31 protein-coding genes (1 of these 31 cut by a window edge) are annotated in these 57671 nt (G+C 73.6%); 6 read left to right on the top strand and 25 right to left on the bottom strand.

Going from position 1 to position 57671, the window contains the following annotated elements; translation table 11 throughout:
* Nucleotides 1-356: 356 nt before the first annotated feature.
* Nucleotides 357-1544, bottom strand: a complete 1188-nt coding sequence (locus ACIOJE_RS00515; RefSeq protein WP_400772414.1) for an HNH endonuclease — start codon at nucleotides 1542-1544, stop codon at nucleotides 357-359.
* A 515-nt stretch (nucleotides 1545-2059) separates the two neighbouring features.
* Between ACIOJE_RS00515 and ACIOJE_RS00520 the strand changes: the two genes are divergently transcribed.
* The 5 genes from ACIOJE_RS00520 to ACIOJE_RS00540 are packed head-to-tail and all read left to right on the top strand — an operon-like array spanning nucleotide 2060 to nucleotide 13251.
* Nucleotides 2060-7756, top strand: coding sequence for an amino acid adenylation domain-containing protein (locus tag ACIOJE_RS00520; protein ID WP_400772415.1), 5697 nt, complete (start codon nucleotides 2060-2062; stop codon nucleotides 7754-7756).
* A gap of 51 nt (nucleotides 7757-7807) precedes the next feature.
* Nucleotides 7808-8824, top strand: a complete 1017-nt coding sequence (gntD, locus tag ACIOJE_RS00525) for a guanitoxin biosynthesis L-enduracididine beta-hydroxylase GntD (RefSeq protein WP_280673337.1) — start codon at nucleotides 7808-7810, stop codon at nucleotides 8822-8824.
* 58 nt (nucleotides 8825-8882) lie between these two features.
* Nucleotides 8883-10106, top strand: coding sequence for an ATP-grasp domain-containing protein (locus ACIOJE_RS00530; RefSeq protein ID WP_400772417.1), 1224 nt, complete (start codon nucleotides 8883-8885; stop codon nucleotides 10104-10106).
* Nucleotides 10103-11962, top strand: coding sequence for a hypothetical protein (locus ACIOJE_RS00535; protein WP_400772419.1), 1860 nt, complete (start codon nucleotides 10103-10105; stop codon nucleotides 11960-11962). Before ACIOJE_RS00530 ends, ACIOJE_RS00535 begins: the two co-directional genes overlap by 4 nt.
* A complete protein-coding gene (locus ACIOJE_RS00540) occupies nucleotides 11959-13251 on the top strand; it encodes an MFS transporter (protein ID WP_400772420.1) in 1293 nt (430 codons plus the stop codon). The genes ACIOJE_RS00535 and ACIOJE_RS00540 overlap by 4 nt, the downstream gene beginning before the upstream one ends.
* A gap of 71 nt (nucleotides 13252-13322) precedes the next feature.
* Here ACIOJE_RS00540 and ACIOJE_RS00545 read toward each other — a convergent pair whose 3' ends face one another.
* From ACIOJE_RS00545 to sbnA, 13 genes are all read right to left on the bottom strand, one after another.
* Nucleotides 13323-13967 carry a response regulator transcription factor gene (locus ACIOJE_RS00545; protein WP_280673330.1) on the bottom strand — a complete coding sequence of 215 codons (645 nt, stop codon included), beginning with the start codon at nucleotides 13965-13967 and terminating at the stop codon, nucleotides 13323-13325.
* Nucleotides 13931-15250, bottom strand: coding sequence for a sensor histidine kinase (locus ACIOJE_RS00550; protein ID WP_280673328.1), 1320 nt, complete (start codon nucleotides 15248-15250; stop codon nucleotides 13931-13933). Before ACIOJE_RS00550 ends, ACIOJE_RS00545 begins: the two co-directional genes overlap by 37 nt.
* A 193-nt stretch (nucleotides 15251-15443) precedes the next feature.
* A complete protein-coding gene (locus tag ACIOJE_RS00555) occupies nucleotides 15444-15947 on the bottom strand; it encodes a MaoC family dehydratase (protein WP_280673326.1) in 504 nt (167 codons plus the stop codon).
* A gap of 211 nt (nucleotides 15948-16158) precedes the next feature.
* Complete coding sequence (gene sbnB / locus ACIOJE_RS00560; RefSeq protein WP_280673324.1) at nucleotides 16159-17190, bottom strand: 2,3-diaminopropionate biosynthesis protein SbnB; 1032 nt, start codon at nucleotides 17188-17190, stop codon at nucleotides 16159-16161.
* 70 nt (nucleotides 17191-17260) lie between these two features.
* The gene (locus ACIOJE_RS00565) at nucleotides 17261-18961 is read right to left on the bottom strand and encodes a phytoene desaturase family protein (RefSeq protein WP_400772424.1); all 1701 of its coding nucleotides are present in this window, start codon (nucleotides 18959-18961) and stop codon (nucleotides 17261-17263) included.
* Nucleotides 18962-18972: 11 nt separating this feature from the next.
* On the bottom strand, nucleotides 18973-19701 hold the full coding sequence (gene fabG / locus ACIOJE_RS00570; protein ID WP_400772426.1) for a 3-oxoacyl-ACP reductase FabG: 729 nt from the start codon (nucleotides 19699-19701) through the stop codon (nucleotides 18973-18975).
* On the bottom strand, nucleotides 19698-20819 hold the full coding sequence (locus ACIOJE_RS00575; RefSeq protein ID WP_280673318.1) for a beta-ketoacyl synthase N-terminal-like domain-containing protein: 1122 nt from the start codon (nucleotides 20817-20819) through the stop codon (nucleotides 19698-19700). The genes fabG and ACIOJE_RS00575 overlap by 4 nt, the downstream gene beginning before the upstream one ends.
* Nucleotides 20820-20821: 2 nt before the next feature.
* Nucleotides 20822-22090 carry a beta-ketoacyl-[acyl-carrier-protein] synthase family protein gene (locus tag ACIOJE_RS00580; protein ID WP_400772427.1) on the bottom strand — a complete coding sequence of 423 codons (1269 nt, stop codon included), beginning with the start codon at nucleotides 22088-22090 and terminating at the stop codon, nucleotides 20822-20824.
* A gap of 61 nt (nucleotides 22091-22151) precedes the next feature.
* On the bottom strand, nucleotides 22152-22400 hold the full coding sequence (locus tag ACIOJE_RS00585) for an acyl carrier protein (RefSeq protein ID WP_280673314.1): 249 nt from the start codon (nucleotides 22398-22400) through the stop codon (nucleotides 22152-22154).
* A gap of 288 nt (nucleotides 22401-22688) precedes the next feature.
* Nucleotides 22689-22892: an MbtH family protein gene (locus ACIOJE_RS00590; protein WP_280673312.1), complete on the bottom strand. Its 204-nt coding sequence runs from the start codon at nucleotides 22890-22892 to the stop codon at nucleotides 22689-22691.
* 95 nt (nucleotides 22893-22987) lie between these two features.
* A complete protein-coding gene (locus ACIOJE_RS00595; protein ID WP_400772429.1) occupies nucleotides 22988-30298 on the bottom strand; it encodes an amino acid adenylation domain-containing protein in 7311 nt (2436 codons plus the stop codon).
* Nucleotides 30295-38250, bottom strand: coding sequence for an amino acid adenylation domain-containing protein (locus tag ACIOJE_RS00600; protein ID WP_400772431.1), 7956 nt, complete (start codon nucleotides 38248-38250; stop codon nucleotides 30295-30297). The genes ACIOJE_RS00595 and ACIOJE_RS00600 overlap by 4 nt, the downstream gene beginning before the upstream one ends.
* 85 nt (nucleotides 38251-38335) lie before the next feature.
* A complete protein-coding gene (sbnA, locus tag ACIOJE_RS00605) occupies nucleotides 38336-39373 on the bottom strand; it encodes a 2,3-diaminopropionate biosynthesis protein SbnA (protein ID WP_280675742.1) in 1038 nt (345 codons plus the stop codon).
* A 220-nt stretch (nucleotides 39374-39593) separates the two neighbouring features.
* Here sbnA and ACIOJE_RS00610 point away from each other — a divergent pair, with 220 nt between their 5' ends.
* A complete protein-coding gene (locus tag ACIOJE_RS00610) occupies nucleotides 39594-46745 on the top strand; it encodes an amino acid adenylation domain-containing protein (protein WP_400772434.1) in 7152 nt (2383 codons plus the stop codon).
* 148 nt (nucleotides 46746-46893) lie between these two features.
* Here ACIOJE_RS00610 and ACIOJE_RS00615 read toward each other — a convergent pair whose 3' ends face one another.
* The 11 genes from ACIOJE_RS00615 to ACIOJE_RS00665 all read right to left on the bottom strand — a co-directional run.
* Nucleotides 46894-47574, bottom strand: coding sequence for a BTAD domain-containing putative transcriptional regulator (locus tag ACIOJE_RS00615; RefSeq protein ID WP_400669364.1), 681 nt, complete (start codon nucleotides 47572-47574; stop codon nucleotides 46894-46896).
* A 214-nt stretch (nucleotides 47575-47788) separates the two neighbouring features.
* Nucleotides 47789-48079: a helix-turn-helix transcriptional regulator gene (locus ACIOJE_RS00620; protein WP_280675737.1), complete on the bottom strand. Its 291-nt coding sequence runs from the start codon at nucleotides 48077-48079 to the stop codon at nucleotides 47789-47791.
* A gap of 243 nt (nucleotides 48080-48322) precedes the next feature.
* The gene (locus ACIOJE_RS00625; RefSeq protein WP_400772436.1) at nucleotides 48323-50548 is read right to left on the bottom strand and encodes an MMPL family transporter; all 2226 of its coding nucleotides are present in this window, start codon (nucleotides 50546-50548) and stop codon (nucleotides 48323-48325) included.
* Between the two features lie 153 nt (nucleotides 50549-50701).
* On the bottom strand, nucleotides 50702-51277 hold the full coding sequence (locus ACIOJE_RS00630; RefSeq protein WP_400772438.1) for a 4'-phosphopantetheinyl transferase family protein: 576 nt from the start codon (nucleotides 51275-51277) through the stop codon (nucleotides 50702-50704).
* A 203-nt stretch (nucleotides 51278-51480) separates the two neighbouring features.
* A complete protein-coding gene (locus ACIOJE_RS00635; protein WP_400772440.1) occupies nucleotides 51481-52641 on the bottom strand; it encodes an acyl-CoA dehydrogenase family protein in 1161 nt (386 codons plus the stop codon).
* On the bottom strand, nucleotides 52638-53360 hold the full coding sequence (locus ACIOJE_RS00640; RefSeq protein ID WP_400772442.1) for a hypothetical protein: 723 nt from the start codon (nucleotides 53358-53360) through the stop codon (nucleotides 52638-52640). The genes ACIOJE_RS00635 and ACIOJE_RS00640 overlap by 4 nt, the downstream gene beginning before the upstream one ends.
* Complete coding sequence (locus ACIOJE_RS00645; protein ID WP_400772444.1) at nucleotides 53357-54250, bottom strand: hypothetical protein; 894 nt, start codon at nucleotides 54248-54250, stop codon at nucleotides 53357-53359. Before ACIOJE_RS00645 ends, ACIOJE_RS00640 begins: the two co-directional genes overlap by 4 nt.
* 2 nt (nucleotides 54251-54252) lie before the next feature.
* Entirely contained in the window at nucleotides 54253-54519 is a 267-nt protein-coding gene (locus ACIOJE_RS00650) for an acyl carrier protein (RefSeq protein ID WP_280675725.1), read from the bottom strand.
* Between the two features lie 47 nt (nucleotides 54520-54566).
* A complete protein-coding gene (locus ACIOJE_RS00655; RefSeq protein ID WP_280675723.1) occupies nucleotides 54567-55853 on the bottom strand; it encodes a type III PLP-dependent enzyme in 1287 nt (428 codons plus the stop codon).
* Nucleotides 55854-55855: 2 nt separating this feature from the next.
* Nucleotides 55856-57256 carry an ATP-grasp domain-containing protein gene (locus tag ACIOJE_RS00660; protein WP_280675721.1) on the bottom strand — a complete coding sequence of 467 codons (1401 nt, stop codon included), beginning with the start codon at nucleotides 57254-57256 and terminating at the stop codon, nucleotides 55856-55858.
* Nucleotides 57257-57331: 75 nt separating this feature from the next.
* Nucleotides 57332-57671, bottom strand: partial view of a 3-oxoacyl-[acyl-carrier-protein] synthase III C-terminal domain-containing protein gene (locus tag ACIOJE_RS00665; RefSeq protein ID WP_280675719.1) — the 3' portion only. It continues 593 nt past the right edge of the window; only the last 340 of its 933 coding nucleotides appear in the window; its start codon lies off the right edge, out of view — the gene reads right to left on this strand; its stop codon occupies nucleotides 57332-57334.

A 57671-nucleotide genomic window follows, 5' to 3' on the forward strand; every position in this document is an offset into this window, starting at 1 on the left:
GAACCAAGTATGTCAAAACGCCCACTCAGTGGGCGTTTAGGGATGGTTTGCGGTGCTAAGTCGCCTCGATAGCCAACATCTTCGACATGATTCGCACCTTACGTTCACCTTCGCCGCCTTCCGGGCGCCAACCTGCGTGACCGTTTGATCCGCTTCTCGACGCTGGATCCCGTCTGGTTTAGCAATAGAGGGAAATGTTCCTTCCAGTGCGGAGCTTCCGGACATTTCGCGCCATGCACCTTGGCGACGAATGCGACAAAGCCGATCAAAATACTCGTCGCAAACCATCCCTAAACGCCCACTCAGGCTAACCCGACAAAGCGGGATGTCTTACCTAAGGCTGGCAGGGAGGGGTTTCACGCCTTGGCGGAGGCGAGCTTGTTCTTCTCAAGCCACTTCTCGTATCGCCAGGCCAGAGCATCTCGGTGTGGATAGTTCTCCAGACCATCCAGATGAGTTTTGACGATCCCAAGTTGGGCCAGGCTGGGGCCTTGGGGTCGGACAAGGATCTCTCGAGTGTCTGGCTGGATGACGAAGAGGTGGGCATCGAACGCGCGGTGAAGTGCCGCGTTGAGGGGCAGGCCGTTGCGTGCGTCGGAGGTGCCGTTGTCGGCGTCCGGGCGCAGGTGGGCAGCTTCGATCATCTCAGGAACCGCGATATCTGAAAGGGGGCAGACCGGCCCGTAGCGCTGGAAGACTTCCAGCTTGAACCGCGCCTGGTCAGGTCGGGTCGTCACCGTTCCAGTCCGCCGACGCCGCCGGCTACCTTCGAGCTCGAATGGCTGTTCATCCGAGCGGTCCTTGTCGAGGAGGCGGGTCGGAGCCTCGGGGCCGAAGGTAACGAAGAACAGCTTGCTCCTGTCCTCCCACCCGGTAACCCAGGCGAGCCTGACTGACCGACGATTCCCTTGCTCCGAAATCATGAAGACAGGAAGCTTGACCTTGGCCGCGGTCTTTGTGGCCTCAACCTCGGCTTCGTCCTGTCCTCGCCGGTCAGTAGTGGGGTAGTGATAGAGGGCGCCTTCGTCGTTGACTTCGTCCGGGTAGTCCGTCCCGGTGTGCTTCAGGCCCACTCCTAGGCCATGGGGATGGACGTGCTTGGTCCGCGCCTTGTCGACCCAGATCCCTTGCTGGCCGCCGTAAGCACGCACTGACCGAACATCATCCGGAGTCACCAGTCCGTCGACATCGCGGCAGGCGCTGAGGTGCTTCCAGATGGCCTGGCGCCAGTTGCGCTCGCCGTCGATCGTTGTCGGGCGCCCGCTCAGCACCGTGAAACCGAGCGAGCGTAGGGCAGCGTCGGCGTGGCTCTCGACATTGCTGGAGTCCGTCTCGGGCGTGTTCGTCGGCGGTGGCTGGAAGTCGTAGGCCGCGCCGGCAATGGCCTTCGCACTGTAGAGCCGGTCGCCATGCTGGAGGTAGTGCTGATCAGTCTCGCCGCTGTCGTAGCGGTCATGGAAAGCCTGCCGGCCAACCTCATCGTGCTTGGCGATCGCCTTCAAGACCGCCGAAGCGTCGGTCAGCTCTCGGATGTTGATGGACAACGGCCCCTCCTCAGATCCGAGATGAGCCTAGACGCCGACGCTGACAGGAGAGCTCGAGGGCTGTGGTTGGGAGAACTCGTAAGGCGTAGGTCGCGGGTTCGAATCCTGCGGGCGGCTCGGTGGAGGTCCAGGTCGTGTCGCTCATGACCTGGGCCTTTGGGCGTTCCTTGGGCGGTGGCGGTGGTTGCCGTGGTGGGGGCTCGGGTGTGGTGTCGGGTGTGGTGGTGGGGGTTGGGTGGCTCTGGCGTTCTGCGGGGTGTCGAGGGCGGGGGGCGGCGCGTGGCGGGGGATCGGGGGTGGGATTTGGGGGGTGGGGCATACGAGTTGGGGGCGTTGAATGCAAGATCTTTCAGCCATTGACCATGTTCATCTCACGACATAGCCTGGCGCAGCAGCATCGATATTCAGGCAGTGAGCCCCCAGCGGCGGGCGGTTGCGCGGCGGCTGGGGGGCGTCATCGAACGGTGGGCGTTCGCGTGCGCCTGGGTGTGGTTTTTGCCACGGGGGATATGGGTATGACTGGCTCAAACGTTGGTGTACGAACCGTCGGGGATGGCTCTGCCTACCCGTCTCTGTCCGGTCTTGTCGAGTGGCATGCGGTCCGGGAGCCCGATGCACCGGCCGTGGACTATCCGGATGCCGGAATCGCGCTGAGTTATGGCGAGTTGAGCCGCCGGGCGAACCGGCTGGCGGCGTATCTGGGCTCGCGGGGCGTGGGGCTCGGGGACCATGTGGTCACCTGTCTGCCGGCCGGGCCCGAGCTGGTGGTCGCGCTGCTCGCGATCGTCCGGGCCGGGGCCGCTTATGTGCCGGTGGATCCGTCGCATCCGGTGGAGCGTCGGCGGCTGATCCTGCGGGACTGTGCCGCGCGGGTCGTGGTGACGCAGGACGCCTTCGCGGCGGACTGTGAGGGTCTGGGCGCGGCCGTGGTCGCGGTGGACGTCCTCGCCGGGGAGATCGCCGGCCTGCCGGCCGACCTGCCGGAGGTGACGCCGGGCCCCGAGGACGCCGCCTACGTCTGCTACACCTCCGGAACCACCGGCACTCCCAAGGGAGTCGTCGTCCCGCACCGCGCCGTACTGGACCTGCTGCGGTCCACCGACTACGTGCAACTCACCGCGCGGGACGTCATGGCGCAGGCCGCCAACCCGGCCTTCGACGCGGTCACCTTCGAGATCTGGGGTGCCCTCACCGCCGGCGCCCGACTGGTCGGCCTGCCGAAGGACGCCGTGGTGGACCCGGCCGCGTTCGAGCGGGCCGTCAAGGAGCACGGGCTGACCGTGCTGTTCCTGACCACCGCGCTGTTCAACCAGATCGCCCGGGACCGGCCCCGGGCCTTCGGGCCGCTCCGGGTGCTGCTCTTCGGCGGCGAGGCGTGCAACCCGCGGCGGGTGCGCCAGGTGCTGGCGGCCGAGCCGCCGGAGCACCTGCTGCACGTGTACGGGCCCACCGAGACCACGACCTTCGCCACCTGGTACGAGATCACCGAGGTGGCGGAGGATGCCAGGACGATCCCGATCGGCAGGCCGATCGGCGCCACGATCGGCCTGGTCCTCGACGACGACCTCCGGCCGGTGGCCCCCGGCGGCTCCGGCGAGCTGTACCTGGGCGGGCCCTGCCTCGCGCTCGGCTACCTCAACCGCCCCGAGCTCACCCGGGAGCGTTTCGTCGACAACCCGGTCGAGCCCGGTTCGGGCCGGCTCTACCGCACCGGTGACCACGTCCTGCTGCGCGAGGACGGCGCGGTCGAGTTCCTCGACCGGGTCGACAACCAGATCAAGCTGCGTGGATTCCGGATCGAGCTGGGCGAGATCGAGGCCGTCCTCACCGCGCACCCCGCCGTCTCCGAGGCGGTCGTCTCGGTGTACCAGCAGGCCGAGGACGATCGGCGGCTGGTCGCCCACGTGGTGCCGGCGGGTGCCGCCGCCGCGGAGTCGGCCAGCCAGGTCACCGAGTGGCGGGAGATCTACGAAACCCTCTACGACGACGCCGAGTCCACCGACCTCGGCGAGAACTTCGTGGGCTGGAACAGCAGTTACGACGACCTGCCGATCCCGCTCGACCAGATGCGGGAGTGGCGCGCGGCGACGGTGGACCGCATCCGCGAGCTCCGGCCGCGCCGGGTGCTGGAGATCGGCGTGGGCACCGGCCTGCTGATGTCCCACCTCGCCCCGGACTGCGAGGAGTACTGGGGCACCGACTTCTCCCCGGCGGTGATCGAGGCGCTGCGCGCCCAGACCGAGGCGGACCCCCGCCTGCGCGGCAGGGTCACGCTGCGCTGCCGGGCCGCGGACGTCGTGGACGAGCTGCCCACGGGCCACTTCGACACGGTCGTGATCAACTCGGTCATCCAGTACTTCCCCAACGTCGAGTACCTGCGGACCGTGATCGAACGCGTGCTGCCGCTGCTGGCCCCGGGGGGTTCGTTCTTCCTCGGGGACCTGCGGAACCTGGACCTGCTGCGCTGCATGCAGACCGGCGTCGAGCTGGCCCGGGCCGGCGACGCCGAGCACGGCCGGGACATCGAGAGCACCCGCCGTTCGATCGGCCAGCGGATCGAACTGGAGACCGAACTGCTGCTCTCCCCGGCGCTGTTCACCACGCTGGCCCGTGAGCTGCCGGCGATCCGGGCGGTGGACGTCCGGATCAAGCGCGGCACCCACCACAACGAGCTCACCCGCTACCGCTACGAGGCCGTGCTGAGCACCGGCGAGCCGGTCGCGGACCTCCGGGACGTGCCGCGGCTCGGCTGGGGTGCGGATCTGGGCTCCACCGCCGAGATCGAGGCGTACCTGCGGGCCGAGGCGCCCGCCGCCCTGCGGATCGCGGGGGTGCCCAACGCCCGGATCCACCGGGAGCGGACCGTGATGCGGGCGCTCGACTCCGGCGCCGGCCTCGCCGAGGCCGTCCAGCGGTCGGCGCGGACGGGCGCCGCACCCGATCCGGAGGAGCTCTGCGCCCTCGGCGAGCGTGCCGGGTACCGCGCGTTCGCGACGTGGTCGGCCGACACGGCCGAGGCCGTCGACATCGTCCTGCTCGCTCCCGGCACCGAGGCCGGCCCGCTGACGGCCGGCTACGCCCCGGACGCCGCCGGGTCCCCCGAGGTCGGCGACTGCGCCAACACCCCCACCGCCTTCGACAGCACCGTCGACCTGGCGGTGACCCTGCGCGGCTACCTCCAGCGGCAGCTGCCGGACTACATGGTCCCGGCCGCGCTGATGACGCTCGAAGCCCTGCCGCTCACCCCGAACGGGAAGGTCGACCGGCGCGCCCTGCCGGCCCCGGCCCTCGCGGCCGCCATGCCCGGCACCCTGCCGGGGACGCCGATCGAGGAGATCGTCCGCGACCTGTTCGCGGAGGTCCTCGGACTGCCGAAGCGCGAGGTGTACGCGGACTCCGACTTCTTCGCCCTCGGCGGGCACTCGCTGATCGCCGCGCGTCTGGTCGCCCGCCTGCGGGCCACCCTCGGGGTCGATCCCGGCACCCGGGCGCTGTACGAGGCGCCCACGGTGCGGGGGCTCGCCACCCTGGCCGGTGACGCGCCCCTTCCCGGCGGGCCGGCGGGTGCCGAGGGCGGCACCGGCAACCTCGTGCTGCCCGTGCGCTTCGACCGGGCCCTGGACGTCAAGGCCCTGGAGTCCGCGCTGAAGGACCTGGCCCACCGGCACCGGGCGCTGTCCGGCCTGGTGGTCGACGCGCTGGCGGCCGAGCCGGCGGGGAAGGCCGGCGCGGCCGAGCTGCTGGCGGACGCCGACCGGCAGCCGCTCGACGCCGAACTCCCCGTCACCGCCCGGCTGTTCGCCTTCGCGCCGGACGACCACCTGCTGCTGCTCACGCTCCGCCCCGACCTGGTCGACGTCTCCTCGTACCTGCCGCTCGCCGCGGATCTGGTCCGGGCGTACGAGGCCCGCGCGGTGGACGAGGCGCCGCGCTGGCCGGCCGCCGTCCCCGGTGGTGCCGTCCCCGGTGGTGCCGTCACCGGTGACGCCGCCCCAGGTGGTACCGTCGCGCGGCCCGAGCCGGCGGCGGACACCCCCGAGCCGACCCCGCTGCCCGGGGCCGCTGCCGCCGCCGACACCACGCGGGCCGCTGCCGACCACACCCGGGTCGGCCGGGCGGAGAGCGTCATCGACGCCGAACTGCACCGCAGGCTGGCCCACTTCGCGGCCGACCAGGGCGCCACCGTCCTGATGGCGACGCACGCCGCTCTGGCGGCCCTGCTCACCCGGCTCGACGCGGGCACCGACCTCGTGCTGGCCACCCCCGTCCCCGCACGGGGTGGTGACGCCCTGCGGCACGCCGTCGGCCAGTACACCCGCACCGTGCCGCTGCGGACGGACACCTCGGGCGACCCCGCCTTCGGCACGCTGCTCCAGCGGGTCCGCGCCACCCAACTGGCGGCGTTCCGCCAGGAGCCCGCTGCGGCGCGTCCCGGCGGGGTGGTCCTCTCCGTCGCCCCGCAGGCCGGGGCGACCTTCGAGACCGCCGGCCTGGTGATCCGGGCCGAGCAGCCCCGCCGACCGCACCCGGACGCGGACCTGGCGCTCGTGCTGACCGAACGGCAGAGCGCGACCGGCGAGCCGCTGGGGATCGACGTCGAGGCCTCGTACCGCTCGGACGTGATCGGTGCGGAGGCTGTCTCGGGGCTGCTCGACAGCCTGGTGACGCTGCTCGGCTCGGCCCTCGACCACCCCGGGCAGGGCATCGGCGCGCTGCGGTTGCTCTCCGACCAGGCCCTGGAGCACTCCCAGCAGGCCTGGGCCGGGGAACGTCGCGCCGTCCCGGCCCGGACGGTGCCGGAGCTGTTCGCGGCTCAGGTCCGGGAGCGCGCCGGCGCCGTCGCCCTGGACGACGGCGCGGAGCCGGTGACGTACGCGGAGCTCGACCGCCGCTCCGACCGGCTCGCCCGCACGCTCGCCGGGCACAAGGCGGGGCCGGGCACGGTCGTGGCCACCGCGATCGCCTCCCCGCTCGGGTTCGCGACGGCCGTGCTGGCGGTCGCGAAGGCGGGAGCCGTCTGCCTGCCCTTCGACCCGGCGGCGCTCCCGGCGGCGCTCGTGGAGCGGGCCGGTGTGCTCCTGCTCGACGCCGAGGCCGGGCAGGGCGTCCCGGAGCAGGCCTCCCCGGTCGCCCGCCTGGTGCTCGACCCCACCTCCACCTTCGACCTCACGGCCGACGACGGGCCCGACGACGGCCGCCCGGACCAAGACGCCGCGCCGGCCGCGCCGGCCGCGCCGGCCGCGCCGGCCGGGTCGGCGACCCCGCGGCGCCCGGTGCTGCTGGCCGTCACCGACGACCCGCAGATCGGCGAGGTGCTGATCGGCGCCGAGGGCATCGCCACCGTCGCCGCCTGGCGCTCGGCCGAGCAGCCGGGGGCGCGCAGCGCCTGGCTGCACCCGGGCTACCCCGACGTCGCCGCCGCGCTCGACCTGCTGGAGTCGCTCGCCGCCGGAGCCACGGTGCTGGTGCCGGACGCGAAGCGGTACGACGACCTGCCCGGCCTGGCCGACTGGCTGCGGGGCAGCGGCGCCGACCACGCCGTGTCCACCGACCCGCTGGTGGTCGCACTGGCCGACGTGTACGCCGAACCGGGCCGCGCCACCGGCGCGCCGGCCTCCCTCACGGTGTCCACCGACCGGGACGACGCGAGCCCCGAGGTCCACGCCTTCGCCACGGCCCACGGCCGCACGCTGACCGTCCGGGCCGGCCGGCCCGAGGCCCGTACGGTGGTCGTCCACCGGCCCGGCGCCGACGCACGACCGGCCTGGAACCACCGCGCCCACGTGCTCGACGCCCAACTGCGCCCGGTGCCCCCCGGCGGGACCGGCGCGCTGTACCTCGCGGGCGCGAGCCTCGCGCTCGGGTACGCCGACCGGCCCGACGCGACCGGTGACCGCTTCGTCCCGGACCCCTTCGAGGCCTCCGGCGAGCGCATGTGGCGCACCGGCCGGGCCGCCCGGCGGGGCTCCGACGGGCGGCTGGAGATCCTCGACGAGCCGTGGGCCGACGACCCCTTCGAGGACGAGTACGGGACCTTCGTCGTCCTCGCCGACGACCGCGACCGGCCGGCCCTGTGGCCCAAGCCGGTACCGGTGCCGGCCGGTTGGCAGCTGGTCCACCCCGAGGACCTGCGCGACCTGTGTCTGGACTTCCTCAACGAGCACGCGTTCCTCAACGAGCACGCGGCGGCCGAGCTGCGGCTCGGCGGTTGATCCCGCCCTTCCCCCACGGTCCAACCACCCTCACGAACACAAGGTTTCTCCATGACTGCGATGGCCCACACCCCTGCAGCTAACGGACAGGCCGACACCCCGGACCTGTACCACCACATCCTCGACCTCACCGAGCAGGACGCCCGCGCCGCCCACGAGTTGGCCGCGGACTGCGCCAGGACCTTCAAAGCGGCCAACGACCTGCGGTTCCTCGACGAGGCCCCGGTGCTGGCCCAGGACCTGCCGCTCGCGGTGCGCCGGCACCTCAACGAAGCACGCCGCGACGAGCGGGCGCACGCGACCATGATCCGCGGCAACCTCGTCGACCAGACCGCACTGGGCAGCACGCCCGAGCACTGGAGCGCGGCCGACACCGAGTCGAGCCAGGTCTACGGCGCCCTGCTGGTGCTGTACTCCGCCCTGCTCGGCGACGCCATCGGCTGGGCCACCCAGCAGTCCGGCCGGCTGGTCACCGACGTGCTGCCGAGCCGCGGCTACGAGCAGAGCCTGATCTCCGCCTCCAGCGAGCTCGAACTGGGCTGGCACACCGAGGACGCCTTCTCCCCGCACCGCGCGGACTGGGTCGGCCTGTTCGCGCTGCGCAACGGCACCGACGTGGCCACCACCGTCTCGCACGTCGACGTCCGGCGGATGCCCGCGGACGTCGCGCGGTTGCTCGCCCAGCCGAGGTTCGTCGCGATCCCGGACTCCTCGCACGAGTTCGCCGAGGACGAGGCGCCGATGGACCCGGTCGCCATCCTCAGCGGCCACGCCGACGCCCCCGTGCTGCGCATCGACCGCGACTTCTTCCGCGCCCGGCCGGACGACGCCGAGGCGGCGGAGGCCCTGGACTGGGTGGTCGCGCACCTGGACGCCAACCTGACGGACGTCTTCATCCGCACCGGCGACGTCTGCTTCGTCGACAACCGCAACGTGGTGCACGGCCGCCGCGCGTTCCGGGCCGGCTTCGACGGCGCCGACCGGTGGCTCAAGCGCGTCAACATCGTCCGCGACCTGCGGCGCACCCGACCCGGGCGCCTGGACGGGACCACCCGCGTCATCGGCTGACCGACCGGCCGTCTCCCTGATCTCCCCCCACCAGTTCCGCTCCAGCGAGGAAGTCGATATGACCACCCCCCTGCGCCCCGTCGTCCTTCTGGTCGAGAGCCGCCGCGCGACCTTCACCGACAGCGTGCTCAGCCGCGACGACGTCTCGGTCGTGCTGCTGCGGTTCGACTCCGTCCAGCTCACCCCGGAGTACGTCGAGCGCACCGCCGACCTGCCGACCTTCACCCTGGCGACCGCCGCCCCGCTGGAGGAGGAGGCGGCCCGGTACCTGGCCTGGATCGAGACCGTCGGCGAGCGCCCGCAGCACTTCTGCAACCCGAACGAGGCCCTCCAGGCGTCCGCCCAGCGCTTCGCCGCCCTCGTCGGCCTGCCGCACCTGACCGAGGAGCAGGTCGCCTGGGTGCGGAACAAGAAGACGATGAAGGACCGGTACGCCGAACTGGGCATCCCGCACGCGGCCTACCGCCCGGTCACCGTCCTGGCGGACGTCGAGGCCTTCGGCGCCGACCACGGCTGGCCGGTCATCCTCAAGCCGATCGACTCCGACTCCTGCATCGGCACCTACCGGATCGACTCGCCGGCCGGGCTCGCCGACATCCCGCCGCTCGACCCGCAGTTGGAGTGGATGGTCGAGCAGTACATCCCGGGCCGTGAGTTCCAGCTCTGCGCGGTCATCGCCCGCGGTCAGGTCGTGGACGCCTACCTGTCCAAGAACCCCCGCCCGATCATCGAGGTCCTGGACGGGGCGATCAACGCCAACATCACCTACGCGCCGAGCGAGCACCTCCCGGTCGACGCCAAGGCGTTGGCCCAGCGGCTGACCGACGGACTGGGCATCCCGTACGGCTACCTGCACGGCGAGTTCTTCCTCACCGAGGACGGCGAGTTCCACATGAGCGAGGTCGCGGCCCGCCTCAGCGGCTGCGAGGTTCCGATGAACCACGGGCTCGCGTACGGCTTCGACTTCCTGAACGTCATCCTCGACACCTACCTCGACCGGGTCCCGGTGCCCGAGTACACCCGGGACCGCGCGGTCGGCGACCTGCTGCTGCCGACCCGGCCCGGCCGACTGGTGAGCATCAGCACCGAGGAGGAGCTGCTCCGGCTGCCCGGCGTCATCGGCGCCCACCTGACCGTCCAGCCGGGCGACCTGCTCGACCCGCCGCGCGCCTCGCACGCCAGCACCGGCTACGTCCACGTCGAGGGCGCCACCGCCGACGAGGTCGAGCAGCGCATGCAGGCCGTGCTCGACCACTTCGAGCTCAAGGTGGCGGACGTATGACCGAGCCGGGACAGGACCCCCTGTTCGTCGCCCACGAGGCGCTGCCGGGCTACGCCGAGGCCGTGAGCAGCTGGCTGGCCGACGACACCGGCACCGCCGCGATCCCGGTGTGGACCGGGGCGCGCGGCGACCTGCTCGACGGGATCGCGCTGGCCCGGCCCGTCTACGCCGGCCGGCGCGCCCCGGAGCCCGCCGGGACCGGCGTGGTCGTCGGCACCTCGCTGCCCGAGGAGGTCCGACGCCTCGCCGCCCCGCTGGCCCGCACCTGGGTCACCAAGGTGTCGGACCTGCCCGACACCGGTTCCGTCCTGGTCCTCGGCAGCTACGCGGACCTGCGCGCGGACGCCGTCCAGGACGTCGTCGACCAGACCTACGCCCAGGGCCGCGACCTGTTCCTGCTCACCGGCCGGGACGCGCACACCGTCAGCTGGGTGGTGGCCAAGCAGTACGCGAACGCCGCGCCGCACGGCGAGACCGGCATGATCTCGGAGCTGGACACCCTGCCGGCCGCCCCCGGCACCGTCTGGTTCGGCGCCGAGGACGTCCGGCACAAGGACATCCAGGGCATCGCCCTGGACCGGGTCTGGCGCCGGGTGCTGTTCCACGGGAACGGCAAGGACGACCAGCTCAACCTCGGCCGGTTCACCCTCTGCGGGCTGAGCCCGGTCGGCGAGCGGGACCCGGGCCTGCCGGGCCCCAAGTGCGCGTACGGGCTGGGCTGCACCAAGCCCGAGGAGAAGCTGATCCCCGCCCGGCGGATCAAGGCCGCGGAACTGGTGCTCGCCAACTGCTTCAGCGGCCCGCTGACCGACTACGCGATGTACGACCCCAAGTACGTGATCCTGCTCGACGCGCTGGACGGCCCGGCCCAGACCGTCGTCGCCACCCTGACGGCCTGCGACGGCGCGCGCCCGGAGAACCTCGCCTGGCTCACCGAGAGTTCCACCGGGCGGAACGCGGCCCGGGCGATCAACGACCGGATGAAGGACATCAACCCCTACCCGTCCTTCGTCCAGATCGGGCTGCAGTCCGGCGGGGTCGTCGAGCAGCCGGCGCCCGTCGCCGACGACACGGCCGGCTTCCCGCTGCACACCGTCGGGGCCCGGCTGTCCGGCCTGCTCGACAGCGGCCTGCTGCGGGAGGACTACCCGCTGCGCCCGCGGCTGCGGCAGCTCTCCGACAGCATGCTGCGCTACGCGTCGCGCATCGTCGCGCTGTCGCCCCCGGACGGCCCGCCGGCGCTGGCCGCGACCGCCGAGGAGACGAAGTCCCTGGATCTCGCCCTGGCGCACCGGATCGCCAAGCACCACGACGACGCCGTGCTGCAGTTCCCGACCTACTTCGGCGAGCGCAGCACCGCCGAGGAGCCCGTCGACCTCGACTGGCTGTGCAGCTGCGGCCGCCCGCTGCGCAGCTACACCCGCCGTGGCCGGCTCCCGGTCATCGCCGACACGGTGCAGGGGCTCTGCGCGCGGTGCGGTGACGTGGTCAACTCCCCTGTGGACGGTACGGAACTGCGGGTGACGGCGCCCGAGGAGGTCGAGGCCGGGACGACGCTGCACGTCTCGATCACCGTCGCTCCGCACCGGACGGGCACCGTCAACACCGGTATCGTGCTGCCCATGTACCTGAACGCCCGTGCGCTTCCGGCCTTGAGCCGCAAGGAGGTTCGGGCCGGGGAGAGCGCCCGGTGCGACTTCGCGATCGAGATCGCCGCCGAGGCCGCGCCCCAGGCGTACTACTTCACCCCGTACGCGGTGCACGACCTGGGCGTCTCCACCCGGCGCGTGCACTTCACCGTTTCCCCGCCGGCACCGGCCGGCAGCGGCCGAAGCCCTGGGAGTCCGACCGCATGAGGCCGTCCCTGGCGGACAGTCAGACCTTCCTGCCACTCCGGCACCGCGACTTCCGGCAGCTCGCCGGCGGTCGGTTGCTGATCTACTTCGCCAACGCGATGGCGCCCGTGGTGCTCGGCTTCGCCGTCCTCGACCTCACCGGGTCGACGACCGACCTCGGGTTCGTCGTGGGGGCGCGATCGCTGGCCAACGTCCTGCTGCTGCTGCTCGGCGGCGTCGTCGCCGATCGGTTCTCCCGGACCCTGATCCTTCAGGGTTCGGCGGCCGGCGCCGCCCTGGTGCAGGCCGTGGTCGCGGTGACCGTCCTGCTCGGCTGGACCTCGATCCCGCTGCTGGTCGTCCTCAGCGTGGCGAACGGCGCCCTGTCCGCGCTCTCGCTGCCGGCCTCGGCGGCGCTGACCTCGCAGACCGTGCCCGCGGACGTGCTGCGCCCGGCCAACGCCCTGATGCGGATGGCTACCAACCTCGGCATGATCGTCGGCGCCTCGCTGGGCGGTGTGATCGCCGCCCTGATCGGCCCCGGGTGGGGACTCGCGGCCAATGCGCTCTGCCTGTTCCTCGCCGCGCTGTGCTTCCGCGGCGTCCGGATCGCGGCGAGCGACACCGAGCCTGCCGAGCCCGCCGAACGGTCCCGCCCGCTGCACGAACTGAGGGAGGGCTGGCGCGAGTTCACCGCCCGCACCTGGGTGGTGGCCGTGGTGCTCCAGTTCACCGTGGTGAACGCCGTCGTCGCCGGCGGCATCCAGGTCCTCGGACTCGGTGTCGCCGACGACACCTTCGGGCGCGGGCTGTGGGGCGCCGTCCTGGCCGCGCAGATGGCGGGCGCCGTCGCGGGCGGCTTCCTCGCGGCGCGCTCGCGCGCCCGGCACGCGCTGCGCCTGGGCGTGGCGCTGGTGGTGCTGGAGGCGGTGCCGCTGGTGGTGCTCGCCGAGGCGCCGGGCGCCCTGCTGCTCGGGGTGGCGATGTTCCTGAACGGTGTGGCGCTGGAGCAGTTCGGCGTGGCCTGGGACGTGTCGCTCCAGGAGAACGTCCCCGCCGACCGCCTCGCCCGGGTGTACTCCTACGACGCGCTCGGATCGTTCATCGCCCTGCCCATCGGCGAGATGGCCGCGGGCCCGGTGGCGCACCAGATCGGGGTGCGGGCCACGCTGCTGTGGGGCGCCGCGCTGGTGGCGCTGGCCACCGGCGCGGCGCTGCTCAGCCGCGACCTCCGCCGGCTCACCGTCCTCTCGGCCGCACCGGAGCGGCCCGTCGGGCAGTCCTCCGAGCAGACCGCCGGCGCCGCGTAGCAGGGCGGCTGTCCGCGCACGCGAAAGGCCCGGGCCACGATGGCCCGGGCCTCTTGCGCGGGCGGGGCGGGCTACTGGTCGAGGTAGGCGAGGACGGCGAGGACGCGGCGGTTGTCGCCGTCGGTGGGGAGGAGGCCGAGCTTGGTGAAGATGTTGCTGATGTGCTTGGCGACGGCCTTCTCGGAGATGAACAGGCCCTGCGCGATGCCGGCGTTGGAACGGCCCTGGGCGACCCATTCGAGGACTTCGCGTTCGCGTTCGGTGAGGCTTCCGACGTTCTCGTCGCGCTCCTTGCGGATCAGGAGCTGGGAGATGACCTCGGGGTCCATCGCGGTGCCGCCGTCGGCGACGCGGCGGATCGAGTCGAGGAACTGGGAGCCGTTGGTGACGCGGTCCTTGAGCATGTAGCCGACGCCGCGGCCGCCGCTGGCGAGGAGTTCGCGGGCGTAGAGCGGTTCGACGTACTGGGAGAGGAGCAGGATCGGGAGGTCGGGCATGGTGCGGCGGGCCGTCAGGACGGCGCGCAGGCCCTCGTCGGTGAAGTTCGGCGGCAGCCGGACGTCGACGACCGCGACGTCCGGCTGCTGCTCGGTGAGGGCTGCGAGGAGGTCCGCTCCGTTGTCCACCGCGGCCACGACCTCGTGTCCGTAGGCCTGGAGGAGGCGGATCAGGCCGTCCCTCAGGAGGAAGTGGTCTTCGGCGAGGACAATACGCACGGAAGCTCCATCGTCACCATGGTCGGGCCGTTGACGGGACTGTTCACGGCCACCACCCCGTCGAAAGTGGCGAGCCTTCGCTCGATGCCGCGCAGGCCGGTGCCCCGGGAGGCGTCGGCGCCGCCGCGGCCGCTGTCGGTCACGGTGATGCGCAGCATGCCGTGATCGTAACGGATGTCGATCCAGGCCCGGTCGGCGCCGGAGTGCTTGGCGACGTTGGTGAGGATCTCCGAGATCGCGAAGTACGCGGCGGACTCGACCGGCATCTCGGGGCGGCCCGGCAGGTCCACCACGACCTCGGTGGGGACCGGGCAGACCATCGCCAACGCCCGCACCGCGTCGGCGAGTCCGCGGTCGGCGAGGACCGGCGGGTGGATGCCGCGGACCAGGTTGCGGATCTCCTCCAGGGCCTTGGAGGAGGACTGGCGGGCCTCGATCAGCAGGGCCCGGACGGCCTCCGGGTTGGTCTCCAGCAGGTGCTCGGCGGCGTCCAGGGTCATGCCCATCGCCACCAGGCGGGCCTGGGCGCCGTCGTGCAGGTCGCGTTCGATCCGGCGGATCTCGGCCATCTGCGTGTCGACGGCGGTGCTGCGGGTGGTGGTGAGGTGCTCGATCCGGCTGGCCATCAGCTCCTGCTCGCTGGGGGCGAGCATCGCGTGAGTGTACAGGGCGTGCTTGCGGACCGCGCGGGGGGCCATCCACAGCGCCAGCGGCAGCTGCAGGACGCCGAGGACGCCGGCCAGCACCGCGGTGGCCTGGCCGTCGATCGGGATGAACTGGTACCAGAGGCCGTCCCACTCGGTCGACAGCGGGACGCCGAAGAAGGCCAGGAAGATGCCCCAGAAGCCGCTGAGCAGGACGGCGATCGGCATGAAGGCGAGGAAGCCGCCGGCGATCGGGTCGGTGAGCACCCAGGTGAACTCCCGCCGGGTCTGCGGGTCGCTCATGATCCAGCGGTAGCGGGCGACCGCTCCCGAGGCGCCCTCGGGCGCCGCCGGCAGGCCGCTGGGCGGGCCGGGGATCTGCACGCCGGTCCAGCGCTCGGACAGGGCGCGCTGCTTCGCGGCCAGTGAGCGGACGCCCTCCATGGCCCGCGGCACCATGCCGAGGCCGGGGCCGACCAGGGAGATCGCGCCGGTGACCCCCAGCGAGCGGCCGAAGGCCGCGATGGACATCCAGCAGAGGGACAGTGCCCGCCGCAGCCCGGTGAATCCGGCGGGGACGGAGAATCCCCTGATCTCGACCGCCGAGGGGCTTCCCCCGAGCTGCATCGTGCGGTCCATGACCCGCTCCTCTCTGGTGCCGTTCGCAGTGCCGCGGCCGTGGTGGCCGTGTGACCATTCTGACGGGGGTGGGCCGGCGAAATCGGTAGTAATAACCCCCCTCTTGAACGGCCGGGAGGGGAGGTTCTGCTACCTCGCCGAACGGCCCTCGCCCGCGCCTACGCCCACCTCGCCGCCCTGCCGTCGGGTCGGCTCAGAAGCCGTTCCCGCCGGCCTCCGGGCCGGCCTCCCCGGCACCGTCCGGGGCGGCGACGAAGAGGGACAGGGTGTCCGCCACGCAGGCCGCGTGCTGCTGGCCCTCGACCTCCACCGTCATCCGGACCGCGGCCAGGTGGCCCATCGGCGTCTCACGGACGCTGGTGACCTTGGCGCCACCGCGGACCCGGGCGCCGACCGGGATGGGGCGGGGGAACCGGACCTTGTCCAGGCCGAAGTTGACGCCCAGCTTGACGTGGTGGATCTCGAAGATCGCGCGCATCATCGCGGGCAGCAGGCCGAGCGTCATGTAGCCGTGGACGATGGTCCCGCCGAACGGCCCGGTGGCGGCGCGCTCGGGGTCCACGTGGATCCACTGGAGGTCGCCGGTCGCGCCGGCGAACTGGTCGACGCTGTCCTGGGTCACTTCGAGCCACTCGCTGTAGCCGAGGTGCTCCCCGGTGGCCTCGGTGAATTCGGCCAGGCTGGCAAAGGATCTCATGCGGGTGATTCTCGGCGGCCGTCCAGGGCGCGGACAAGGCGCCGGGAGGCCGCGGGGCCGTTCGGTCAGCGCGCCGTCAGTTGGCCGTCAGCGCCGGGGCGCGAACCCCTGGTGGGAACCCCCGGCGGGAACGCCCGAGGCCCGCCGGCGCGTGGGGCGCGGGCGGGCCTCGGGGGCGGGGCGGGGTGGGGCCGGTCGGGGCCGGGTGGGCTCAGCCGTAGCGCTTGAGCTCGTGGAAGAAGTCCGGGACGGTGTGCAACTGCCCGGCCGCCCGGACGCTGTCGTAGACGTGCTTGGCGACGGCCATGTCGAGCACGCCGAGGCCGAACGGGGAGAAGATCACCGGCTTGTCGGACGGCGGGGTGATCGCGCCGGTGAGCACGTCGTAGAGCGTGCCGGCGACGAACTCGCGGTGGCCGACGAGCTGTTCGGCCAGGTGCGGCGAGGTGCCGGCCTTCATGCAGTGCTCGATGTCGTCGACGACGTTCCACGAGTCGAGGACGATCTCGGGGGAGAGGTCGCGCAGCGAGACGTGCAGCACCAGCGGGTTGTGCGAGAACCACTGCGGGTCCGTCACGTGCGGCTCGCCGGCGACGGTGGCGAAGACCACCAGGTCGCTGGCGCGGATCAGGTCCTCGGCCTTGTCGTGGACGCTGATCTCGACGCCCTCGCCCTCGGCCCGGCGCAGGTACTCGGAGAAGCCCTCGGCGTGCTCGGCGGACAGGTCGTGGACGCCGACCGCGGTGAAGTCGAAGCCGTTGGCGGCGAGGTAGGTGTGCACGTAGCGGGCGATCAGGCCGACGCCGAAGAAACCGACCCGGGTCGGGCGCTCGCCGCGGGCGTCGGCGAGCCGGGCGGCCGCGAGGGCCGCGGAGGCGGCGGTGCGCGCCGCGCTGATGATCGAGCTCTCCAGGCAGGCGAACGGGTAGCCGGTCTCGGCGTCGTTGAGGATCAGGACGGCCGAGGCGCGCGGGAGGCCGGCCGCCACGTTCTCCGGGAAGCTGGAGATCCACTTGATGCCGTGCACGCCGACCTCGCCCTTGACCGAGGCCGGCAGCGCGATGATCCGGGAGGACGGGCGGTCGGGGAAGCGCAGGAAGTACGAGTCGGGGTTGACCGTCTGCCCCTCGCCGTGCAACCGGTACGCGGCCTCGACCGTGGCGACGACCTCGTCCTCGTGCCCGTTGAGGGCCTCGTGCACCTGGGCGCCGGAGACCACGGCGAAGGGAGGGACCTGATTCATGGGAACAGTGCTCCTGCTCGGAGGGGTGGAGAGGGTGGGAAGTCGGAGGGGCGGCGGGGCCGGGCGGCGCTCAGCCGATCCGGGCCAGGCCCTTGGCACGCCGGCGGGCCTGCCCGCGCGAGACCACCAGCGGGTCCCAGTGCGGGCCCCGGTCGGGCAGCCGGGCGGGGTCGCCGAGCACCGCGCCGGCGAGCACCTCGGGGAACAGGGCGCGGCCCAGGATGTCCGAGGCGGCGGCGATGCCGCTGTTCGCGACGGCGGCCAGCCCGCTGCCGTAGCGCACGCTCTGACCGACCACGTACAGGCCCTCGACGTCGGTGCGCACGTCCGGCCGCTGGTTGAGGCCGCCCCAGTGGGCCATGCCGTACGGGGTGCCGCCGCTGCCCCGGATGTAGCGCTCGTGGGTGAGCGGGGTGGCCGTCTCCAGGTGCGTGATCCGCTCCCGGAACGGGCCGATGACCTTCTCCGCGGTGGCCACCATCAGCTCGGTCACCTGCTGCTTGCGCGCGAGGTAGGCGGAGTTGCGGCGGTAGGGTTCGCCGTCCACCGGGCCGCCCTGGACGCCCCAGAACTCGTAGCCGGGCAGGCTGGTCGTCATGATCTGGAAGTTGCTGTGGCCGGGCGGGCACACGGCGGCCGCGTTCGGGTCCTTGGCCGAGGCGAAGGAGAAGGTGAGCGCCGGCAGCGAGTCCAGCGAGCCGTCCCGCGCGTAGCGCTCCGTCATGGCCGCGTGCGCGGCCTCCATGTCGTCGCTGTCGTGCCACCAGATGTTGGCGTTGGGCACGCCGGGCAGCTCGGTGTCGAGCGCGACGTACACCGAGACGCCGGAGGCGCGCATGGTCGCCTCGCGGGTGCGGGCCACCAGCTCGGCGGGGAACGCCTCCTCGCCGCCGCACAGGTCGAGGACGGTGCGGCGGTAGTCCGCGTTGGAGATCACCAGCGGGGCCGAGACGCGCTGCCCGTCGGAGAGTTCGACGCCGGTGGCGCGGCCGTCCTCGATCAGGATGCGGCGCACCTCGCACCGGGTGCGCAGCTCGCCGCCGTACGACTCCAGCGCCTCGACGAACGCGGCCACCAGCGCCTGGCCGCCGCCCTCGGGGTAGTACGCGCCGCGCAGGTAGTGGTCCATCATCGACGCGTGGTGGGAGAGGGTGATCCCGTCGGGCATGGTGCCGTAGTTGCCGGCCTGCGCCGCGACGAGCGTGCGCCCCTTGGCGGACAGGCCGCAGTGGTCCAGGGCGGCCGCGAGCGACCGGCGGGACCAGCGCATCGTCTGCGGGTTGCGGCGGAACAGCTCCACCATCGACTCACCGGTCAGGCCGGCCCGGGTGGCGGCGGCCACCGCCTCGGAGAGGTCGATGAAGGTGTCGATCCGGTCGGCCTCCTCGGGGAGGGCCTGCCGGAGCCGGTCGCGGTAGGCGTCCCAGCCGGCCGGCACGTCGACCGTCGTGGTGGGCGTGATGATCCGGTCGAAGCCCTGCTCGTTGTCCATCGGCAGGAACGTCACCCGGTCCAGGACGCCGAGGCCGGCCAGTACCGCCGGGAAGTGCCCGTCGGGCCCGCAGTCGCCGATGTAGTGCGTGCCGACGTCGAACTCGTACTTGCGCCGGCGGCGGAACACGTGCGCGTTGCCGCCGGCGATGTCGTGCTGTTCGAGGACCAGGACACTGCGCCCGTCCGCCGCCAGGTACCCGGCGGTGGTCAGGCCGCCGAGGCCGCTGCCGACGACGATCGCGTCGTAGTGGTCGCGAAGTCCCTGGGCCCCCTGCATGCGTGCTCCCATCAGAACGTGCCGCCGCCGTGGATCTCGAAGACCGACCCGCTGATGTAGGCGGCCCGCTCGGACAGCAGGAAGGCGACCAGGTCGGCGACCTCCTCGGGCTTGCCGGCCCGGCCCAGCGCGACGTTCTTCAGCATCCGCTCCACCGCGGCGTCGGACATGTCGCCGACCATGTCGGTGGCGATCAGGCCCGGCGCGACCACGTTGGCGCGCACGCCGCGCGGGCCGCACTCCTTGGCGAGGGACTTGGTGAAGCCGATGATGCCGGCCTTGGACGCGGCGTAGTTGGCCTGGCCGAGGTTGCCGTAGATGCCGGACACCGAGGACAGGTTGACGATCGCTCCGTTGCGGCGCTTGCTCATCGCGAAGGCGGCGGCGCGGCACACGTGGTAGACGCCGTCCAGGTTGGTCCGCAGGACCTGGTTCCAGTCGTCCTCCGGCATCAGGATCACCGGGCGGTCCCGGGTGATGCCGGCCGACGTGACGGCGGCATCCACCGGGCCGAACTCGCGCTCGGTGCGGTTGTACCAGTCGCGGACCTGCTCGGCGTCGGCCACGTCGCACTGGGCGGCGGTGATCCGGGTGCCGAACTCACCGGCCTCCTTGACGAGTTCCTCGGCCGCCTCGGCGTTCGAGCGGTAGCAGAAGGCGACGTCGTAGCCCTCCTGGGCCAGGCGCAGCACGATGGCCTTGCCGATGCCCCTGGACCCGCCGCTGACCAGTGCGATCACGCGTGCTCCCCGATCAGTCTCAGGACGGCGCAGCCCACGGCGCCGTCGCGGTCGACGGCGGACACCAGGGCGATCCGGCCCCGGGACGCCGGGTCGGCCTCGGCCACGCCGAGCACCGCCTGGATCTGGAAGGACGCGGAGGCCGCGCTGGTGTCGCCGAGCAGTTCCATGGACGGGACCCGGCCCAGTGCCCCGGCCGGCAGCAGCGCGGCCAGCGCCTCGTACTCGGCCCGGCCGGCCGCGGTGGGTGCGGCGCACGGGACGGCGGCCCACACCTCGTCGGCGGTGACGCCGGCGCGGTCCAGGGCGCGCCGGACGCAGGCGGTGACGGCGGCCTTCGGGTCGTCGTCGATGTCGACGCGGGTCTCGACCGCGAGCACCGCGGCGAGCGCCGGGCGCTGGGCGGTGCCGGCGTGCTCGACCACGAACAGGCCGCAGCCCTCGCCGAGCAGCGGAGTGGAGTCGCCGGCCGCGACGGCGGTGTGCTCGATCCAGGCGTGCGCGGCGGAGAACTCCTCGGCCGAGCCGACCAGGTACTTGGTCGCCCGGCCCTGGCTCATCAGGCGCCGCGCGTAGTTGAGGGCGAGCAGGCCGCTGACCCGACCGCCGGCGACGGTGGTGTTGGGGCCCTTGAGGTCGTGCCGGATGGCGGTGGCGCCGGCGGCGTGGTTGAGGCTGCCGAAGGGGATGCGGCCGGCGTCGACGTGGAAGGGCAGCGCGTTGGTGTAGGACTGCTTGAGGAAGTTGGTGACGTTCTCCAGGCTGCCCATCGAGATGCCGAGGACCACACCGGTGCGGTCGTCGGTCTCCACCACCCGGTTGCCGTCGGCGTCCTTGAGCAGGCCGTCGGAGGCGACCAGGGCCAGCGCGGTGAGCCGGTCCATCTTGGCGGTGCCGCTGGGGCCGAGCAGGCCCTTGATGTCGAAGCCGGGCACCAGGCAGACGTCGGGCGACGGCAGCGTGCCGAGCGCGGGGTCCGCCTGGACGGCGGTCTTGGCGCCGGCGCGCACGCCGGACGCGAAGTCCTGGCGGGTCAGGCCGTACGGCGACACGGCCGACCAACCGGTGATGACGAGTGTCTCCGGCGGCAGGGCCGCCGGGGTGGCTGCGGTGGTCATCGTCAGACTCGCTCTCCGTACGTGCCCAGAATCAGAATGGCGTTGTTGCCGGCGAAGGCGCTGGAGTTGTTCTCCACGATCCGGACCTCCGCGTCGACGGCCTGGTTGGGCACGACGTCCAGCGGGCAGTCCGGGTCGGTCTCCACGTGGTTGATGGTCGGCGGGATGAACTGGTGCTCGATGGCGAGGCTGCAGGCGATCGCGCCGAGCGCGCTGGCCGCGCCCATCGAGTGGCCGAGCATCGACTTCACCGCGACGGTGCGCGGCGGCGCGTCGCCGTACACGTCGAGGATGGCGGCCGACTCGGTCTTGTCGTTGGCCTTGGTGCCGGTGCCGTGCGCGGAGATGAAGTCGATCTCGTCCCGCTCGACCCCGGCGTCGTCCAGCGCGAGCCGGATGCCGCGGGCGATGCCGTCGCGGTTCGGCGCGGTCGGGTGGGCGGCGTCGCAGCTGAGGCCGTACCCGAGCACCTCGGCGTAGATGTGCGCGCCGCGGGCGAGGGCGGACTCCAGGCTCTCCAGCACGAGGATGCCCGCGCCCTCGCCGGTCAGGATGCCCTGGCGGTTCTTGTCGAACGGGCGGACCACGTCCGGGGTGAGCGCGCCGAAGCGCTTGAACAGCGCGAAGGCCTTGCGGCAGACGGCGTCGGCGCCGCCGCACAGCGCGATGTCGACCTCGCCGGAGCGGATCGCGTCCAGGCCGTAGCCGATCGAGTAGTTGCCCGCCGCGCAGGCCGTGGTGATGGTGGTCGGCTCCACGTTCGGCATGCGCAGTTCGCGGGCGATGACGGTGGTCAGCCGGCCGGCGTTGATCCGGCGGGACAGCACCGGGTCCATGGCCGCCGGATCCCCGGCCGCGATCTCCTGCTCGACCAGCACGCCGATGTCGTGCCCCTCGCCGTCGGTGGTGCCGACGCTGATGACCGCCTGGCGCTCACCGAGGTCGGCCTCGGTGAGCCCGGCGTCCTCCACGGCCATCCGGGCGGCGGCGACGGCGAACTGCCCGGCGCGGCCCATGTCGTCGAGGGGGACGTTGCGGATCCAGCGCTCCGGCTCGAAGTCGGGGACCTCGCAGGCGATGTTCTGGCCGAACCCCTCGGTGTCGAAGCGGGTGATCGGCCGCGCACCGGAGCGGCCGGTCCGCAGCCCCGCGGTGTACTCCTCGACACCCGTGCCGATGCTGGAGATCGCCCCGAGGCCGGTGAGGACGACCCTGCGGCGGTCGGCCGGCACGCCGGCGCGGGGTGCCGCTGGTGACTGTGCGGTGGACATGGGACTCCTTAAGCAGTGGGATGCCTGCGGGCGGGGGCTCCGGGCGCGGAACCCGCCCTGGTCACCAGCCGGCGGCCGTCGCGGTCACCTGGTACGTGGTCTCCACGTTCACCATCTTCGGCAGCTCGTTCATGTCGATGACGATGGAGTACTCCATCTCCAGGGCGCTCAGCACGTCGATGAGCTTCAGCGAGTCGGCGCCCAGCTCGTCGACGAACAGCGCGGTGTCGGCGAACTCGGTGTGCACGTCGATGTTCTCGGCGATGATTTCGCGGATACGGGTGAGGCGCTCCGGCGCTACCGTCGTCATGCTCGGTTCCTCCGTTTGTGCGGGTGCCCTGAAATGGGCGTCTGCGCAGAAAATTAGTCAGGCCCGATGACGGGTCGATGACGTCCAACTGACCGCTCACTGACGGGTCCTGGCGGGACGTGGCGCGCCTGGTGGGAGGGTGTGTCGGGGACAAAACGACCAGCGGCGTCGGAGACAAGACGGCCGCCCGCCGCACCGGTGGTCGAAGACCCCGGGGGTGCGGCGGGCGGCGGTGCCGGAGCCGCCCGGGGGCGGTGCTCCGAAGGTCGGGCGCGCGGGCCCGGCCGGTCAGCCCTGCTGCTGCAGGCTGAGCGGGCGCATGTCCGTCCAGTTGCTCTCGATGTGGGCCACGGCGGCGGCCCGGTCGGTGGCCTCCAGGGCCACCGTCCAGCCCTCCGGCACGGCGGCGAAGGACGGCCACAGGGAGTGCTGCCCCTCCTCGTTGACGAGGACGAGGAAGGTGCCGTCTTCGCGGTCAAAGGGGTTCGCCATGACTGTTCTCCAGGTCTCGGGATCTCGGGATGGGCCGGGTCGATCGGTCGTCGGGTGGTCGGTCGTCGGGTGGTCGCTCGTCAGGTGGACCGGCGTCAGGTGGTCGGAGCGCCGTCGTGGGCGGCCAGGGCGGCCAGGGCGGCCAGGGCGGCCAGGGCGCGCTCGACCGCCGCGCCGATCGCCGCCGCCGGTACGGGCTGCAGCATCTGCTGGTGCCCGCTGTCCACGTCGTGCGCGAGGACGGCGGAACCGACGTACGGCTCCCAGCTCTTGACCTTGAGGGCGCGTTCCTCCGGGCTGGGGCGCCCGTCGCCGCCGGCGGCCACGAAGAGCGTCATCGGGCAGCCGTCGAAGCGGCCCGGGGTGAACCGCTGGAACAGCTCCAGGTTGTTCCGCATGACGCCCAGCAGCCGTTCCAGCGTACCCGGTTCGAGCGCGGCGAGGGGGCCTTCGGTGCCGGCCAGGTGCGCGGCGACGTCCTGCGGGGTGAGCCGCTCCAGCCCCGTCGCGTCGACCCCGGCCTCGGCCAGGAAGTCGGCGAGGAACTCCGCGTCGCTCGGCCGGGCGCCCTGCGCGTCGTCGGGGTAGGCGTCCAGGTTGGCCAGGAACGCCACCTGCTCGCCGGCGGCGCGCAGCCGGACGGCCATCTCGTGCGCGACGACCCCGCCGTAGGACCAGCCGAGCAGGTGGTACGGGCCGTGCGGCTGCACGGACCGGACCCGGGCCAGGTACTCCTCGGCGACGTCCCCCAGGTCGGTCGGCAGCGGGCCGTCCCCGGACAGGCCGCGGGCCTGCAGGCCGTAGACCGGCTGCTCCGGGGCCAGGTGCTCGGCGAGCGCCGCGAACGGGATCGCGAAGCCGAGGCCGCCGTGCACGCAGAACAGCGGGGGCCGCTCGCCGGTGGGCCGGATCGGCAGGACGGGCCCGAGCAGGTCGACCGCCCCGCTCCCTTCGACCGGATCGGCGGCGCCGGCGGCCAGTGCCGCCAGGGTGCGGTGCTCGAAGACCGCGCCGAGGCTGATCGGCAGCCCGGCCCGGCCGGCCGCGTTGACCAGCCGGATCGCCTTCAGACTGTCCCCGCCGAGGGCGAAGAAGGAGTCCTCGGGGCCGACCGGGCCGACGCCCAGCACCTCCTCGACGGCGGCGCAGAGCAGCCGCTCCGGCTCGGTGCGGGGCGCCTGCGGGGCGCGGTCCCGGCCGGTGGACGCGGGGGCGGGCAGGGCCTTGACGTCCAGCTTGCCGTTGGCGTTCAGCGGCAGTGCGGGCAGCGCGGTGTAGCTCTCCGGCACCATGTAGCCGGGCAGCGAGCGGGCCAGGTGGCGTTGCAGCCCGGCCGGTTCGGGGGCCGGCCGGCCGTCGGCGGGCACCAGGTAGGCGACCAGGCGGCGCTGGCCGGTGGCGTCTGCGGGGGCCAGCACGGCGGCCCGGGCGACGGCCGGGTGCTCGGCCAGCAGCCGTTCGATCTCGCCGAGTTCGATCCGGTAGCCGCGGATCTTGACCTGCTGGTCGGCGCGCGCGACGTACTCGATCCGGCCGGCGCGGTCCCAGCGGACCAGGTCGCCGGTGCGGTACATGCGCTCCCCGGGCGGGCCGTACGGGCAGGCGGTGAAGCGGGCGGCGGTCAGCGCGGGTTGGCCGAGGTAGCCGCGGGCCAGGCCCTCGCCGGCCAGGTACAGCTCGCCGACCACGCCGCGCGGCACCGGCCGCAGCGCCTCGTCCAGGACGTACGCGCGGGTGTCGCCGATCGGCCGGCCGATCGGGACGGTGCCGTCGGCGCGGCCGAGGTCCTGGCCGGTGGCGAAGGTGGTGGTCTCGGTGGGGCCGTACACGTTGAACACGGTGGTGTCCGGCAGCGCGGCCCGCAGCCGGTCCAGGTGGTCGCGGGAGTGCGCCTCGCCGCCGGTGAGCAGCGCCCGCAGTGGGGCCAGGGCGCGCGGGCGGGTGTCGGCGAGGGTGTTGACGAACTGGGTGGTGAGGAAGGCGACGCTGACCCGGGCCCGGGCCAGGAAGGACTCCAGGGCCTGCGGGTCGGCCGGGCCGGGCGGGTGGATCGCCAGCCGGGCGCCGTGGGCGAGCGGGCCCCAGATCTCGAAGGTGGAGGCGTCGAAGGCGACCGGCGCGAAGTAGAGGAAGGTGTCCGCCGCGCTCGGCGCCAGCTCCGGCAGGCCCAGGACCAGGCGGACGGCGGCGCGGTGCGAGACCGCGACGCCCTTGGGCTTGCCGGTGGAGCCGGAGGTGTAGATGACGTACAGCAGGTCGTCGGGGTCGACCGGGGCGGCGGGCACCGGGGCGGTGGCGGGCCGGGCGGCCAGCTCGGCCGCGGTCTCCGGGGCGTCCAGGACCAGCGGCACGACCCCGGCCGGGAGCTCCCGTTCCGCCAGCGACCGTTCGGTCAGCAGCAGTCGGGCACCGCTGTCGGCCAGCATGTCGCGGACCCGCTCGTCGGGGTAGGACGGGTCGATCGGCAGGTAGGCCGCGCCGGTGCGGGCGATCGCCAGCAGGGCGCTCACCACGGCCGGGCCGCGCTCCAGCCGCAGCGCCACCAGGTCGCCCCGGTGGGCGCCGCGGTCGGCCAGCAGGTGGGCCAGGCGGTTGGCCTCGGCGTCCAGTTCGGCGTAGCTGGTGTGCAGCAGGCGCTCGGGGTGACCGGGCTCGGTGTGGACCAGCGCGACCGCGTCCGGGGTGGCCGCGATCCGGCGGTCCACCAGGGCGGTGAGGGTGCCGCGCGGGGTGCCGGCCCGGTGGGTGCCCAGGGCGAGCAGTTCGGCCTCCTCCTCGGGGCCGAGCAGGTCCAGCCGGGACAGCGGCCGGGCGGGCTCGGCCAGGGCGGCGGCGAGCAGCCGCAGGTAGGCGTCGGTGATCCGGCGGGCGGTGGCGGGCTCGAACAGGTCGGTGCGGTACTCGACGGCGAGTGCGAGCCCGCCGCCGGCCTGCTCGGTGAGCTGGAAGAACAGGTCCCACTTGGCGGTCCGGACCGGCACCGGCTGCTCGGTCACGGCGAGCTCCGGGTCGTCCTCGGGCGCCGGGGCCGGGCCGGCCTGCTGGAAGCCGAGCATCACCTGGAACAGCGGGTGCCGGGCCATCGAGCGCTCGGGGTTGAGCACCTCGACGAGCTTCTCGAAGGGCACGTCCTGGTGCTGGTGGGCGGCCAGGTCGTAGGCCCGGACCCGCTCGGCGAGTTCGCGCAGGCCCGGGTCGCCGGAGGTGTCGGTGCGCAGCACCAGGGTGTTGACGAACATGCCGACCAGCTCGTCGAGCCGTTCGTCGGTGCGGCCCGCGATCGGGCTGCCGAGCGGGATGTCGGTGCCCGCGCCGAGCCGGGTGAGCAGGGCGGCGAGCCCGGCCCGCAGCAGCATGAAGACGCTGACGCCCCAGGCGGCGGCGAGCCGGTGCAGCTGCTCGGTGAGCGGCTGCGGCACGGTGCTGCGCACGACGTCGCCGCGGTGGTCGGCCCGGGTGCCGCGCGGGTGGTCGAAGGGCAGCGCCAGCTCCTCCGGCAGGCCCTTCAGGGTCTCGCTCCAGTAGCCGAGTTGGCGGGAGAGCTCGCTCTCCGGGTCGCTCTCCGCGCCGAGCAGTCCGCGCTGCCACAGGGCGTAGTCGGCGTACTGGACGGGCAGCGGCGGCAGCTCGGCCGGGCGGCCGGCCCGCCGGGCCCGGTAGGACGCGGTGAGGTCGCGGGCGAGCGGGGCGAGCGACCAGCCGTCGCCGGCGATGTGGTGCAGGACGATCGTCAGCACGTGCTCGTCCGGGCCGAGCCGGAACAGGCGGGCGCGGAGCGGGATCCGGTGCTCCAGGTCGAAGCCGTGGGCGGCCTCGGCGGCGAGGGCGGCGGACAGGTCCGCCTCGGTGGTCTCGCTGACCGGGAGCGGGACGGCGGCCTCGGCCGGGGCGAGCACCCGCTGCTCGGCCGGTCCGGTGGCGTCCTCGGCGGCCCCGGGGGCGAGCTGCGGGAAGACGGTGCGCAGTGCCTCGTGGCGGGCCACCACGTCCTGCAGGGCGCCCTCCAGGGCGGCGACGTCGAGGCGCCCGGAGAGGCGGATCGCCAGCGGGATGGCGTACAGCCCGCCGGGCGCGCCCAGGTGCTCGACGAACCAGAGCCGCTGCTGCGCGTACGACAGCGGCAGTACGGCCGGGCGCGGGCCGGCGGCCAGCGGGGCGCGGCCGGTCGCGGCGGCGGCCAGCCGCTCGGCGAGGCGGGCGGGAGAGGGGGCCTCGAAGAGGTCCCGGACCTGGAGTTCGGCGCCGAGTTCGGCGCGCACCCGGTTGACGATCCGGGTGGCGAGCAGCGAGTGGCCGCCGAGGGTGAAGAAGTCGTCGTCGACGCCGACCCGGTCGAGTCCGAGCACCTCGGCGAAGACACCGCAGAGCTGCTCCTCCTCGCGGGTGCGGGGGGCGCGGGCGGAGGTGGCGTACGCGGGGGCGGGCAGGGCGCGGCGGTCGAGCTTGCCGTTGGCGGTCAGCGGCAGCGCGGCGAGCGGGACCACGGCCGCCGGGACCATGTACTCGGGCAGCCGCTCGGCGGCGAACTCCCGCAGGCGCGACTGGAGTTCGCCGTCAGCGTCGCCGCCCGGCACCACGTAGGCGACCAGGCGCTGGTCGCCGGGCCGGTCCTCGCGGGCGATCACGGCCGCCTCGGCGACCTCGGGGTGCCGGTCGAGCACGGTCGCGATCTCGCCCAACTCGATGCGGAAGCCGCGCAGTTGAACCTGCTCGTCGGCACGGCCCAGGTACTCCAGGGTGCCGTCGGCCCGCCACCGGCCGAGGTCGCCGGTGCGGTACATCCGGGTGCCGCCGGGCTCGAACGGGCAGGCCACGAAGCGGGCCGAGGTCAGGTCGGGGCGGCCGAGGTAGCCGCGGGCCAGGCCGGGGCCGGTGATGTACAGCTCGCCGGGCACGCCGGCCGGGACGGGCTGCAGGGCGCCGTCGAGCAGGTAGACCCGCAGGTCCGGGATGCCGCGCCCGATCACGCTGCCGCCGCCGGCGGCGGCCGTCGGGGCGTCCAGCTCCTGGTAGGAGACGTGCACCGTGGTCTCGGTGATGCCGTACATGTTGACCAGTCGCGGCGCGTCGTCGGCGTGCCGGGCGTACCAGTCGGTGAGCTTGCCGATGTCCAGCGCCTCGCCGCCGAACACCACGGTCCGCAGGGCCAGTCGGCGCGGCCGCTCGGCGTCGGCGCGCATCAGTTGGTAGAAGGCGGACGGCGTCTGGTTGAGGACGGTCACCCGCTCCTCGGCGAGCAGGTCCAGGAAGGCGTCGGGGGAGCGAGACACGTCGTACGGCACCACGACCAGCCGGCCGCCGCGCAGCAGCGCGCCCCACAGTTCCCAGACGGTGAAGTCGAAGGCGATGGAGTGGAACAGCGTCCACACGTCGCCGGGCCCGAAGCCGAACCAGCCGTCGGTGGCCTCCAGCAGCCGCACCACGTTCTGGTGCGGCACCACGACGCCCTTGGGGCGGCCGGTGGAGCCGGAGGTGTAGATGACGTAGGCCGGGTGCTCGGGGGAGGCCGCGGCGCCCGGCGCGGCGGCCGGGCAGGCGGCCAGCGTGGCGGCCGTCCCGGGAGCGGCCAGGTCGAGGCGCGGCACGTCCGGGGCCTCGGGCAGCTCGGGCAGCACGCCGCCGGAGGTCAGCAGTAGCACCGGACCGGCGTCGCGCAGGGTGTAACCGATCCGGTCGGCCGGGTGGCCGGGCTCCAGCGGCAGGTAGGCCGCGCCCGCTTTGAGGACGGCGAGGACGGCGACGATCAGCTCGGTGCCGCGCGGCAGCGCGACCGCCACGAGGCTCTCCGGGCCGGCGCCGTGGGCGGCGATCAGGTGGGCGAGCCGGTTGGCCCGCTCGTCCAGCTCGCGGTAGCTGAGGGCGGCGCCGGGCGCGGTGACCGCGACGGCGTCCGGGGTGCGGGCGGCCTGCTCGGCGAACAGCTCCGCGATGGTGGCGCGCCGCGCGGGCTCGCCGGGGGCGGCCGAGGCGCCGCTCCACTCGTCGAGGATGCGGGCCAGTTCGGCGGGTTCGGGCGCGCCGAGCCGGGCGAGCGGGGTCTGCGGGTCGTCCGCGACCTGCTCCAGGACGCGGCGCAGCCGGTCCAGGACGCGCTGCGCGGCGGCCTCGGCGGCCTCGGCGGCGTCAGCGTGCTCGGCGGCCTCGGTGAAGGCCTCGGTGAAGGCCGAGGGCTTGTAGGCGAGGTGCAGGTCCAGCCGCTCCCCGGGGAAGACGGTGAGGCTCAGCGGGTAGTGGGTGGCCGAGAGCACCTGGGCGGCGCTGACGGTGCCGCCGGACTCGCGGTACAGCGCGGCCTCGTCCAGCGGGTAGCTCTGGAAGGCGAGGACGGTGTCGAACAGCTCGCCCTGGACGCCGGACGCGGCCTGCGCCTCGGCGAGCGGCAGGTGCTCGTGCGGCATCATCGCGAGCTGCTGGCGGGCCAGCGCCTCGAACAGCTCGCTCGCCCGCTGGTCGGGGCGCAGGTCGGCGCGGACCGGCAGGGTGTTGGCGAACAGCCCGATCATCGACTCGACGTCCGGCACCTCGGCCGGGCGGCCGGAGGTGACCGAGCCGAACACCACGTCCTCGCGGCCGGTGAGCCGGCCGAGCAGCAGCGCCCAGCAGCCCTGCACCACGGTGTTGAGGGTCAGGCCCCGGGAGCGGGCCCAGCCGGTCAGCGCCGCGGTGCGCTCCGTCGACAGGAACCCCCGGACGAACGACGGCAGTTCGGGCGTCCGGCCGGCCTCGGCCTCGGGCAGCGCCCGGACCGGCCCGTCCAGGCCGTCCAGCAGCTCCGCCCAGGCCGCCCGCGCGGCGGCCCGGTCCCGGCCGTTCAGCCAGGTCAGGAACGAGCGGTACGGCGCGGGCGCGGGCAGCGCCGCGGCGCCCGCCTCGTCGCCGAGCAGCACCAACTCGCGGACGGCCAGCGGGAACGACCAGCCGTCCATGACGATGTGGTGCACCGACCAGAGGAACCGGTGGTGCCCCTCGCCGAGCCGGATCAGGGTGAACCGCATCAGCGGCGGCCGCGCCAGGTCGAACCGGCGCAGCCGGTCCTCGCGCATCAGCCGCTGCGCCGCGGCCTCCCGCTGCGCCTCGGGCAGGTCGGTGAGGTCGTGCAGCCGCCACTCCGGCTCGACCTCGCTCTCCTTGAGCACGACCTGGACGGGCTCGCCGGTCTTGCGGTTGCGGAAGCAGGCCCGCAGGTTGGGGTGCCGGCGCAGCAACGCGGCCGAGGCCTGGCGCAGCCGGGCGGCGAGCTGCTCGCCGTCGCCCGCGCCCGGCCCGTCGATCTCCGCCACGAACTGGAGGGTGTACAGGTCGGGCGAGGCCTGGTCGTACGAGGACAGGAACAGCAGCCCCTGCTGGAGGGGGGAGAGCGGAAGTACTTCGCTGATCTTCGACCCGGTTCTGGGGGCGGTCGTCACGAAAGTTCCTCATTCAACTCGAATTCCAGATCGGCCAGTTCCTCGTCGGACAGGGCGATCAGACTGCTTTCGGGCTCCACCGGGGCGGCCTCGTCGGGGCTCTCCACCTGCTCCTCGGCGACCTGGGCCAGGGCGGCGGCGGTCTTGTGGGTGAAGATGTCGCGGGTGGTGAGGGTCAGGCCGGCCTTGCGGGCGCGGCTGACCACCTGGATGGAGCGGATGCTGTCGCCGCCGAGGGCGAAGAAGTCCTCGTCGATGCCGACCCGGCCGGTGCCGAGCACCTCGGCCAGGATCTCGGTCAGCACCTGCTCGCGCTCGGTGCGCGGGGCGCGGGCCTCCTGCTGGTCCCCCAGGTCGGGCTTGGGCAGGGCCTTGCGGTCGAGCTTGCCGTTGGGGGTGAGCGGCATGGCGGGCAGGACGGTCCAGGACGCGGGGATCATGTACCCGGGCAGCAGTTGGGAGAGCTCGGCCCGGATCCGGTCCGGGTCGACGCCGGGGCCGGTGAGGTAGCCGACCAGGCGGGGGTTGCCGGAGGCGTCGGGCAGGACGGCGACGGCGGTGTCGGCGACGGTGTCCAGGGACCGGATGACGGCCTCGATCTCGCCGGTCTCGACGCGGCGGCCGCGGATCTTGACCTGGTGGTCCCGGCGTTCGATGAATTCCAGTTGTCCGTCGGGTCGTTGGATGACGCGGTCGCCGGTGCGGTACATCCGGGTGCCGGGTCCGGCGTAGGGGTCGGCCATGAAGGTGGCGGCGGTGCGGGCGGGGTCGTGGAGGTAGCCGCGGCCGACGCCGGCGCCGCCGATGTAGAGCTCGCCGGGGACGCCGACGGGGACGGGCTGGAGTTCGTCGCTGAGGACGTAGAGGCGGGTGTTGCGGACGGCGGTGCCGATCGGGACGCGGGCGCTGAGGGTGTCTCCGGCGCGGATGACGGCGTGGGTGACGTCGTCGCTGCATTCGGTGGGGCCGTAGGCGTTCATCATCGGGATGTGCGGGTGGCGGTCGTGCCAGCGTCGGCACAGGTCGGCGGGCAGGGCCTCGCCGGTGACCATCAGCCAGCGCAGGTCCGGCAGTTGGGGCGCGTCGCCCTCGGTGTCCCAGGCGTCCAGCGCGGCGCGCAGCAGCGAGGGGACGACCTCCAGGACGGCGATCCGCTCGTCCCGGGCCATGCCGAACAGGGCGGTCGGGTCGGCGGCCATCTCCGTCCCCGAGACGCGGACGGTGCCGCCCACGACCAGCGGGGCGAGCATCTGCCACACCGACACATCGAAGGTGAGCGGCGCGTTCTGGACGACGCCCTCCCCGGCGGCCAGGTCCAGGTCGCCGACCTTCGCCCAGAGGTGGTTCATCATCCCCGAGCGCTGCACCATGGCGCCCTTGGGCTTGCCGGTGGAGCCGGAGGTGAACATCACGTACGCCAGGTCCAGCCCGGTGCCCGCGCACTCCGGCAGGGCCCGCGCGGTGGCGGCCTGCTCCAGGCCGATGACGGTGACCGGCTCGCCCTGGACGGCGGCGGCGAACTCCGCGGCCGGTGCCTCGTACCCGGCGCCGACCAGCAGGTGGCGGGCGCCGCCGTCCTCCAGCAGCCCGGTGTTGCGGGCGGCCGGGGCGGCCGGGTCGAGCGGCAGGTAGGCGCCGCCGGCGCCGAGGACGCCCAGCACGCCGGTGATGAACGGGACGCCGGGCTCGGCGACCATCGCGACCACCGAGCCGGTGGTGACCCCGGCCTCGACCAGGCCCGCGGACAACCCGCCGGCCGCCTCGACGAGTTCCCGGTAGGTCAGCGATCCGGCGCCGTCGGTGACGGCGGTCGCCTCGGGGGTGCGGGCGGCCACCGCGCGCACCCGCTCGACGACGCCGAGGCTCTCCTCGGGGATCGACGGGTCCCAGGCGCCGAGCAGTCCGCCCAGTTCGCCGGGGGTGCCGGTGCCGGTGAGGTCCGCCGGGGCGGTCACGTCGATCCGGGCGAGCGGCAGGTCGGGCCGGTCGGCGACGGTGCGCAGCAGGTGCTGGAAGATCGCCGCGACCCGCTCGACCTCGGCCCGGCCGAACAGGTCCGGGTTGTAGTCCAGCCGCAGGTGCAGGGTGTCGCCGGGGTGGACCACCATGCTCAGCGGGTGGTGCCGGGCGTCCCGGGCCTCGGCGTGGACGACGCGCGGACCGTCGGCGAGGCCGGTGTCGAGGCCGTTCTCGTCCAGCGGGAAGTTCTCGAACAGCACCACGGTGTCGAAGACCTCGCCGGACAGGCCGGCGGCCTGGTGGATCGCGGCGAGCCCGAGGTGCTCGTGCGGGAGCAGCGCGGTCTGCTGGTCCTGGAGGGCGTGCAGCAGTTCGGCGAGGGTGGCGCCGGGGTGCAGGCGGGCCCGGACCGGCACGGTGGTGAGGAACATGCCGATCATCGACTCGACGTCCGGGACCTCGGCCGGGCGGCCGGAGGTGACGGCGCCGAACACGACGTCCTGGCGGCCGGTGAGCCGGCCGAGCAGCAGTGCCCAGCAGCCCTGCACCACGGTGTTGAGGGTCAGGCCCTGGGTGCGGGCCCAGCCGGTCAGCGCGGCGGTCAGCTCGCGGGGCACCTCGGCGAGCACCGCGTCGGGCAGTGCCGGGAGGCGGCCCGGGTCGGCGGGGACGAGCAGGGTGGGCTCGTCGACGTCGGCCAGCACCTCGTGCCAGGCCGCCCGGGCCGCGGTGCGGTCCTGCGCGGTCAGCCAGGCCAGGTACGAGCGGTACGGGGCCGGGTCGGGCAGCAGTGCGACGTCCGCGCCGGGGGCGCAGAGCGCGAACAGCTCGCGGACGAGCAGCGGCATCGACCAGCCGTCGACCAGGATGTGGTGGCTGGTCCAGATGAACCGGTGCCGGCTCTCGCCGGTGGTGACGAGCGCGAAGCGCAGCAGCGGCGGGGCGGCGAGGTCGAAGCGGCGGGTGCGCTCGGCCTCGGTGATCCGGTCCAGCTCGGCGGCCCGGGCGGGCTCCGGCAGGTCGGTCAGGTCGGCGTCCAGCCAGGGGAGTTCGGCGTGCTGCGGGACGACCTGGACCGGCTCGCCGGTGGCCCGGGCGCGGAAGGAGGCGCGCAGGTTGGGGTGCCGGTCGAGCAGGGCCTGCCCGGCGGCGCGCAGGGCGGCGGCGTCGAGGTCGCCCTCGATGTCCGCGACGATCTGCAGGGTGTAGACGTCGACCGCGTCCGCGCCGCCCTCGGCGGCGGTGTCGTAGTCGGCGTGGAAGAGCATGCCCTGCTGGAGCGGGGTGAGCGGCAGGACGTCGGCGAGGGCGGTGCCGGCCTGGGCGAGCTCGGCCTCGTACTCCTCGATCTCGTCCTGGGTCAGGCTGACCAGCGGCAGGTCGGAGGGGGTGCGGCCGCCGGCCTCGGGGGCGGTGGCGTGCCGGGCGAGCAGTGCCAGGGCGCGGAACCAGGTGTCGGCGACGTCCTGGGCGTCCTCCTCGGCGACGGTGCGGCCGGCCCAGGACCAGTTGGCGATCAGGTGCGGGCCGTCGTGCCGGTCCTCGGTGGCCGGGGTGACGTCGAGCAGGTGCGGCAGCGGCATGCCGGGGTGCGCACCGGTGCCGACCACGCCGTCGCCGCCGGCCGGCTCCCAGAGGCCGGCCTCGCGGGCGTCGAAGCGGCCCATGTAGTTGAAGCCGATCTGCGGCTTGTGGTGGCCGGCCAGGGCGCGGGCGGCGTGCGGGTTGAGGTAGCGCAGCAGGCCGTAGCCGACGCCGCGGTCGGGCAGCGCGCGCAGCTGCTCCTTGATCCGCTTGAGGGCGGCGCCGAGGGCGGGGCCGCCGGCCCAGAGCTCGTCCCAGTCGAGGGTGCCGGGGTCGAGGCGCATCGGGAAGGCGCTGGTGAACCAGCCGACGGTGCGGGACAGGTCGAGGGTGTCGCTGAGCTGTTCGCGGCCGTGGCCCTCCAGCTCGATCAGGGTCTGCGCGTACTCGGCGTGGCCGTGCCGGCGGCGCCAGTCGGCGACGGCGAGGGCGAGGCCGGTCAGCAGGACGTCGTTGACCTCGGCGTGGAAGGCCGCGGGGACGTCGGTGAGCAGCGGGCCGGTGACCTCGGGGCCGAGCTCCAGGCGCAGGGTGCGCTGGGTGCCGTAGACGTCCGTCCCGGGGTCGAGCCGGTGGGTGCCGACCAGCGGGTCGGGGCCGGTCAGGATCGACTGCCAGAGGGCGAGTTCCGGTCCGCGGACCTGGGTGCGGGCCTGCGCGGCGAGCAGCTGCGACCAGGCGCGGTAGGAGGTGCCGACCGGGTCGAGGGCGGGGGTGCGGCCGGCGGTCAGCGCCTCGCAGGCGGCGGCGAGGTCGGGCAGCAGGATGCGCCAGGACACGCCGTCGATGACCAGGTGGTGGGCGGAGAGCACCAGCAGGGCGGTGTCGGCGCCGGGCGCCGCGCCGATCAGCACGGCCTGGATCATCACGGCGGCGGCGGGGTCGAGCCGGGCGCGGGCGGCGGCGGCCTGCCGCTCGGCGAAGCCGAGGGCGTCGTGGTCGTCGGCGCCGCCGTTCTCGGCGGTGGCGACCAGGCGGACGCCGGCGAGTGCGCCGGGCGCCAGCGCCTCCAGGTGCCACAGGCCCGGGGCCGGTTCGGTGGCCCGGGTGCGCAGCGCGTCGTGGTGGTCGACCAGGGTGTGCAGGGCGGCGTCGAGCAGGTCGGCGTCCAGGGTGGCGGGGACCCGGACGACGACGTGCTGGCTGTACTTGACGACCGGGCCGGTGAGGCTGTGGGTGTCGTCGTGCAACTGGCCCATGATCGGCGTGAGTTCGTACGGGCCGGTGCCGCCCGCGTCCTCGGCGGGGTCGGCCGCGGCCTGGGGCTCCGCCCCGCCCGCGACCTGGGCCAGGGCGGCGGCGGTCTTGTGGGTGAAGATGTCGCGGGTGGTGAGGGTGAGACCGGCCTTGCGGGCGCGGCTGACCACCTGGATGGAGCGGATGCTGTCGCCGCCGAGGGCGAAGAAGTCCTCGTCGATGCCGATCCGGCCGGTGCCGAGCACCTCGGCGAGGATGTCGCAGAGGACGCGCTCGCGCTCGGTGCGCGGGGCGCGGGCCTCCTGCTGGTCCCCCAGGTCGGGCTTGGGCAGGGCCTTGCGGTCGAGCTTGCCGTTGGGGGTGAGCGGCATGGCGGGCAGGACGGTCCAGGACGCGGGGATCATGTACCCGGGCAGCAGTTGGGAGAGCTCGGCCCGGATCCGGTCCGGGTCGACGCCGGGGCCGGTGAGGTAGCCGACCAGGCGGGGGTTGCCGGAGGCGTCGGGCAGGACGGCGACGGCGGTGTCGGCGACGGTGTCCAGGGACCGGATGACGGCCTCGATCTCGCCGGTCTCGACGCGGCGGCCGCGGATCTTGACCTGGTGGTCCCGGCGTTCGATGAATTCCAGTTGTCCGTCGGGTCGTTGGATGACGCGGTCGCCGGTGCGGTACATCCGGGTGCCGGGTCCGGCGTAGGGGTCGGCCATGAAGGTGGCGGCGGTGCGGGCGGGGTCGTGGAGGTAGCCGCGGCCGACGCCGGCGCCGCCGATGTAGAGCTCGCCGGGGACGCCGACGGGGACGGGCTGGAGTTCGTCGCTGAGGACGTAGAGGCGGGTGTTGCGGACGGCGGTGCCGATCGGGACGCGGGCGCTGAGGGTGTCTCCGGCGCGGATGACGGCGTGGGTGACGTCGTCGCTGCATTCGGTGGGGCCGTAGGCGTTCATCATCGGGATGTGCGGGTGGCGGTCGTGCCAGCGTCGGCACAGGTCGGCGGGCAGGGCCTCGCCGGTGACCATCAGCCAGCGCAGGTCCGGCAGTTGGGGCGCGTCGCCGTCGAGGTCCCAGGCGTCCAGCGCGGCGCGCAGGAGGGAGGGGACGACCTCCAGGACGGCGATCTTCTCGTCCCGGGCCATGCCGAACAGCGCGTCGGGGTCGGCGGCCATGTCGGTGCCGGAGACCCGCACGGTGCCGCCGACGATGAGCGGGGCGAGCATCTGCCACACCGACACGTCGAAGGTGAGCGGGGCGTTCTGGACGACGCCCTCCCCGGCGGCCAGGTCCAGGTCGCCGACCTTCGCCCAGAGGTGGTTCATCATCCCTGAGCGCTGCACCATGGCGCCCTTGGGCTTGCCGGTGGAGCCGGAGGTGAACATCACGTACGCGAGGTCCAACCCGCCACCGACGGACGGCAGTTCGCCTTCGTGCGCGGCGTCCGCCGGGTCGGCCAGCGGCAGGACGGCGGTCGCCTCGGTGGCGACGTCGGCGGCCTGTGCCTCGTACCCGGCGCCGACCAGCAGGTGGCAGGCGCCGCTGTCGTTCAGCAGGCCGGTGTTGCGGGCGGCCGGGGCGGTCGGGTCGAGCGGCAGGTAGGCGCCGCCGGCGGCCTGGACGGCCAGCACGCCGGTGACGAAGGGGACGCCGGGCTCGGCGAACATCGCGACCACCGAGCCGGTGGTGACCCCGGCCCCGGTCAGCCGGGCGGCCAGGCCGGCCGCGCGGGCGACCAGTTCGCGGTAGTCGATCCGCTCGGTGCCGTCGGCCGCGGCGATCGCGTCGGGCGTGCCGGCCGCGATGGCGCGGACCCGCTCGACCAGGCCCTGGTCGGCGGCGGTGGCCGGGTCCCAGGCGCCGAGCAGCCCGAGCGGCTCGTCGGTCGCGCCCAGGCCCACCTGGCCGAGCGGCCGGTCCGCGGGCATGGTGGCGAGGGTGCCGAGGAAGGTCTCGAACCGGGCGAGGTGGGTGGCGAGTTCGGCGGCGGTGTACAGCTCGGGGTTGCCGTCGAGGTGGATCTCGACGGTGCCGTCGTCCGCGTTGAGGACCGTCATGATGAGGTCCTTGACGATGCCGGTGGACAGGTTGACCACGACACCGCGGCAGCCGTCCCCGAAGGCCAGCTCCGGGTCCTGGTTGAGCACGTTGATGAACGGGCCGAAGGCGCGCTGGTCGTCGATCCGCAGACCGATGTCGCGGCGGACCTTGTCGCCGCGGTAGCGCTGGTGCTTCAGGGTGCCGGCGACCTCGATCCAGGCCGCGCGCAGCAGCTCGGTGCGGGTCATCTCCGGGCGGACCCGGACGGCCAGCGGCAGGTAGTTGGCGAGCATGCCGGGGATCTCGCGGCTGACCGCGCCGACCCGGCCGGTGACCGGCAGGGTCAGCAGCGGAGCCGGGATCCCGGTGACGCGCTGGGTGTAGGCGGCCATCGCGGCGACCATCAGGACCGGCATGGTGACCTTGCCGTCCTGGGCGAGGGCGTGCAGCGCGGTGGTGGTCCCGGGGGAGAGCCGGGCCGTCTCGCGCAGCGCGACCCGGCCGGGGGCCGGCTCCTGCTCGGAGAGCGAGACCAGCTCGGGCACCGCGCCGTGCCGGGCGGAGGTGAGGCGGTCCGTCCAGTAGGCGCGGTCCTTCTCGACCATCGACGAGTCGAGGTACTTGCGCTCGGCGTCCAGCAGCCGGTGGAAGGCCGGCATGCTGTCGGCGTCCAGCTCGGCCGGCCCCTCGCCGGCGGCCAGCCGGGTGTAGACGCCGGACAGCTTCGGGTAGAGCAGCGAGCGGCTGAACCCGTCCGCGAGGATGTGGTGCATGCACAGGTAGAGCAGGTGGTGCTCGCGGTCCAGCCGGATCAGCGCGCCGCGGAACAGCGGGAAGTCGGTGACCTTCATCGGGTCGGCGTGGTCGGCCCGCATCCACCGCTCGGCGGCCGCCAGCGGCTCCGCCTCGCCGCTGAAGTCCAGCGTCTTGAGGGGGATCCGGGCGAGCGGGCGGATGATCTGGCCGGGGACGCCGTCCTCCTCGACGAACTGCACGCGCAGCCCTTCGGCCTCGTGGCCGAGGCGCTGCAGCGCCCGTCCGAGCAGCTCGGCGTCGAGCGGCCCGCGCAGATCGATGTAGTCCGCCATGTTGTAGGCCAGCGGCCCGGCGGCGAACTGCTCGTCGAACCAGATCTCGGCCTGCGCCGCGGTGAGCGGCAGGACAGCGTTCCGGTTTGTCGTCACTGCTTTGCTCTCCGTCATCCTCAGCCTCAGCCCCGCCTCGAAACTCTCGACCTCTGACACCGCCGACCCCGCCCCGTACGTCCGCTCAGCCGGACACGGTCTGGAGCCCGGCGGCGACGCCCGTCCCCAGCCCCCGGTGCTCGACCCCGGGCAGCAGGCCCTCCGGGCCGACCGAGCCGCGGACCCACTCGTCGTGGTAGACGGTGTCCATGTAGCGCTCGCCCAGGTCCGGCGAGATGGTCACGGCGGTCACCCGCTCGCGCACGCCGCCCGCGCCGTCGCCGTAGTGCTCGTTCAGCCAGCGCAGCGCCCCGCTGACCGCCGTCCCGGTGGAACCGCCGAACAGGAAGCCGCTGCGCATCAGCTCGCGGCAGGTGCGGACGGTGTCGGTCTCCTCGACGTGGATCGCGCTCTCCACCAGCGACTCGTCGAGCAGCGCCGGGCGCACGCTGGTGCCCAGGCCCGGGATGTGCCGGGTGGCCGGCGGGGCGCCGAAGGTGACCGAGCCGACGCTGTCGACCGGGATCACCCGCACCGAGGGGCGGCGCTCGCGGAAGTACCGGGCGCAGCCCATCAGCGTTCCGGTCGTGCCCGCGCCGATGAACAGCACGTTCAGGTCCGGGAACTGGCGGGCGATGGCCGGCGCGGTGGTCCGGTAGTGCGACATCCAGTTGCCCGGGCTCAGGTACTGGTTGAGCCAGACCCGCTTCGCGTCGGCGGCGAGCAGCGCCTTGACGTGGCGGATCCGCGCACCGAGGAAGCCCTCGGTCTCGTGCGGCTCGGTGATCAGGTGCACCTCGGCGCCGTACGACTCCATGGTGCGGCGGGTGACCTCGTTGCAGCGAGAGTCGGTGACACAGATGAACTTGTAGCCGCGGCTGGCGGCGAGCACGCTCAGGGCGACGCCCATGTTTCCGGACGAGGATTCGACCAGGGTCGAGCCGGGGCCGAGCACGCCCGCCGCCTCGGCCTGCGCGACCATTTCCCGGGCCGCTTTCAGCTTGATGGACCCGGCGAAGTTGAACCCTTCGACTTTCAGAAAGAGACGGTGCCCGAAGAACGGCTGCAGATTCACGAAGAGGTCGCTGACCTCGAATTCGTGCGACGCGGAAATGACCGGCACTGGAGACTCCTGGCCTTCGGTAACGAATTAGCCTCGGCGGCAAGCCTCTCGCCGGGCGCTGACGAGGGGCTGACGGATTGCTGACGGGGGCCGCCACCAGGGTTTCGGGCCGGTTCGGCGGTGCGCGTCAGCGGTTCGTCAGCTGCCGGTCAGTTGCCCGTCAGCGCCATCGGAAAGCGTTTCTTATTCCGCACCTGCAGGCCTTCCCGAGGAGCCCGGTTTGAATCGGCCGTCCGCCATCAGTGAAGTCCTTCCGCTCTCGCCGCTGCAACAGGGACTGCTCTTTCTCTCGGAGTACGACCGTGAGGGGACGGACGTCTACACCATTCAGCTGGTCCTCGACCTGGACGGGCTGACCGACGCCGACGCCGCCGCGCTGCGCACCGCGGCGGGTCTGCTCCTGGAGCGGCACCCCAACCTGAAGGCCTGCTTCCGGCACCGCAAGAACGGCGAGGCGATCCAGGTCGTCCCGACGTCGGTCGAACTGCCGTGGCGGGAGGTCGCGGTCGCGGCCGGTGCGGCCGGGCCGGAGGCCGAGTTCGACCGGCTCGCCGAGGAGGACCGGCTGCGCCGCTTCGACCTCGCCCGCCCGCCGCTGCAGCGGCTCACCCTGGCCCGCGCCGAGGGCGGGCGCAGCCGGCTGGTCTGGACCGTCCACCACATCCTGGTGGACGGCTGGTCGATGGTCTCGCTGATCGGCGAACTCGCCGCGCTCGCCGAGGAGCTGAAGGCCGGCGGCACGCCGGCGAACCGACCGGAGGCCGGCTCGGCCCGCTACCAGGCGCACCTGGCCTGGCTCGGCGCGCAGGACAAGGAGGCCGCCCGGCAGGCCTGGACCACCGCCCTGGCCGGGGTCACCGACCCGACCCGGCTGGTGCCGGCGGGCCGGGCCCGGGCCGAGGGGGCGGGGGCGCTGCCGCAGGCCGTCCCGCTGGAGCTGACCCCCGAGGTCTCCGCGGCGCTGACCGGTTTCGCCCGCTCGCGCGGCCTGACCGTCAACGCCGTGGTGCAGGGCTGCTGGGCGCTGCTGCTGTCCCGGCTGACCGGCCAGGACACCGTGCTGTTCGGCGCGGTCACCTCCGGCCGGCCGGCCCAGATCCCCGACGTCGAGCGGATGGTGGGCCTGTTCGCCAACACGCTCCCGGTCCGGGTGGACGTCGACCCGGCCCGCACCCCGGCCGAGCTGTTCGCCGACGTGCAGCGCTCGCAGACCGACCTGCTGGCGCACGAGCACCTGACCCTGGCGGAGGTCCAGCAGCTCACCGCCGTGCGCGGCGAACTCTTCGACACCGCCCTGATGTTCCAGAACTACCCGATGGGCGGCCTGCCGCTGGCCACCGGCACCGGCCCCCGGGTGGTCGGCGCCGACGTCCGCTCCGCCACCCACTTCCCGGTCACCCTGACGGTCTTCCCGGGCACGCCGTTCGGCCTCGCGGTCAACCACGTGCCCGCGCTGGTCACCCGGGCCGAGGCCGAGCTGGTCGGGCGGCGCTTCGCCCGGCTGCTGGCCGCCGCCGTCGACCGGCCCGACGAGCCGTGCGGCCGGCTGGACGTCCTGGACGAGGCCGAGCGGGCCGCGGTCACCGACGGCCGCAACGCCACCGGGACGCCGCTGTCCGGCCACTGGCTGGCCCCGCTGCTGGACGCGCAGGCCGCCCGCACCCCGGACGCGCCCGCCGTGCGCTGCGGCGGGGAACGCCTGACCTTCCGTGAACTGCACGACCGCGCGGACGCGCTGGCGCACGCCCTGCGGGCCGCCGGGGCCGGCCCGGAGCGGGTGGTGGCGATCGCGCTGGACCGCTCCTGCGACCTGGTGGTGGCCGCCCTGGCCGTCCTCAAGTCCGGCGCGGCCTACCTGCCGCTGGACCCGGACTACCCGGCCGACCGGCTGCGCTACATGCTGGCGGACGCCGCCCCGGTGGTCACCCTCACCCACCGCCGGGTGCGTGAACTCCTCGCCGACGAGGGCGGGATGAGCACCGGCGAGCTGTGGGTGCTGGACGGGCCGGACGCCGTGCCCGGTGCGCCCGGGCAGCGCGCACCGCTGGCGCCGCTGGCCGACCACCCCGCCTACGTGATCTACACCTCCGGCTCCACCGGCCGCCCCAAGGGCGTCGTGGTGCCGCACCGGGCGCTGGTCAACCTGGTCGAGGACATGGTCGCCCGCTTCGCCGTGACCACCGGGGACCGCTTCCTCGCCGTCACCACCTTCGGCTTCGACATCGCCAACCTGGAGCTGTTCGTCCCGCTCGCCGCCGGCGCCGAACTGCTGGTCGCCGACCGCGAGACGGTCCGCGACCCGGCCGCCCTGGCGGACGCCGTCACCGGCCTGGACGCCACCCTCCTGCAGGCCACCCCCAGCCTCTGGCAGTCGCTCGCCGTCGACCACGCCCCCCGGCTGGCCGGCCTGCGCGCCCTGGTCGGCGGCGAGGCACTGCCCGAGCCGCTGGCCCGCACCCTCACCGCGCACTGCGCGTCCGTGACCAACGTGTACGGCCCGACCGAGACCACCATCTGGTCCACCGCCGCGCCGCTGACCGCCGCCGTGGCCGGCCCGCCGCCGATCGGCGGCCCGATCGCCAACACCCGGGTGTACGTCCTGGACGGCGCGCTGCGCCCGGTCCCCGACGGCACCTTCGGCGACCTCTACCTCGCCGGCACCGGCCTGGCCCGCGGCTACCTGGGCCGCCCCGGCCTGACCGCCGAGCGCTTCGTCGCCGACCCGTACGGCCCGGGCGGCGCGCGGATGTACCGCACCGGCGACATCGTCCGCTGGGACGGGGCCGGCGCCGCCCTGGAGTACGCGGGGCGCAGTGACCACCAGGTCAAGATCCGTGGCTACCGCATCGAACTCGGCGAGATCGAGTCCGTGCTCGCGGCGCAGCCCGGAGTCCGGCGGGCCGTCGTCACGGCCCGCACCGACCGGGCGGGGGACGCCCGCCTGGTCGCCTATGTCGTACCGGCAGGGATCGACCGCGACCGCTTGCGGGAGCGGGCGTCATCGGTGCTGCCCACGCACATGATCCCTGCCGTGTACGTTCCCTTGGACGATCTGCCGCTGACCCCCAACGGCAAGATCGACCGCAAGGCCCTGCCCGCCCCGCCGGACGAGCGGGCGGGCACCGGACGCGAGCCCGCGGGGGAGCGCGAGGAACTGCTCTGCGCGGTCTTCGCGGAGGCCCTCGGGCTCGACCGGGTCGGCGCCGACGACGACTTCTTCGAACTCGGCGGCCACTCGCTGTCCGCGACCAGGGTCGCCAACCGGCTGCGCGCCGCGCTCGGCGTGGACGTCCCGGTGCGGGCGCTGTTCGACGCCCGGACGGCCGAGGCGCTGGCCCGCGCCCTCGACCCCGGGGCGGCCCGGGGCGCCGACGCGGCGCAGCCGGTCCCCGGCCGCCCCGCACTGCGCGCCGTGCCGCGGCGGCCGTCCTCGGTGCCGCTCTCCTTCGCCCAGGAGCGGCTCTGGTTCCTGGACAAGATGGACGGCCCCACCGGCAGCTACAACATCCCGCTGGCGGTCCGCCTCACCGGCCCGCTGGACGCCGCCGCGCTGGCCGCCGCCGTCGGGGACGTGGTGGCCCGGCACGAGAGCCTGCGCACCGTCTTCGCCGAGGCCGACGGGCTGCCCTCGCAGCTGGTGCTCTCCGCCGAGGAGGCCGACCAGGCCGGCGCCCGGCTGGTCGTGGCGGACCTCTCCCAGGAGCCGCCGGGCGCGCTGGCGGCGGCGCTGGCCGCCGAGGCCGCCCACCCGTTCGAGCTGTCCGCCCGGGTGCCGCTGCGGGCCCGGCTGTTCGTCCTCGGCCCGGACCGCCACGCGCTGGCCCTGACGGTGCACCACATCGCCGCCGACGGCTGGTCGCTCGGCCCGCTCGCCCGCGACCTCTCCGACGCCTACCGGGCCCGGCTGGCCGGCGCCGCCCCGCGCTGGGAGCCGCTGCCGGTGCAGTACGCCGACCACGCGCTCTGGCAGCGCGAACTGCTCGGCTCCAAGGAGGACCCGGACAGCCTGGCCAGTGCCGAACTCGCGCACTGGCGCGAGGCGCTGGCGGGCATCCCGGAGGAACTGGACCTGCCCACCGACTTCCCCCGCCCGGCCCGGGCCGGGCACCACGGCGCCGAGGTCGAGTGCACGGTGCCCGCCGAGACCCACGCCCGGCTCGCCGAACTGGCCCGGCGCGGCGGCGCCAGCCTGTTCATGGCCGTCCAGGCCGGTCTCGCGGCGCTGCTCACCCGGCTGGGCGCGGGCACCGACATCCCGCTGGGCAGCCCGGTGGCCGGGCGCACCGACGACGCGGTCCGCGACCTGGTCGGCTTCTTCGTCAACACCCTGGTGCTGCGCACCGACACCTCGGGCGACCCGGCGTTCACCGACCTGCTCGGGCGGGTCCGGGAGACCGACCTGACCGCCTACGGGCACGCCGAACTGCCCTTCGAGCACCTCGTGGAGGAGCTCAACCCGGTCCGCTCGATGGGCCGCCAGCCGCTCTTCCAGGTGATCCTGGCCTTCGAGAACAGTGCCGACCCGCTGCCCGCGATGCCCGGCCTCACCGCCGAGGTGCTGCCGGTCGACAGCACCACGGCCAAGTTCGACCTGTCCTTCCAGGTGCAGGAGCGGACCGGCCCGGACGGTGCCCCGGCCGGGCTGGACATCCGGCTGGAGTACCGCGAGGACCTGTTCACCGGGGCGACGGCGGCCCGCCTCGCCCGGGCCCTGGCCACCCTGCTCGACTCCGCCGCCCGCACCCCCGAGGCCCCGCTCAGCGCCCTCGACCTGCTCACCGCCGAGGAGCGCCGGGTCCTGCTGGAGGAGTGGTCCGGCCCGACCGTCCCGCTGGCCCCGGTCACCCTGCCCGCCCTGTTCGAGGGCCTGGCGGCCGCGGACCCGGACCATCCGGCGGTGGTCGCCCCCGACGGGGTGCCGGCCGGGGCGGCGACGCCGCGGCTGTCCTACGCGGCGCTCAACGAGCGCGCCAACCGGCTCGCCCACCTGCTGCTGGAGCGCGGGGTAGGCTCGGGGGACGTGGTGGCGCTGGCGCTGCCGCGCTCCCCGCAGCTGGTGGTCGCGCTGCTGGCGGTGCTCAAGACCGGCGCCGCCTACCTGCCGGTGGACCCGCAGTACCCGGCCGAGCGGATCGCCTACATGCTCGGCGACGCGGCGCCCGCCCAGGTGCTGACCGCCGAGGCGGTCGCCGACCGGCTCCCCGGGCTGCCCGACGGCGTCGTCCCGCTGGTCCTGGACTCCCTCGACACCCGGTCCGACCTGACCGGCCGGCCCGACCGCAACCCCGTCGACGCCGACCGCACCCGGCCGCTCAGCCCGCAGGACGTCGCCTACGTGATCTACACCTCGGGCTCCACCGGCCGCCCCAAGGGCGTCGCGGTGCCGCACCTGGGGGCGGCCAACCTGGTCGCCAACCACCGGGCGCGGATGGGCGCCGGGCCGGACACCCGGGTGCTGCAGTTCGCCTCGTTCAGCTTCGACGCCACCGTCTGGGAGCTGTGCGCCTCGCTGTACTCGGGCGGCACCCTGGTGGTCGCCACCGACGAGAGCCGGATCTCCGGGGAGGTGCTGGGTGCGCTGCTCGCCGAGCACCGGATCAACCACGTGGTGCTGCCGCCCACCGTGGTGGCCGGCCTGCCCGAGGACGTGGCGCTGCCCGCGGACCTGCACCTGCTGGTCGGCGGCGAGGCCTGCCCGCCCGCGCTGGTCGACCGCTTCGCCCCGCTGGTCGAGTTCCGCAACGCCTACGGCCCGACCGAGACCTCGGTCTGCGCCACCTGGAGCGACCCGCTGCGCCCGGGCGGCGGCCGCCCGCCGATCGGCCGCCCGCTGGACAACCACCGGGTGTACGTCCTGGACGCGGCCCTCGCCCCGGCCCCGGTCGGCGTCACCGGCGAGCTGTACGTCGCCGGCGCCGGCCTGGCCCACGGGTACCTGGGCCGCCCGGTCACCACCGCCGAGCGCTTCGTCGCCGACCCGTACGGGCCGGCCGGCACCCGGATGTACCGCACCGGCGACCTGGTCCGCTGGCGGGCCGACGGCACGCTCGACTACGTCGGCCGGGTCGACCACCAGGTCAAGCTGCGCGGCTTCCGGATCGAGCTCGGGGAGATCGAGGCCGCCCTGGTCCGCCACCCGGTGGTCACCCAGGCCGCGGTGCTGGTCGCCCCCTCGCCCACCGGCGTGCCCCAGCTGACCGGGTACGTGGTGCCGCTGCCCGGCGTCGCCGCCGTCGACGTGCCGGTGCTGCGCGCGTTCGTCGCCGAGTCGCTGCCCGCGCACATGGTGCCCGCGACCCTGGTGACGCTGCCCGCGCTGCCGCTGACCGCGAACGGCAAGCTCGACACCCGCGCCCTCCCGGCGCCCGGTGCCGCGTCCGCCGCCGCCGTAGGGGCCCCGGAGCAGCCGCCGAGCACGCCGGCCGAGGAGATCATCGCCGGGGTCTTCGGGGAGATCCTCGGCCTCGACCGGGTCGGCGCCGACGGGGACTTCTTCGCCCTCGGCGGCGACAGCCTGCGCTCGGTGCAGATCGTCAGCCGGGCCGCGAAGGCCGGGCTCACCCTCTCGCTGGCCGACGTCTTCACCCACAAGACGGTGGCCGCCCTCGCCGCGGCCGCCCGGCCCGCCGACTCGCACCGGCTCCCCACCGCGGTGCTGGAACCGGTCCTGCCGATCCGGCCGACCGGCACCGCCGAGCCGCTGTTCTGCGTGCACGGCGGCGTCGGCTTCGGCCTGCCGTACGCGGAGCTGGCCCCGCACCTCGACCCGGACCGGCCGGTGTACGCGCTGCAGTCCGACGGTGTCGCCGCGCCCGAGGGGGAGTGGGAGCGGCCGCAGGGCGTACGGGAGTTGGCGGCCACGTACCTGGCGAGGATCCGGCGGGTGCAGCCGCACGGCCCGTACCACCTGCTGGGCTGGTCCTTCGGCGGACTGGTCGCGCACGAGATGGCGGTGCAGCTCCAGGCGGCGGGCGAGCGGGTGGCCTTCCTGGCGGCGCTGGACGTCTTCCCGGTGCGGCCGGGGGACCACAACCCCACCGACGAGGAGATCCGCGAGGCCTTCCTCGCCCACCACGCCACCGGGACCGGGATCGACGACGGGGAGCTCCGCCGGCTGATGGCGGTGATGCGCCACCACACCGACATCGCCCGGGAGTTCACCCCGGGCCGGTTCGACGGCTCGCTGCTGCTGTTCACCGCCGCCGACGAGGTGCAGGGCGCCCCGGCCGCCGAGCTCGCCGACCGCTGGCGCGCGCACCTGACCGGCCCGCTCACGGTGCGCGACGTCGCCTGCGGCCACGAGGAGATGCTCGGCCGGGCGGCGGCCCGCCGGATCGGGGAGGTGGCCGACGCCGCGCTGCGCCGGTCCTGAACGGCCGGACGGCCGGGCCCGGACTCCGGGCCCGGCCGCTGCGGGGCCGAGGCGCATGCACCGGTGTCGGGGCGCCCACGCCAAAGCGCCGACGGCCCCCGAGGGGAGCCGTCGGCGCGACGGGGCGTGCTGCCCGCGCCCCGGCGGACTACAGCGACGGATCCTGCATCAGGATCGCCTGGTAGAGGTGGTGGAGACGACGACTCGGCTTGAGCCCCAACTCGTCGTCGAGCCACTTCCGGGTGCGGTGGAAGATGTCGACGGCCTCCGACTGCCGGCCGCACCGGTACAGGGCGATCATCAACTGCTCGCTGAACCGCTCGCGTTCCGGGTACTGGGCGAGCAGCTGCTTCAGCTCGGCGACCACCGCCCCCGCCTCACCGGCCTGCAACTGCGCCGAGATCAGGTCCTCCCGGGCGGTCTTGCGCTGCTCGTCCAGACGCAGCGCGACAGCCCGGCACCAAGGCCCGTCGCTCGTGTCGAGCAGAGCCGGTCCGCGCCACATCGCGAGCGCCTCGCGGAGCGTGTCCATCGCTTCGAACGGCCGGTCACCGACCAGCCCCGCGCCCTTCTCCGCCGTCCGCAGGAACCGGTACGCGTCGACCGAGCCCTCCGAGACGTTCAGCATGTATCCGTTGTCGACCGTGCGGATGAGCTCCTGGTCCGGCCCCTCCAGACCAAGCTCCGCCAAGGATTTGCGCATGCGTTTGACATTGGCCTGCAAAGCATTGCGCGCGTTCTTGAGCGGCGCCTCCCCCCACAGTTCGTCGATCAGCTCGTCGAAGGCGACCACCTGACCGGCGTTGAGCGCCAGCATGGTGAGCATCACGCGGTTCTTCTTCGCCCGTAGACCTACGGTGCGCTGACCGTCGCCGATCAATAGTGGGCCTAATATGGAGATGTACACCAAATTCCCCGTCCCTAGCGATGAACTCCAGCCACAAGCTTTTCTCTTGCGACCTCAGGCCTGCCACCGCAAACAGTGGTCGACTTGTTTAGGGTGGCCTGACAAAGGGGAAAAGCCTGGGTATCATTCGCGCTGGTCAAGTATCGGACACGCAAGGCTCGTCCGGCCATGTACCTTCGTACATGAGTTGATGAACCTGTGCGACCAGCCCCACCTGAAGTCGGGACTCCACCCCCAGTTTCGCCAGGATGTTGGCGACGTGCGCCTTCACCGTGCGCTCCGTGACGTGCAGTCGGTCGGCGACGCCGCGGTTGGAGTGTCCGGCCCCGATCAGATAGAAGACCTGTCGTTCCCGTCCGGACAGTGTCCCGACCCGGGTGAGTTCATTGCGCCAGCGCGCTGAGGCGAGGCTGCCGTCACTGTGCATGGCCACCCCCCTGACCGCCCTGCTTCCCCGTGGTGCGTCCACCGGCAGGTGCGCCCCCCGGCGCCGGGAAGGCTCTCACGTGACGACGAACGCGCATGCGATTCTACAACTCCCGTAACAAACCACCATGGGACAGTCGGCGTCAAACCCCTTGTTACGACTGGTTGCGTCCGGGTGTACGCACGAAAACGGCCGGGGAGGGGCTAAGCCCGTCCCCGGCCGTCGAGTTGGCCGTGCCCCGTGTTACGGGAGGGTCGTGCGCGCGGCGGAGGCCGCCGCCGCGGCCACCACGATGGCCGGCAGCCGCGGGGTCCGGGTCGTGGTCTGGCGCGCGAGCCGCGAGGGCCAGAAGGTCTTCCAGCCGAGCAGGGTGACCACGGCCGGCAGGACGACGATCCGGATCACCGTCGCGTCGAGCAGCACCGCGCAGGCCATGCCGACCCCCATCTGCTTCATCTCGATGAAGTTCAGCGAGGCGAGCAGGGCGAACACGCAGACCATCACCACCGCGGCGCTGGTCACCACGCCGGCGGTGCGGGTGATGCCCTGTTCGACCGCCTCCCTGACGGAGAGTCCGCCGCGCGCCGCCTCCCTGATCCGGCTGACCACGAAGACGTGGTAGTCCATCGACAGGCCGAGCAGGATCACGAAGAGCATCAGCGGCAGCCAGGCGACCACCCGGCCGGTGGACTCGAAGTGCAGCAGGTCCTCCGCCCAGGTGTGCTGGAAGATCAGCGCGAGCAGGCCGAAGGAGGCCGCCGCGGACAGCACGTTGAGCACCACGGTGATCAGCGCGAGCATCACCGAGCGGAACGCGGCGGTCATCACCAGGAAGGTCAGCACCAGGGCCACGCCGAGCACCCAGGGCATCTTGTGCATGACGTTCGCCCGGTAGTCGACGTCGAACGCGACGTCGCTGCCGCCCACCGCGAACTCGGCGCCCGCAACCGCGCCGAGGGTCTGCGGGGCGAGGTCCTGGCGCAGCCGGGCCAGCGAGGCGCGGGCCTGCGCGGAGCCGCTGTCGAACCGGGTGCCGATCGCGACGGTGGCGACCGTGCCGTCCGGGGAGGTGTGCACCACCGGCGCCGGGTCATGGACGAAGAGCTCGTCCTGGTCGGCGCGTTCGACCAGCGCGGCCACCGCCGTGCCCAGTTCCGCGGTCCGGTCGGCCGGGACCTTCACCGCGACGGTGTGGGTGTCCGCCTGGCTCGGGAAGGAGTTGGTCAACCGCTCGTTGGCCTGCATGGCCGGGATCGACCGGGGCAGGTCGTCGATCCCGGTGGCCTTGAGCTTCAGGCCGAGGGCGGGCACCGCGAGGAGGAGCAGCGCACCGACCGAGAGCACCAGCGCGATGACCGGGTGGCGCAGCGAGGGCTTGAGCATGGTCGACCACAGCCGCGGCTTGACCCCGCCCTTCTGGGTGAGCCGCCACACCAGGGGGATCCGCGGGGAGTCCAGGTAGCGGCCGAACCGGGACAGCATGGCCGGCAGGACGGTCAGCGAGGAGGTGATCGCGATGGCGACCACCAGCACCGCGCCGGTGGCCATCGACTCGAAGGCGAGGTGCCCGGCGAGGTAGAGCGCCCCCATCGAGATCATGACGACCACTCCGGACACCAGCACCGAGTGCCCGGAGGTGGCGGCCGCGATCTCGATGGCGTCGATGTTGTTCGCGCCCAACGCCCGCTCCTCGCGCTGGCGCTTGAGGTAGAACAGCGAGTAGTCGACCCCGATGGCCATGCCCATCAGCACGATGACGTGGGTCACCGGCCCCGGGTCGGGCACCAGTTGGGAGGCCACCCCCCACAGGCCGAGCCCGGCGAGCACCGAGGACAGGCCGAGCACGACCGGGACGCTCGCGGCGACGATGGCGCCGAAGACGAAGACCATGACGAGCAGCGTCACCGGCAGGCTCAGCACGGTCGCCTTGCCGAGGTCCTTGCTCAGCATCTCGTTGAGCCCGGCCTTGATCGAGCCGGCGCCGACCAGTTCCATCCGCAGCTCGGTGTGCGACTCGTGGGTCCTCGCCACGCTGTCGATGAGCGGCTGCACCCGGTCGGCGGCGGTCTCCGGATCCCCGTCGAGGGTCACCGGGACCAGCAGGGCCGAGCCGTTCGGGGCGGGTACCGGGGCGTCGATCGCCCGGATGCCGGGGAGCGCCTTCAGGTCGCGGGTGGCGTCCGAGGCCGCGGACTGCGCCTGGACGGAGTCGAGCCGGCCGCCGCCCCACGGGGTGATGAGGACGTTCTCCACCGCGCGCTCCTGGAGGCCGCCGCTGCGTGCGATCGCGGCGGCCCGGCCGGACTGGCCGATGGAGAGGTCGGAGGTGGTGGCCTGCCGGGTGCCCGTGACGCCGCCGACCACGAGGGCCCCCACGACGAACGCCACCCAGAGCGCTATCGCCCACCAGGGGTGGACGGCGCTCCACCGAGCGGCCCTGGTGATCACGTTCCTGCCTTCCACGATCACGTTCCCCTCCTCAAAAGAAATGCCCGGATCGGACACGAGCCTGACCAATGAGTCCGGCCGGTGCGGTGCGGCGTGCGCCTGCGTCTCTGAATCTAGTGACGCTTCGTCGCATGATCACGGGTACAACTTCGACGATTGGAGGGGGAGTTTCTTCTACTTGACAGCCGACGTACGAGGGTTTCCGTCGGATTCCCCAGGCGGCATTTGATACCACATCCGCCGGGACACGTTAAAGGGCCCGTCGCCGATCAGGGCGACGGACCCCGCGTATTGCTCGGGAAGCGGCAGGTCGGCGACTCTCCATGGCCCGGGCAGTGGCCCGGAGCGTGCGTATACGGTCGCCTCCCGCCCGGTGTGCGCGACCGGGATCCCCATGCCCTGGGTGAGTCTGCCGCCCGAGGCCTTCACGCACGCCTCCTTCCTGGTCCACAGCCGGGTGAAGGCGTCGTGCCCGTCCCGGGCCACCAACCGCCGTTCCTCCGGTGGGAAGAAGCGACCGGCCAGCCGGTTGATGTCCAGGTCGGCGCGGGCCAGCTCGACATCCACTCCGACCGGCCGCGATGCCAGGGCGAGCAGGGCGATCTCGCCCGAGTGCGACAGGCTGAAGTACAGGCCGGCCGCACCCTCGACCTCCGGCTTCCCCCACGGGCCGCGGGTGAAGCTCAGCGCGGCCGGGGGGCGGCCGAGCCGCTCGCCGAGGACGATCCGGGTGGCGGCGTGCGCGAGCACGAAACGGCGCCGCAGCCCGGGCAGTCGTCCGCTCCGGGCTCGCGCCTTCTCCGGCTCGTCGAGCAGCTCCTCTAGGTGCCGGGGGTACCCGTCCGGGTCGTCCCCGGGGGCTTCGCCGCCCGGTTGATCCGGGTGGTCCCCGCCGTTCAGCGGAATCTGCCAGACCTCGACCGAATCTCGACCGGCCGGTTGTTCTGTCCCGTTCAGGGCCGGCCCACCTTTCCGGTGTGCAGCCCCTGGAACAGATTCAGCTTCTGGATGTTCCGTGTCCCCTCCATGAACTCGGTGCCCCGGGCGTCCCGGGCGAGTTTGTCGAGGAGCGGGTGATCCAGCCGGGCGCCCGGTCCGAAGAAACCGAGCGCGTGCATCGTCACGTCCTCGGCGAGTTCGCAGGCGCGCGCCTTCGCGGCCGAGGAGAGGTGCCCGGCGGCCGGCCGGCGGTCCACCGCGAGGGCCGCCCGGTAGGTCAACTGCCGGGCCGCGTCGATCCGCTGGCCGAGCGACTCGAACAGCTCGCGCTCCGCGCCGCGCAGCACCTCGCGGTTCTCGGCGACGTAGTCGTGGGCGGCGCGGGCGATGCCGAGGGCGATCGCGGCCACGCTCGGGCGGAGCTGGTTGAAGACCGAGACGATGCTCCACATCCCGCGCCGGGTCGGCGGCAGGTGGGAGCCGAGCACCCGTTCGGCCGGCACGTGCACCCGGTCGAGGGTGATCCGGGTCAGCTGGACGCCGCGCAGGCCGAGGGTGGGCAGCGGCTCCGCCCGGAAACCGGGGTCGGCGGTGTCCACCAGGACGGCCAGCACGCCGAGCCGCTCGGTGCCCGCGACCCGGGCGAACACGGCGCCCAGGTCGGCCCGCGCGGCGTTGCCGACGTAGCGCTTCTCGCCGTCCAGGAGGTACGAGCCGTCGCCCACCGGGGTCAGCGTGGTGGTCATCTCGCCGATGGCGGAGCCGCGGTCGGGCTCGGTGAGGGCGAAGCAGGTCCAGCGGGGGCGTTCGGCGAGCCGGCCGTACACCCAGTCCTTCTGCGCCTGGCTGCCGAGCACGCTCAGCAGCACCCCGCACATCGAGGCGCCGGGCGCGCCCAGCATCATCCCGGCGTCGCCGCGCGCCAGTTCCTCGCTCACCAGGACCCGCTCCAGGGTGGCCAGGCCGTGCGCGGGGCCGGCGCCGGCCGCGGCGGACGCGCGGTCCCACTCCGGCGGCACCTGGTGGCCGGCCAGGAACCGGACGGCGGGCAGGTCCAGGTAGCGGTGGACGGCTTCCGGGTCCCGGTCGATCTCGAGCGCGCCCGCCCGCAGGTCGTCGGCCCACCGCCGCACGTACCGGTGCGTGGTTTCCAGCGAGCCGGGCAGGCTGATCACACGTTCCCCTTCCGGGAGTCGACGTTCGGTGCGGAGTCCCCGGCCGGCCGCGGCCAGCCGCAGTACACGTCGGCGAGGAGCTCGGAGGCGTACGCCGCCCGGCCCGGTCCCTCCGCGGTGAAACCGTACGCGCCGAGCAGCCGCAGCAGCGCCCGGTCGGCCTGGGTGATCTGCGCCTGGAGCCGGGCGAGGGCCGGCCCGTCCAGGGGCAGGCCGGGGGCGAGCGGGGAGTCGCCCGGGCCGGGGCCCTCGGCGAGGTCGTCGAGGACGCCCTCGATCTCCAGGTGGTCGATCAGCACGTCGGCGAGCGCGCCCTTGACCAGCTGCTGCAGCAGCAGTGAGCTGCCCTCGACCTGCCGGGCCGCCAGGTAGGCGAGGCAGGCCTCCCGCAGCCGCTCGGACGCGCCGAGCCGCAGCCAGGCGAGCCCGGTGCCCCAGTTCCGGGCGTCGGGGGCGGACGGGTCCGGGGGCGGGCCGGCGGGGCCCAGGACGGCGAGGCCGGGCACCGGGTCCCGGTCCCCGTCCGCGTCGTCGTCACCCGACTCGGCGAGATCGCCCAGGAGTTCGCGCGGGACCACGGCGTGCCCGCGCGGGCCGCGCGGCGCCACCCCGGGGGACAGCGCGCGGGAGAGCAGGGTCAGTGCGGGGACGAGGCCGTCGTTGCGCGCGCTCGTCCGTGCCTCCCGCCAGTGCTCGCGCACCTCGGCCGGAACCGTCATCGGACCCCCAACTCCCCCGTGTCGAGTGTGCAGTAGGCCAGGAAGTCGCGTTCCCGGTCGTAGTCGGCCACCACCACCGGGCGGTCCCGGTCGGCGGCGGCGAGCAGGGCGGCCCAGCCGCCGGTGGCGGGCTGTCCGGCCGCCACCCTGATCAACGGTCCGTCGTGGGCCGGAAGTTCAGCGTCGCCCTCGGACAGCCCGGAACCGGCGACCAGCGCGGCCGAACCGTCCCAGTCGGCGAACAGCGCCGGCTCCGGGCGGCCCTGCGCCATCCCGGCCGGGGCCGCGTCGCCGCCGTCCCAGTGGATCAGCAGCGCGACCGCCGCGTCCCCGTGGACGGCGGCCGGTCCGGTCGCGGGCAGCGGGAACGGCTGGGTGCCCTGGTCCACGACCAGCAGCAGCAGCCGCGACCAGCCGCACCGCCGGGCGTACTCCACGGCGACCCGCAGCGCGCTGAACGGCGCCAGCACGCCCTGGTCGGACAGGGCGAAGGAGAGCGGCTCGCCCGGCAGCCGCCGCTTCACGCAGGAGGCGACCAGTTCGGAGTGGTCGAAGTCCGGTGCGGCGTAGGCGACCACCACCACCTCGGGGCACTCCTCGGCGGTCAGCGGCCCCAGCGCGTCGAGCGCGCCGTAGGCCAGCTCCACCGAGGTGCGCCGCCCCGAGTCGGCGAACTGCCCGCGGTCGAAGGCGGCCCCGTAGAGCGCCCCGAGCTCGCGGTAGAAGTCCTCCCGCGCGCCCTCCGGCTCGTACGGCGCACCCGGCCCCGGCGGGGTGTGGACGCCGGCCCGGACCAGCCGCGGCAGGACCGCCGTCGCCGTCGCCGGGCCGGACGGGCCGTCCGCGCCGGCCGGGGCCGGGGGCCGCACGGGCGCAGTCGCGCGGAACATGCTTAGGCGCTCGCTTCCGCGGCGACGAAGCCGGCCAGCGAGCCCACGGTCTCGAAGTGGGTCATGTCCAGCTCGTCGGCGTCGAACTGCACGTCGAGGATCTCCTCGATGGTGATGAGCAGTTCGAGCGCGCTGCTGGAGTCCAGGCCCAGCTCGTCGAAGAGGCGGACGCTCGCGTCGGCGCCGGAGACGTCCTTGTTGAGGACCTCCGACAGGCCCTTGCGGACGGCGTCGACGTACTTCGCGTCGGTGGTGGCGGTGTCGGTCATGCTGTTCTCCTTGGGCTGGTCCCGGCCGTCGGTCGGCCGGTCGGTGGTCAGTTCTGGTCGTCGCCGGCGGCGCGGTAGAGCCGCTGGCGGCCGAGCATCGCCTCGACGTCGTCGCGCTCCCGGATCAGGTGCGGCCGTCCGTCCAGGACGAGCACCTCCGCCGGGTAGCCGTGGCTCAGGAAGTGCACCGGGGAGGCGGTCGGCCCGTACGCGCCGGAGCGCTGCACCCCGATCAGCTCGCCGGCCCGCAGCGCCGGCATCGGGACCTTCTTGCCGATGACGTCGTTCGGCGTGCAGAGCGGGCCGGTGATGTGCCAGGGCTCGGTGGCCGGCTCGTCCAGGCGCTCCAGCGCGGCCATCGGGAAGTTGCGCTTCACGTACGAGCCGATGCCGACGGCCGCCATGTGGTGGTTGGTACCGCCGTCGGTGACCGCGAAGTTCTCGCCCATCGAGGTCTTGGTGTAGCGCACCCGGGTCACGTAGGTGCCGGAGGCGGCGACCAGGAACCGGCCCAGCTCCATGATCATCCGGGTGTCCGGGTGCCGCTCGCGGAAGGCCGCGATCAGCGGGTTGAGCTGGGCGGTCAGCTCGGCGACGTCGAGGTCCTTCTCGTTGTCGAAGTAGGCGATGCCCAGGCCGCCGCCGACGTCGACCGTCTCCAGCGGGAAGCCCAGCTCGGTGGAGAGGCGCTCGGCCAGCTCCAGGATCCGCCGGGTGTTCTCGACGACGGACTCCTCGATCAGGATGCGGGTGCCCAGGTACACCTGGACGCCCATCAGCCGGATGTTGGGGTAGCGGGCGGCGAGGCCCTTGCCCTCGGCGAGCAGCAGCTCCTCGTCGGTGCCGAACTGGCGCGGCTTGCCGCCCATCGTCAGGCCCGAGCCCTTCACCGAGAAGCTCGGGTTGACCCGCAGCGCGACCCGCGCGGTGATCCCGCGCTCGCGGGCCACCTCGTCGATCAGGTCCAGCTCGCCGATCGACTCGCAGACGATCGCGTGGATGTCCTCGTCCAGGCAGGCCGCCACCTCGCCGCGGCTCTTGCCCGGGCCGAGGAAGATGATGTCGTGCGGCTCGACCCCGGCCCGGCGCGCGGTGACCAGCTCGGTCAGCGAGGACACCTCGGCGCGGGAGCCCAGGCTGTGCAGCAGCGCGCAGACGGAGATGTTGGGGTTGGCCTTGAGCGAGTAGAAGACCTCCAGCGCCGGGTGCAGCGCCGCGCGCAGCCCCTGGAAGCGGGTGGTGATCTCCTCACCGTCGTACAGGTAGAGCGGGGTGCCGAACTCCTCGGCGAGCTCGGTGATCCCGAGGCCCTGCACCTCGAATGCGACGCTCACGGTCAGCTCCGTTCCGGGTAGGCCGCGAGGCGGCGGGTGATGTCGGTGTCCAGCGCCTCGATCTCCTCGTCGGAGGCGCCGACGAGCACGCCGTACAGCCGGCCCTCGAAGCCGTCCGCGTCGGTGCCCGCGGCGGCGTTCACCGTGGCGTAGTTGTTCACGAACAGGCCGCGCGGGCGCGCGCCCCGCTCGGTCAGCAGCAGTCCGTCCAGCACCTCGGCCAGCTCGGCGAAGGGCAGCGGGCGGGCCAGGCGCAGCGGGAAGTGCCGGGCGACGGCGACCTCGTCGGCCCCGGCCAGGCCGCCCTCGTGCACCACGTTCTGGTACGTGGACATGTTGTTGCGGGCGTTGATCTCGATGACCGGGTACAGGCCCTCGTCCGGGTCGACCATCGCGTCGACGCCGACCACGCCGTAGTAGCCGTCGGCGGCGAGCCGCTCGCCGAGCCGCAGCGCGGTCGCGGAGATCTCGGCGACCTGCGCCCCGGTCAGCCGGGCCGGGATCCGGTGGCCCTTGTGGACGCCGTTCTCGGTGAGCAGCTCCTTGACGAAGTCGAAGTGCGTGGAGCCGTCCCGACCCACCGTGAACTGGTAGTTGAGGTCGCAGCGCTTGGCGACCCACTCCTCGATCACCAGCGCGGTGCGCGGGGCCCCGCCCGCGGCCTTGGCGGCGCGCTCGGCCTGCTGGACGGCCATCCGGTGCAGCCGGCCCAGCCGGGCCTCGCTGTCCAGCACGACGATGCCCTTGCCGGACACGCCGAACGCGTCCTTCAGCACCACCTTGCGGCCCGACGCCAGGAGTTCGCCGGCCGCGGCCACCGCCTCGGCCAGCTCCTCCAGCGTCTCGCAGGCCCAGCCGCGGGCCTGGCGGATGCCCAGCTCGTCGGAGAGCCGGCGGCTGTACACCTTGCTGTTGACCCGCTTGCAGACGGCGGCGCTCGGGGCGCCCAGCCGCAGCCCGGTGCGCTCGGCCAGCTCCTCCTCGACGGTGGAGATCCCGTGCGCGGTCAGCCGGGCGCCCTCGCCGGCGACGGCGGACAGCGCGCGCAGCAGCTCCGGGTCGGCGAGGGCGTCCTCGCTGACGGTGCGCTGCGGGTCCTGGTCGGCCACCACGTGCACGGTGGGCAGCTCCAGGCCGAGGCCCTCCAGGTAGCCGCGGTAGCCCTCGTCCAGGGCGGTCTTCAGCACGACGTGGTCGTTCTTGCCGCCGAGCAGCAGCGCGAACTCGTCCATCCGGTTCACCACCGCGCTGCCCGCGTGCGAGGCGACCCGGGGCAGCGCGGGCTCGCCGAGCGCCCAGTGGTTCTCCACCTCGAAGTTGCCCAGGAACACCAGCGGGGTGTCCGCGGACCCGGTCACGGCGCGCTTGAGGCGCGCGCTGAAGCCGGAGGACGGTAGATGCATGTCGACCTCGTCATTTCTCGTGTGCGCTCGGGCGCGGTGCGCGGGGTGCGCGGCGGGCTCAGGGCCTGGCGGCCCTCAGTGCTCGAAGACCATGGCGGCGAAGGTCGCCCCGAGCCCCACGCTGGTCATCAGGTAGCGGTCGCCGGGGCGCAGCCGCCCCAGCTCGGTGGCCTTCTGCAGGTTGATGAAGGGGTCGGCGCAGAAGCAGTGCCCGGTCTCGCCGATCAGGTCCAGGAAGACCTTGTCGAGCGGCAGTCCGAGTGTCTTGCACACGCCGATCCACGACAGCCGGTTGACGTTGTGCGGCAGCACCAGCGCCAGCTCGTCGAGGCCGCAGCGGGCCTCTTCCAGGGCGGCGCCGATCACTTCGCAGAGGCCGGGGCCGTACAGGTCCTGGAACTCCTTGGCGGCGGCG

This window comes from Kitasatospora sp. NPDC087861 (assembly GCF_044742585.1).
Taxonomy (GTDB): domain Bacteria; phylum Actinomycetota; class Actinomycetes; order Streptomycetales; family Streptomycetaceae; genus Kitasatospora.

Excerpts from the sequence above, each read along its gene's own strand:
- ACIOJE_RS00520 (WP_400772415.1), top strand. The coding sequence starts at position 2,060 with ATGACTGGCTCAAACGTTGGTGTACGAACCGTCGGGGATGGCTCTGCC.
- gntD (WP_280673337.1), top strand. The coding sequence starts at position 7,808 with ATGACTGCGATGGCCCACACCCCTGCAGCTAACGGACAGGCCGACACC.
- ACIOJE_RS00530 (WP_400772417.1), top strand. The coding sequence starts at position 8,883 with ATGACCACCCCCCTGCGCCCCGTCGTCCTTCTGGTCGAGAGCCGCCGC.
- ACIOJE_RS00535 (WP_400772419.1), top strand. The coding sequence starts at position 10,103 with ATGACCGAGCCGGGACAGGACCCCCTGTTCGTCGCCCACGAGGCGCTG.
- ACIOJE_RS00540 (WP_400772420.1), top strand. The coding sequence starts at position 11,959 with ATGAGGCCGTCCCTGGCGGACAGTCAGACCTTCCTGCCACTCCGGCAC.
- ACIOJE_RS00550 (WP_280673328.1), bottom strand. The coding sequence starts at position 15,250 with ATGGACCGCACGATGCAGCTCGGGGGAAGCCCCTCGGCGGTCGAGATC.
- ACIOJE_RS00555 (WP_280673326.1), bottom strand. The coding sequence starts at position 15,947 with ATGAGATCCTTTGCCAGCCTGGCCGAATTCACCGAGGCCACCGGGGAG.
- sbnB (WP_280673324.1), bottom strand. The coding sequence starts at position 17,190 with ATGAATCAGGTCCCTCCCTTCGCCGTGGTCTCCGGCGCCCAGGTGCAC.
- ACIOJE_RS00565 (WP_400772424.1), bottom strand. The coding sequence starts at position 18,961 with ATGCAGGGGGCCCAGGGACTTCGCGACCACTACGACGCGATCGTCGTC.
- ACIOJE_RS00575 (WP_280673318.1), bottom strand. The coding sequence starts at position 20,819 with ATGACCACCGCAGCCACCCCGGCGGCCCTGCCGCCGGAGACACTCGTC.
- ACIOJE_RS00580 (WP_400772427.1), bottom strand. The coding sequence starts at position 22,090 with ATGTCCACCGCACAGTCACCAGCGGCACCCCGCGCCGGCGTGCCGGCC.
- ACIOJE_RS00585 (WP_280673314.1), bottom strand. The coding sequence starts at position 22,400 with ATGACGACGGTAGCGCCGGAGCGCCTCACCCGTATCCGCGAAATCATC.
- ACIOJE_RS00590 (WP_280673312.1), bottom strand. The coding sequence starts at position 22,892 with ATGGCGAACCCCTTTGACCGCGAAGACGGCACCTTCCTCGTCCTCGTC.
- ACIOJE_RS00620 (WP_280675737.1), bottom strand. The coding sequence starts at position 48,079 with ATGCACAGTGACGGCAGCCTCGCCTCAGCGCGCTGGCGCAATGAACTC.
- ACIOJE_RS00640 (WP_400772442.1), bottom strand. The coding sequence starts at position 53,360 with ATGACGGTTCCGGCCGAGGTGCGCGAGCACTGGCGGGAGGCACGGACG.
- ACIOJE_RS00645 (WP_400772444.1), bottom strand. The coding sequence starts at position 54,250 with ATGTTCCGCGCGACTGCGCCCGTGCGGCCCCCGGCCCCGGCCGGCGCG.
- ACIOJE_RS00650 (WP_280675725.1), bottom strand. The coding sequence starts at position 54,519 with ATGACCGACACCGCCACCACCGACGCGAAGTACGTCGACGCCGTCCGC.
- ACIOJE_RS00660 (WP_280675721.1), bottom strand. The coding sequence starts at position 57,256 with ATGCATCTACCGTCCTCCGGCTTCAGCGCGCGCCTCAAGCGCGCCGTG.